Annotated in this window: 45 protein-coding genes; 17 read left to right on the top strand and 28 right to left on the bottom strand. The window is 69.6% G+C overall.

What is annotated here, in order from left to right:
* Positions 1-289: 289 nt before the first annotated feature.
* The 4 genes from HCC78_RS02550 (at position 290) to HCC78_RS02535 (ending at position 3,305) form a co-directional block, all read left to right on the top strand.
* Complete coding sequence (locus HCC78_RS02550; RefSeq protein ID WP_172327172.1) at positions 290-1,078, top strand: ABC transporter ATP-binding protein; 789 nt, start codon at positions 290-292, stop codon at positions 1,076-1,078.
* Between the two features lie 64 nt (positions 1,079-1,142).
* Entirely contained in the window at positions 1,143-1,907 is a 765-nt protein-coding gene (locus HCC78_RS02545; RefSeq protein ID WP_172327171.1) for a transporter substrate-binding domain-containing protein, read from the top strand.
* Between the two features lie 22 nt (positions 1,908-1,929).
* Positions 1,930-2,610, top strand: a complete 681-nt coding sequence (locus HCC78_RS02540) for an ABC transporter permease (protein WP_172327170.1) — start codon at positions 1,930-1,932, stop codon at positions 2,608-2,610.
* Entirely contained in the window at positions 2,610-3,305 is a 696-nt protein-coding gene (locus tag HCC78_RS02535; RefSeq protein WP_172327169.1) for an ABC transporter permease, read from the top strand. The genes HCC78_RS02540 and HCC78_RS02535 overlap by 1 nt, the downstream gene beginning before the upstream one ends.
* 338 nt (positions 3,306-3,643) lie before the next feature.
* Here HCC78_RS02535 and HCC78_RS02530 read toward each other — a convergent pair whose 3' ends face one another.
* Both HCC78_RS02530 and cphA read right to left on the bottom strand, forming a co-directional pair.
* A complete protein-coding gene (locus tag HCC78_RS02530) occupies positions 3,644-5,830 on the bottom strand; it encodes a cyanophycinase (RefSeq protein ID WP_172327168.1) in 2,187 nt (728 codons plus the stop codon).
* 19 nt (positions 5,831-5,849) lie between these two features.
* On the bottom strand, positions 5,850-8,591 hold the full coding sequence (gene cphA, locus HCC78_RS02525) for a cyanophycin synthetase (protein WP_172327167.1): 2,742 nt from the start codon (positions 8,589-8,591) through the stop codon (positions 5,850-5,852).
* A gap of 181 nt (positions 8,592-8,772) precedes the next feature.
* Here cphA and HCC78_RS02520 point away from each other — a divergent pair, with 181 nt between their 5' ends.
* The 3 genes from HCC78_RS02520 to HCC78_RS02510 all read left to right on the top strand — a co-directional run bounded on the left by HCC78_RS02520 (position 8,773) and on the right by HCC78_RS02510 (position 14,655).
* Positions 8,773-9,951: a succinylglutamate desuccinylase/aspartoacylase family protein gene (locus HCC78_RS02520; protein ID WP_172327166.1), complete on the top strand. Its 1,179-nt coding sequence runs from the start codon at positions 8,773-8,775 to the stop codon at positions 9,949-9,951.
* Positions 9,952-10,614: 663 nt separating this feature from the next.
* Positions 10,615-11,772, top strand: coding sequence for an ABC transporter substrate-binding protein (locus tag HCC78_RS02515; RefSeq protein WP_172327165.1), 1,158 nt, complete (start codon positions 10,615-10,617; stop codon positions 11,770-11,772).
* Between the two features lie 108 nt (positions 11,773-11,880).
* A complete protein-coding gene (locus HCC78_RS02510) occupies positions 11,881-14,655 on the top strand; it encodes a methyl-accepting chemotaxis protein (protein WP_172327164.1) in 2,775 nt (924 codons plus the stop codon).
* 108 nt (positions 14,656-14,763) lie between these two features.
* On the opposite strand, the gene HCC78_RS02505 is transcribed toward HCC78_RS02510, so the two are convergent.
* The 5 genes from HCC78_RS02505 to HCC78_RS02485 form a co-directional block, all read right to left on the bottom strand.
* Positions 14,764-16,704, bottom strand: a complete 1,941-nt coding sequence (locus HCC78_RS02505; protein WP_172327163.1) for a multiheme c-type cytochrome — start codon at positions 16,702-16,704, stop codon at positions 14,764-14,766.
* A gap of 130 nt (positions 16,705-16,834) precedes the next feature.
* Positions 16,835-17,803 carry an aldo/keto reductase gene (locus HCC78_RS02500; protein ID WP_172327162.1) on the bottom strand — a complete coding sequence of 323 codons (969 nt, stop codon included), beginning with the start codon at positions 17,801-17,803 and terminating at the stop codon, positions 16,835-16,837.
* Between the two features lie 17 nt (positions 17,804-17,820).
* The gene (locus tag HCC78_RS02495; protein ID WP_172327161.1) at positions 17,821-18,528 is read right to left on the bottom strand and encodes an SDR family oxidoreductase; all 708 of its coding nucleotides are present in this window, start codon (positions 18,526-18,528) and stop codon (positions 17,821-17,823) included.
* A gap of 1 nt (position 18,529) precedes the next feature.
* Positions 18,530-19,060, bottom strand: coding sequence for a VOC family protein (locus tag HCC78_RS02490; RefSeq protein WP_172327160.1), 531 nt, complete (start codon positions 19,058-19,060; stop codon positions 18,530-18,532).
* A complete protein-coding gene (locus HCC78_RS02485; RefSeq protein WP_172327159.1) occupies positions 19,057-20,109 on the bottom strand; it encodes an SDR family oxidoreductase in 1,053 nt (350 codons plus the stop codon). Before HCC78_RS02485 ends, HCC78_RS02490 begins: the two co-directional genes overlap by 4 nt.
* 115 nt (positions 20,110-20,224) lie before the next feature.
* On the opposite strand from HCC78_RS02485, the gene HCC78_RS02480 reads away from it, so the two are divergent.
* From HCC78_RS02480 to HCC78_RS02470, 3 genes are all read left to right on the top strand, one after another.
* Positions 20,225-21,115: a LysR family transcriptional regulator gene (locus HCC78_RS02480; RefSeq protein WP_172327158.1), complete on the top strand. Its 891-nt coding sequence runs from the start codon at positions 20,225-20,227 to the stop codon at positions 21,113-21,115.
* Between the two features lie 103 nt (positions 21,116-21,218).
* Positions 21,219-21,965: a sulfite exporter TauE/SafE family protein gene (locus HCC78_RS02475; protein ID WP_172327157.1), complete on the top strand. Its 747-nt coding sequence runs from the start codon at positions 21,219-21,221 to the stop codon at positions 21,963-21,965.
* Between the two features lie 84 nt (positions 21,966-22,049).
* Entirely contained in the window at positions 22,050-22,691 is a 642-nt protein-coding gene (locus tag HCC78_RS02470) for a riboflavin synthase subunit alpha (RefSeq protein ID WP_172327156.1), read from the top strand.
* Positions 22,692-22,694: 3 nt separating this feature from the next.
* On the opposite strand, the gene HCC78_RS02465 is transcribed toward HCC78_RS02470, so the two are convergent.
* Positions 22,695-23,627 (bottom strand): nucleoside recognition family protein, encoded by a 933-nt coding sequence (locus HCC78_RS02465; RefSeq protein ID WP_172327155.1) that lies wholly within the window; start codon positions 23,625-23,627, stop codon positions 22,695-22,697.
* 253 nt (positions 23,628-23,880) lie between these two features.
* Here HCC78_RS02465 and HCC78_RS02460 point away from each other — a divergent pair, with 253 nt between their 5' ends.
* Positions 23,881-24,084, top strand: coding sequence for a hypothetical protein (locus HCC78_RS02460; RefSeq protein ID WP_172327154.1), 204 nt, complete (start codon positions 23,881-23,883; stop codon positions 24,082-24,084).
* Positions 24,085-24,466: 382 nt separating this feature from the next.
* On the opposite strand, the gene HCC78_RS02455 is transcribed toward HCC78_RS02460, so the two are convergent.
* The 3 genes from HCC78_RS02455 to HCC78_RS02445 form a co-directional block, all read right to left on the bottom strand.
* Complete coding sequence (locus HCC78_RS02455; RefSeq protein ID WP_172327153.1) at positions 24,467-25,696, bottom strand: FAD-binding oxidoreductase; 1,230 nt, start codon at positions 25,694-25,696, stop codon at positions 24,467-24,469.
* A gap of 13 nt (positions 25,697-25,709) precedes the next feature.
* Positions 25,710-26,522 (bottom strand): sulfite exporter TauE/SafE family protein, encoded by an 813-nt coding sequence (locus HCC78_RS02450; RefSeq protein WP_172327152.1) that lies wholly within the window; start codon positions 26,520-26,522, stop codon positions 25,710-25,712.
* 1,016 nt (positions 26,523-27,538) lie between these two features.
* On the bottom strand, positions 27,539-28,474 hold the full coding sequence (locus HCC78_RS02445) for a LysR family transcriptional regulator (RefSeq protein WP_253949005.1): 936 nt from the start codon (positions 28,472-28,474) through the stop codon (positions 27,539-27,541).
* A 95-nt stretch (positions 28,475-28,569) separates the two neighbouring features.
* Between HCC78_RS02445 and HCC78_RS02440 the strand changes: the two genes are divergently transcribed.
* Entirely contained in the window at positions 28,570-29,502 is a 933-nt protein-coding gene (locus tag HCC78_RS02440; protein ID WP_172327151.1) for an NAD(P)-dependent oxidoreductase, read from the top strand.
* A 5-nt stretch (positions 29,503-29,507) separates the two neighbouring features.
* On the opposite strand, the gene HCC78_RS02435 is transcribed toward HCC78_RS02440, so the two are convergent.
* From HCC78_RS02435 to HCC78_RS02400, 8 genes are all read right to left on the bottom strand, one after another.
* Complete coding sequence (locus HCC78_RS02435; protein ID WP_172327150.1) at positions 29,508-30,845, bottom strand: FAD-binding oxidoreductase; 1,338 nt, start codon at positions 30,843-30,845, stop codon at positions 29,508-29,510.
* On the bottom strand, positions 30,845-31,555 hold the full coding sequence (locus HCC78_RS02430) for an SDR family NAD(P)-dependent oxidoreductase (RefSeq protein WP_371743765.1): 711 nt from the start codon (positions 31,553-31,555) through the stop codon (positions 30,845-30,847). The genes HCC78_RS02435 and HCC78_RS02430 overlap by 1 nt, the downstream gene beginning before the upstream one ends.
* The gene (locus HCC78_RS02425) at positions 31,552-32,541 is read right to left on the bottom strand and encodes an ABC transporter ATP-binding protein (protein WP_172327149.1); all 990 of its coding nucleotides are present in this window, start codon (positions 32,539-32,541) and stop codon (positions 31,552-31,554) included. The genes HCC78_RS02430 and HCC78_RS02425 overlap by 4 nt, the downstream gene beginning before the upstream one ends.
* Entirely contained in the window at positions 32,538-34,397 is a 1,860-nt protein-coding gene (locus tag HCC78_RS02420) for a dipeptide/oligopeptide/nickel ABC transporter permease/ATP-binding protein (protein WP_172327148.1), read from the bottom strand. The genes HCC78_RS02425 and HCC78_RS02420 overlap by 4 nt, the downstream gene beginning before the upstream one ends.
* Positions 34,394-35,350: an ABC transporter permease gene (locus tag HCC78_RS02415; protein ID WP_172327147.1), complete on the bottom strand. Its 957-nt coding sequence runs from the start codon at positions 35,348-35,350 to the stop codon at positions 34,394-34,396. The genes HCC78_RS02420 and HCC78_RS02415 overlap by 4 nt, the downstream gene beginning before the upstream one ends.
* 71 nt (positions 35,351-35,421) lie before the next feature.
* Positions 35,422-36,951 carry an ABC transporter substrate-binding protein gene (locus tag HCC78_RS02410; RefSeq protein ID WP_172327146.1) on the bottom strand — a complete coding sequence of 510 codons (1,530 nt, stop codon included), beginning with the start codon at positions 36,949-36,951 and terminating at the stop codon, positions 35,422-35,424.
* A 60-nt stretch (positions 36,952-37,011) separates the two neighbouring features.
* Positions 37,012-38,643: a hydantoinase B/oxoprolinase family protein gene (locus HCC78_RS02405; RefSeq protein WP_172327145.1), complete on the bottom strand. Its 1,632-nt coding sequence runs from the start codon at positions 38,641-38,643 to the stop codon at positions 37,012-37,014.
* Complete coding sequence (locus HCC78_RS02400) at positions 38,640-40,706, bottom strand: hydantoinase/oxoprolinase family protein (RefSeq protein ID WP_172327144.1); 2,067 nt, start codon at positions 40,704-40,706, stop codon at positions 38,640-38,642. The genes HCC78_RS02405 and HCC78_RS02400 overlap by 4 nt, the downstream gene beginning before the upstream one ends.
* Before the next feature lie 241 nt (positions 40,707-40,947).
* Here HCC78_RS02400 and HCC78_RS02395 point away from each other — a divergent pair, with 241 nt between their 5' ends.
* On the top strand, positions 40,948-41,580 hold the full coding sequence (locus HCC78_RS02395) for a GntR family transcriptional regulator (RefSeq protein ID WP_172327143.1): 633 nt from the start codon (positions 40,948-40,950) through the stop codon (positions 41,578-41,580).
* 7 nt (positions 41,581-41,587) lie between these two features.
* Here HCC78_RS02395 and glnT read toward each other — a convergent pair whose 3' ends face one another.
* The 7 genes from glnT to HCC78_RS02360 all read right to left on the bottom strand — a co-directional run bounded on the left by glnT (position 41,588) and on the right by HCC78_RS02360 (position 49,868).
* Complete coding sequence (glnT, locus tag HCC78_RS02390) at positions 41,588-42,904, bottom strand: type III glutamate--ammonia ligase (RefSeq protein ID WP_172327142.1); 1,317 nt, start codon at positions 42,902-42,904, stop codon at positions 41,588-41,590.
* 70 nt (positions 42,905-42,974) lie between these two features.
* On the bottom strand, positions 42,975-44,300 hold the full coding sequence (locus HCC78_RS02385) for an FMN-binding glutamate synthase family protein (RefSeq protein ID WP_172327141.1): 1,326 nt from the start codon (positions 44,298-44,300) through the stop codon (positions 42,975-42,977).
* The gene (locus HCC78_RS02380; protein ID WP_172327140.1) at positions 44,300-44,983 is read right to left on the bottom strand and encodes a protein GlxC; all 684 of its coding nucleotides are present in this window, start codon (positions 44,981-44,983) and stop codon (positions 44,300-44,302) included. Before HCC78_RS02380 ends, HCC78_RS02385 begins: the two co-directional genes overlap by 1 nt.
* A gap of 2 nt (positions 44,984-44,985) precedes the next feature.
* On the bottom strand, positions 44,986-45,873 hold the full coding sequence (locus tag HCC78_RS02375; RefSeq protein WP_172327139.1) for a glutamine amidotransferase family protein: 888 nt from the start codon (positions 45,871-45,873) through the stop codon (positions 44,986-44,988).
* A 147-nt stretch (positions 45,874-46,020) separates the two neighbouring features.
* Complete coding sequence (locus HCC78_RS02370; RefSeq protein ID WP_172327138.1) at positions 46,021-46,656, bottom strand: XRE family transcriptional regulator; 636 nt, start codon at positions 46,654-46,656, stop codon at positions 46,021-46,023.
* 84 nt (positions 46,657-46,740) lie between these two features.
* Entirely contained in the window at positions 46,741-48,174 is a 1,434-nt protein-coding gene (locus HCC78_RS02365; RefSeq protein ID WP_172327137.1) for an alkaline phosphatase D family protein, read from the bottom strand.
* 800 nt (positions 48,175-48,974) lie between these two features.
* Positions 48,975-49,868 carry a LysR substrate-binding domain-containing protein gene (locus tag HCC78_RS02360; protein WP_172327136.1) on the bottom strand — a complete coding sequence of 298 codons (894 nt, stop codon included), beginning with the start codon at positions 49,866-49,868 and terminating at the stop codon, positions 48,975-48,977.
* A 197-nt stretch (positions 49,869-50,065) separates the two neighbouring features.
* On the opposite strand from HCC78_RS02360, the gene HCC78_RS02355 reads away from it, so the two are divergent.
* Positions 50,066-51,256: an aminotransferase class V-fold PLP-dependent enzyme gene (locus HCC78_RS02355; protein WP_172327135.1), complete on the top strand. Its 1,191-nt coding sequence runs from the start codon at positions 50,066-50,068 to the stop codon at positions 51,254-51,256.
* 160 nt (positions 51,257-51,416) lie between these two features.
* On the opposite strand, the gene HCC78_RS02350 is transcribed toward HCC78_RS02355, so the two are convergent.
* Positions 51,417-52,613, bottom strand: coding sequence for an acetyl-CoA C-acyltransferase (locus tag HCC78_RS02350; protein WP_172327134.1), 1,197 nt, complete (start codon positions 52,611-52,613; stop codon positions 51,417-51,419).
* 108 nt (positions 52,614-52,721) lie between these two features.
* Here HCC78_RS02350 and HCC78_RS02345 point away from each other — a divergent pair, with 108 nt between their 5' ends.
* Complete coding sequence (locus HCC78_RS02345) at positions 52,722-53,270, top strand: TetR/AcrR family transcriptional regulator (protein WP_216671001.1); 549 nt, start codon at positions 52,722-52,724, stop codon at positions 53,268-53,270.
* 6 nt (positions 53,271-53,276) lie between these two features.
* On the opposite strand, the gene HCC78_RS02340 is transcribed toward HCC78_RS02345, so the two are convergent.
* Entirely contained in the window at positions 53,277-54,716 is a 1,440-nt protein-coding gene (locus HCC78_RS02340) for an MFS transporter (protein ID WP_172327132.1), read from the bottom strand.
* A 99-nt stretch (positions 54,717-54,815) separates the two neighbouring features.
* On the opposite strand from HCC78_RS02340, the gene HCC78_RS02335 reads away from it, so the two are divergent.
* Positions 54,816-55,694: a LysR family transcriptional regulator gene (locus tag HCC78_RS02335; RefSeq protein ID WP_172327131.1), complete on the top strand. Its 879-nt coding sequence runs from the start codon at positions 54,816-54,818 to the stop codon at positions 55,692-55,694.
* Between the two features lie 442 nt (positions 55,695-56,136).
* A complete protein-coding gene (locus tag HCC78_RS02330) occupies positions 56,137-57,165 on the top strand; it encodes a Gfo/Idh/MocA family protein (protein ID WP_172327130.1) in 1,029 nt (342 codons plus the stop codon).
* Positions 57,166-57,671: the final 506 nt, after the last annotated feature.

Here is a 57,671-nt window from a genome sequence, read left to right as displayed (position 1 = left end):
CCGCGCGGACCCGGCGTCATGTGGTAAATATTTAGTCATTTGCGGAAAACCGGGCGGCGGCGGCCCTTTTCCCGGCGGCGGGTCGCGACGTCATGTCGCTGGATGGGCCGGAAAACTCTTGACCTTTCGGGCCTTCCGCGGAACTTCTGGGGCCGGGACGCGGGATTGCCGCGGGCGGCGCGAGGGGCGCCGAGCGCAGGCCCGGGATCCTTCGGGGAATTGCAAGGCGGGACAGCGCACCGCCGGTTTCAGGCAGATCGGCCGCAGCGGCGCGGGGTTTGGTGATTTGATGACGACAAGCGGAAGCCCCAGCGGGCAGCTGGCCCTCGAGGTCACCGGAATTCGCAAGACATTCGGCGAGCAGGAGGTCCTCAAGGGCATCTCGCTGAAGGCGCACGAGCATGACGTCGTGGCGATCCTCGGCTCCTCGGGCTCGGGCAAGTCGACCTTCCTGCGCTGCATCAACCTGCTGGAGACGCCCACCGCCGGCGAGGTACGCGTCAAGGGCGAGCTGATCAAGATGGGCACGCGCCACGGCGCGCCCGCCCCGGCCGATCCCAAGCAGGTCGACCGCATCCGCTCCAAGCTGGCGATGGTGTTCCAGCAGTTCAACCTGTGGCAGCACATGACGATCCTGGAGAACGTCACCGCCGCGCAGATCCACGTTCTGGGCCGCGGCAAGGCGGAAGCCGCCGAGAAGGCCGAGGCGATGCTGGCCAAGGTCGGCGTCGCCGACAAGCGCGGCCACTATCCCAGCCAGCTCTCGGGCGGCCAGCAGCAGCGCGTCGCGATCGCCCGCGCGCTGGCCATGGACCCCGAGGTGATGCTCTTCGACGAGCCGACCTCGGCGCTCGATCCCGAACTGGTCAACGAGGTGCTGCGCGTGATGCGCGGCCTGGCCGAAGAGGGCCGCACCATGCTGGTCGTCACCCACGAGATCGGCTTCGCCCGCGAGGCGGCCAACAAGGTCATGTTCCTGCACAAGGGCGTGGTCGAGGACGAGGGCGAACCCCGCGCGCTCCTGGCCAATCCCAATTCCGAACGCTTCCGGCAGTTCCTGTCGGGCAGCCTGAAGTAACCTTTCCGCCGGGCCGGGCACGACCGCCTGCCCGGGCACCGACCCAGACAAGGATGACACTGCCATGTCCCGACTGACTTCCCTTCTCGCGGCCACCCTGCTTGCCGGCGCCGCACTGCCCGCCCTGGCGCAGGAAACGCTGACCATCGGCACCGAGGCCGCCTATCCGCCCTTCGCCTTCGTGCTGCCCTCGGGCGAGCTGTCGGGCTTCGACATCGACATCACCAACGCGCTCTGCGAGGAGATGAAGGTCGAGTGCACCATCTCGAACCAGAGCTTCGACGGGCTCATCCCGGCGCTGAACGCCGGCAAGATCGACGCGATCATCGCCTCGATGTTCATCACCGAGGACCGCCTGAAGGCGATCGACTTCGCCGGGCCCTACTATGTCACGCCGGGCCTGTTCATCGGCCCGAAGGACGCCGATTTCGAGCTCACCCCGGAAAGCCTGAAGCGCAAGTTCATCGGCGTGCAGCGCGGCACCACCATGGCCGCCTATGTCGAGGAGAAGCTGCCCGGCGCGCGCGTCCAGTACTATGACACGCTGGAAGCGGCGACGCTGGATCTGGTCTCCGGCCGGGTCGACCTGGTCTTCGCGGACTCGGTCGTGATCGAGGAATTCCTTGCCTCCGACGACGGCGCGGGCTTCGCCCAGGTCGGCGAACCGGTCAGCGATCCGCTGCTGGGCGAAGGCGCCGGCATCGGCCTGCGCAAGGACGAGACGGAGCTGAAGGCGAAGTTCGACGCCGCGCTGGCCGCGATCATCGCCTCGGGCAAGTATGCCGAGATCAACGCCAAGTACATGAGCTCGGACATCTCGCCGAAGTAACCCCGCAAAGGAGGAGCGGCGCATGCAGCCGGTGATCGACTATCTGCCGCTGCTCCTCCAGGGGCTGGCGACCACGCTGAAGCTGGCGGTCTCGACCGTGATCGTCGGGCTGATCCTCGGGCTGCTGCTGGCGCTGGCAAAGCTCTCGCCCCGCGCCTGGCTGTCGCGCCCGGCCTTCTGGGTGACGAACTTCCTGCGCGGCATCCCGGAATTCCTGGTGCTGCTCGTCATCTATTTCGGCGGCACGCAGGTGCTGGGGCAGGTCTTCGGCGACAAGGCCCCGAATGTCAGCCCCTTCCTGGCCGGCCTGATCGCGCTCGGGGTGATCTTCGGCGCCTACGCGTCCGAGACCTTCCGCGCCGCCTTCCAGTCGGTGCCGAGAGGCCAGATCGAGGCGGGCCGCGCCTACGGCTTCTCGGCCTGGCAGTGCTTCCGCTACATCCAGATGCCGCAGATCTGGCGCGTCGCGATCCCCGGGCTCGGCAATCTCTGGCAGGGATCGGTCAAGGACACGGCGCTGGTTTCGGTGGTCGGGCTCGACGACGTGATGCGCAAGGCGCAGCAGGCGGCGCAGACCACGCGCGAACCCTTCACCTTCTACCTCGTGGCCTCGCTGATGTTCCTGATCATCACCCTGATCTCCATGTGGCTGATCGCCAAGGCCGAGAAGCGCGCCAGCCGCGGCGTGGCAGGAGCGCGCTGATGCAGGTCTTTGCCGACATCCTGACGGAATACTGGGCCGATTTCCTTTCCGGGGCCTGGCTGACGCTGCAGCTCGTGGTCATCTCGGCGCTCCTGGGCGTGGCGCTGGCCATCCCGCTGGCGCTGGCGCGGCTGTCCGAGAACCGCCTCGTCGCGGGCGCGGCCTCTGCCTATTCTCTGTTCTTCCGCGGCACGCCGCTGCTGGTGCAGATCTTCCTCGTCTATTACGGGCTGGGCCAGTTCGATTTCGTCCGCGGGTCGTTCCTGTGGCCGGTGCTGCGCGAGGCCTATGTCTGCGCGCTGATCACCTTCGTGCTGAACACCGCCGCCTATTCCGGCGAGATCGTCCGCGGCGGCATCCTCGCGGTGCCGAAGGGCGAGATCGAGGCCGCGCGGGCCTGCGGCATGAACACCTTCAAGGCCTACAAGCTGGTGATCCTGCCGCGCGCCTTCTCGATCTGCCTGCCGGCCTATTCCAACGAGGTCATCATCCTGATGAAGGGCACTTCGCTGGCCTCGACGATCACGCTGCTGGAACTGACCGGCATGGCGCGGCTGGCCGCCTCGGACACCTACCAGCCGATCCAGGTCTTCGTCATCGCGGGCGTGATCTACTACCTGATGACCCTGCTGATCAGCTGGATCTTCGGCCAGCTCGAAGCGCGCTACAACCGCTACATCACCCACGCGCGCTGAGCCGGGCGCGGCGGGCCACGGCCCACGACCGCGGGCGGCTGCCCGGACGGGCATCGTCCGGACCGGGCCGCCCGCAGCCGCCCATGCGCTGGCGGCGATCCAGTGCCCGGCCGCACTCGGGCGGAGCCAACGCAGCCGCTCCGGCAGCAGCGGCCGTCCCACCGGCTCCGCTTCGCTGACCGGCCTCCCGGAGCCGGTCCCCGCGGCCAACCGCCTGCCATTGCGGCGCAAGGCGGCGATCCTCTTCCTGCCGACGCCCGCGTTTCCCTTCGCTGCCGGAGCGGGCCCCGGCGGCACCGGAATTGCTGCATCGGCCTGCGGCCCAGCCGCCCGGCGCCTCAGAAATCGTCGCGCGGACAGGCGAGGTCGAGCCAGGCCGTCGCGCCGTCCTGTCCGCCTTCGCGCGCCATGACGCCATGGATCCCGGCATTCTCGCCCGCCACCGCGGCACCGGCCTCCTCGGACAATCCGACGACCAGCCGTTCCAGCAGCGCAGCGGATGCCGCGACATCGCCCGCACGGCTCACCGTGCCGTCGCGCAAATCGACGCTGTCGCCCGGACCGAAAACGGTCAGGCGGACGCCGTTGGCGACGAAATTGTCGCTCTGCAGCACCAGCTGCGCCGGGTCGATCTCCACCAGCACGAAACCGTCGAGACCGGTGGCCTCCAGCTTCATCCCGGCCTCGGAGGCGATCACCGCGCTGTCCTCGAAGATCCCGATGCCGAAGCGCTCGTTCTCTTCGGCGCAGGCCACGACCAGACGGCCCAGACGTTCCTGGCTGATCAGGTTCTGGTCGACGATCCCCGCCGCGAAGAGGCCGATGCCCTCCTGGATGGCCAGCCCCTGGTGGCCGACATCCGACGACACGCCGAAGCGCAGCGCCTCGTAGGTGGAGCCGCCCGCGATCATCACCCCTGACAGGGCCGCCGCCGCGCCGCTGGCCGCGATCAGCGGCGCGCCCTTGGCATGGGCATGGGCGATGGCGCGCAGAAGCGCGCTTTCCTCGCCGCGGTGGAGCAGCGTCTCCACCAGCCGGATCTGGTTGCCGCCGCAGAACAGGAAGCCCGACATCGCCTCGACATCCTGCAGGAAGCCCGCGTCATGGGCGGCATATTCCACCGTGTCGATGGTGACCTCCAGGTCGATCCCCTCGATCCCGTGGCGGGCCAGCATCTCGATATGGTCCCGCGCGGTCGCGCGCGGCTCGGCCGAGGCCGAGGCCAGCACGCCCACCTTGCCGCCCTTCAGCAGCGCGAACGGCGCCTCGGTCATTTCGGCGGCCGAGCGCAGCGGCGAGGAGCCCAGCAGCACGATCTTCGCCTCGGGACGCGGGTCCATGCCGAAGGTCCGGGTCTGGCGGCGGCCCATCCGGTCGGCAAGCCGCGTCGCGCTGAGCTTCTCGGCCAGGATCGTCGTGCGGAAATTCAGCGCCGTCATGCGCAGGCCGGTCTCCGGCGTCGAGATCATGCACCTGGTCTCGCGCTCGACCCGCTCCAGCGTGACCGAGACGTTGAAGGCGCTTTTCGCGTCATAGGCCTCGACGCTGTCCTGGCGGTAGACCTTGGGGTCGCCCAGCACCAGCCGCGCCATCAGGTCGTAGAGCGTGTAGGCGCCGAAGGCGTTGCGGCGCGAGCGCGGCCGGCCGCGATAGGCGATGTCGCGCTTGAGCACCTTGCGCTTGGCGTCGGCCGGATGCGGCCGCCCCGTGCGCAGGTCGATCCAGTCGCCATGGTCGAGATAGCTCAGGCGGAAATCCTGGTAGCTGCGCAGGTTGGCATCGGTCTCCATCCCGGTGGTGTCGACCAGCATGACGCCGTATTCGCCGACCACCTTGCCCGCGCCCCCCTCGACGATCAGCGCGGTGTTCTCGTCGATGCCGAAGCCGGTGGTCTGCCCGGTGGCATGCATCGCCACCACCATCCGGCCGAGGCGGCCGCGCTTGATGAAATGCTGGTCGACCATGCCGAAGGGGAAGAAGCCCAGCCCGTCGCCGATCAGCAGTCCCGGCGCCTCGGGGCGCTCGGTGACGCCATGGACGACGGATTCCAGCGACGTGCCGCCCAGCAGCATCGGCTGGGACATCATCGCCGCCCCGGCGCTGGAACCCGCGAGCAGCCCGCCCTTGGCGAGGCAGGCGGTGATCGCCCGGTGCGACGCGGTCAGCACCCCGCCCGGGGCCAGCGCCGCCAGGATGTTCGCCTGGTCGCCGCCGGTGAAGTAGAAATGGCCGTATTCCGCGATGAGGGCCAGCAGGTCCGGATCGCCCGCCCGCAGCGCCGCCTGCGGCCCGTAGAGCGGCGCGACCGCGGCCTCGAAACCGTGGCTGCGGAACGCGTCGAGGCTTTCCTCGCCCACCGCCTCGGGCTCGGCCGAGGCGGTCGGGAAGACCAGGATCCGCCCGCCCGACAGCCGGTGCATCTCGCCGTAGATATCGGCGTTGTCATCCTCGAGGCGGCCGCCGATCACGGCCAGCTTGCGGCCCCCCGAGGCCGAGAGCGCAGCCTTCGATGGAAATTTCGCCATGTCGCGTTGCCGCTCCCGTTCAGGTATCCAGGACGATACGGACCCCGCGCTCGTCGCTCATCAGGCGGTACCCTTCCGGCACGTCGAAGCCCGCGGCAGCGACGAGGGTTTCCGGCGGGACCGGCTGCGGCGCCTCCTTCGGCTTGAAGTAGATGATCTTCTTCCAGCAGCGCGTGATGCCGTCGCAGAAGATCAGCACGAGGTCGTTCGGCCGCGCCATGTCCAGCGCAGCCTGCACGGACTCTTCTTCCTTGGGCACGATGTCAATGGCCTCGGGAGAGACGCCGAGCGCGATCAGTTCGTCGCGGATGATGCCCGGCACCTCCTCGGGGGTGCGGCCGCGCGGATTGTCGTCGCTGTGGCAGATGTAGTGGTCGAACTTGCCCGCCACCTTGGCGGCGATCGCCTTGATGTCCTGGTCGCGCCGGTCGCCCGGGCAGGTGACGCAGACGATCTTCTTGCCGATCGGCTTCAGCCGCTCCACCACGTCGACCATGGCGCCGACTGCCGCCTCGTTGTGGCCGTAATCGAGGATCACGCGGAAGCCGTGCTCGTCGAAGACGTTCATCCGGCCCGGACTCTGGAAGAAGCTGTTGTCGAAGGTGCGCAGGCCCGTGCGGATCTGGTCGAGCGACAGGCCCAGCGAGAAGCACATCGCCGCGGTGAACATCGCGTTCTCGACATTGTGGAGCGCCTTGCCCTCCAGCGTCGCCGGAATCAGGTGGGTCCAGATCAGCGGGATCTGGTGGCCGTGCTCGTAGATCACGATCTGGTCGCCGTTCAGCCCCTGCTCCAGCACCACTGCGCGCTTGCCCAGCTTGATGTGCTCGCGCACCAGCGCGTTGTCGGCGTTCCTGGTGACGTAGCAGATGTGCTTGGCCTCGGTGTATTCGGCCATCTTCAGCGTGTAGATGTCGTCGGCATTGAGCACCGCGCAGTCCTTGGCGACCTCGACGACGAGGCGCTTGACCTCCGCGAGTTCGTCGATGGTCTCGACGCCGCCCAGGCCGAGATGGTCGGAGCTGACATTCAGCACTGCGCCCACGTCGCAGAACTGGTAGCCGAGGCCGGCCCGGACGATGCCGCCGCGCGCGGTTTCCAGCACCGCCATGTCGACGGTCGGATCGCGCAGCACCATCGAGGCCGCGGTCGGGCCGGTCATGTCGCCCTTCACCGTGACGTTGCCGTCGACATAGACCGCGTCGGTCGAGGTCTGGCCGACCGTGAAGCCCGCCATCTTCAGCACATGCGCCAGCATCCGCGCGGTGGTGGTCTTGCCGTTGGTGCCGGTCAGCGCCGCGACCGGGATGCGCGCGGGAGTGCCTTCGGGGAAGAGCATGTCCATCACCGCGCCGCCCACGTCTCGGCCCTCGCCCTCGGAGGGGGCGATATGCATCCGCATCCCCGGCCCGGCATTGATCTCGCAGATCGCGCCGCCGGTATCGCGGTAGCTCTGGGTGATGTCGGTGGTCAGGAAGTCCACGCCGCCGATGTCGAGGCCGACGGCGCGGATCGCGCGCTCGGCCATCAGCTTGTTGTCGGGGTGGATCACGTCGGTGACGTCGATCGCGGTGCCGCCCGTCGACAGGTTCGCGGTCTTGCGCAGGTAGACCACCTCGCCCTCGGCGGGGACGGTGCCGTGGTCATAGCCCTTCTCGGCCAGCAGCTTGTCGGCCACCGCGTCGAGCTCCAGCCGGGTCAGCATGTTCTCGTGGCCCTTGCCGCGGCGCGGGTCCTCGTTGACCTTGTCGACCAGCGCCGCAACCGTGCTGGAGCCGTCGCCGACGACATGGCCCGGCATCCGCTTGGCGGCCGCCACCAGAACGCCGTCAACCACCAGCAGCCGGTGGTCGTCGCCCTGGATCATGCTCTCGACCACGACCCCCGAGCCTTCCTTGGCCGCGATCTCGTAGGCCTCCTCGGCCTCCTTCTCGGTCATCACGTTGACGGTCACGCCCCGGCCATGGTTGCCGTCGATCGGCTTGATCACCACCGGGAAGCCGAAATCGGCCGCGACCTCGGCCGCGTCCTCGGCATCGCGCACGAAGCACTGGTCGGGCACCGGAAGGCCCAGATCCGACAGCAGCTTGGTGCACAGCTCCTTGTCGGCGGCGATCTCCACCGCGATATGCGAGGTCTGGCTCGACAGCGCCGCCTCGATCCGCTTCTGGTACTTGCCCTGCCCCACCTGGATCAGGCTGGCATCGTTCAGGCGCACCCAGGGAATGTCGCGCTCCTCGGCAGCCTTGACCAGCGCCAGCGCGGACGGGCCCAGCGAGTTGCGCTCGGCGAAATAGATGAAGTCCTCGACCGCCTCGCGGATCGTCTCGGGGCTGGTGTCGTCCTGCGGGGCGATCAGGTCCAGGATCAGGTCGCGCGCCGTGTCGCCGGCCATCAGGCCGATATCCTCGGATTCATAGCCGAAGAGCACCTCGACCTCGTCGGGATGCCTGGCGGGACGCGAGAAGGCCAGGCTGCCCGGCGCGCCGGCCTGGGCCTGCAGCGCCAGCGCCAGCTGCGCCATCAGCTCGCCCAGCCCGCAATCCTCCGCGGTCTTCGCGCGTTCCAGGAAGGGCGCGCCGGTCTCGTCGGCCGCCTTCGACAGCGCGGGCACGTAATCGAGCAGCGGCTCGATCAGCAGGCCGGCGAATTCCGAGACGGGCTTGCCGGCGCGGCGGTGCAGATCGACCGTGAGGCGGATCAGCGGTTTCTTCGAATAGATGTTCGGCCCGACATAGACCGAGGTCTTGACAATCTGCATGCTCAATCTCCGCTCCGACCGTAAAATTCCGCGATACCCCATGCCTACCCCCCGTGACGGGGGGCCGGAAAGGAAAATTTGACGTTCCGCCGCGTCGGCCGTGCCGCAGCGCGCCGCATTGACCGGGAGCAGCTTTTTTTCCACACAGGAACTGACACTGTCGACATCGCGGAGCACTGCCATGACGGATTCGACTGACGAACGCACGCTTTCCCCCGCTTCCCCTGGCGCCGCATCCGGACCTTCCCCCGCGGGACGCGAGCTCCTGGGCTTTGGCCCGGAGAATCTGCGCTCGCTGACGGTGCTGCGCTTCGGCACGCCCGGGGCGCGGCCCAAGGCCTACATCCAGGCCGGGCTCCATGCCGACGAGCTTCCCGGCATGCTGGTGCTGCGCAAGCTGGCCGCCGCGCTGGAGGAGGCCGCGGAGAAGGGCGCCATCGCGGGCGAGATCGTGCTGGTCCCCGTCGCCAATCCGATCGGACTCGCGCAGGTCCATGGCGGCTACCTGCGCGGGCGCCATGACGACGCGACCGGCGAGAACTACAACCGCGGCTATCCGGACCTCGCCGAGATGATCTCCGGCACGATCGGCGGCAGCCTCGGCGCCGACCCAGCGGCCAATGTCGCCGCGATCCGCGCCGCCATGGGAGAGGCGATCGCCGGGCTGCCGGTCCGCACCGAACTCGACGGGCTGCGCATCCGGCTGATGGAGCTGGCGCATGACGCCGACATCGTGCTCGACCTGCATGCCGACAACGAGGCGCTGGTGCATCTCTATACCGGCAACGCGCTCTGGCCCGCTGCCGCGGATCTTGCCGCCGAGATCGACGCCCGCGCGGTGCTGCTGTGCGATCTCTCGGGCGGGCATCCGTTCGACGAGGCCTGCTCGGGTCCGTGGTGGGCGCTTGCCGCCGCCTTTCCCGAGGTTCCGGTGCCGCCCGCCTGCATGGCCGCGACGGTCGAGCTGCGGTCCAACAACGACGTCGACGAGCGGCTGGCCGGGGACGATGCCGCGGCGCTGATGCGCTTCCTGAAGCATCGCGGCGCGGTTGCGGGCGAGGCCGGCGCGCTGCCGCGGCTGCTGTGCGAGGCAATGCCGCTCGAGGCCATGCAGCAGGTGATCTCGCCGGTCGAGGGCATCGTGGTCTATCACGTGCGCCTCGGCGACACGGTTCGCGCAGGCGAGGTCATCGCCACGGTCACGGACCCGCTCGGCGGCACGACGGATGTCGAGGCGTCGACCGACGGGGTGCTCTTTGCCCGCCACGACCAGCCCTACGCCTGGCCCGGCAAGGTGATCGGCAAGGTGGCCGGCAAGGATCCCCTGCCCGAGCGAAGCGGCAAGCTTCTCACCGACTAGAGTCCGGGTTCACTGCCGTGGGCATGGCATCGGGGCCATGGCCGGCACGGAGACCGGCGGCCGTCCTTCCCGGCGGATCGCGGCTCGGCGACAATCCTCGAGACGGCAGAGCAAGCCGGTACCTTTCATGAGGCCCCTCGACTGTTCGGCCCGGCCATGGGGCCGCCACCGGCTGATGGCCCGGGGAGCGCGTCGGCGGCCCCACAGGCTCGCGGCATCTCCTCGGGCTGATCCAGACCGCCCCAGCCGCCGTCCATAGCCGCGTGCGGCACAGCCGGCGCCCGGGTCACGCCATTTGCAGTCCTCACGGCGCCCTGCCGGGCGACCTCGTTGCTCGCCGCGGTGACGCAGCCCTTGCATCACGCGGCGGAGCGCGCAGTTGCGCTTGGCTGCGAAACCTTGAGCTGGGCTCCTGCGAGACGGGTCGAACCGCCGTGTCCGCAGCGATCCGGCGGCTCCACTGCAGAGCTTGGGCAAACTTGCGCATAGCAAGCGCGCTGCCCGCTCGGACAGGCCTGCATGCCCCCCCGGACCTGGGCGGTCCGGAAACCGTTTCCGTCAAATCGTCGATAAAATGCATCGAAATCCGGTCCGTTTCTAAGGCTTTGAACATCTTTGGTCAGCACTCTGCCTCGCGAAAGCAACTGCCGGGAAGGGCTGGACATGATCAGATCGATATGCGGGGCGCTTGCCGCGGCTGTCGCGCTTGCGGCATCTCCGCTGATTGCGGAAGAGGGAGTGACGGCGGACAGCGTGAGCTTTGCGCAGGTCGCCGCGATGGAGGGGCCGGCCGCGGCCCTGGGAACCGGCATGAACCTCGGCATCCGCGCCGCCTTCGAAGAGGCCAATGCCGCAGGGGGCGTGCATGGCCGGAAGCTGGCCGTCGAGGCCTTCGATGACGGCTACGAGCCCGACCTTTCGGTCGCTCAGGTCCGCAAGGTCATCGACGGGAATGCCCATATCGGGCTGATCGGGCCGGTGGGCACCCCCACCGCGCTGGCGACGCAGCCGCTGGCGACGGAGGCACGGATGCCGTATATCGGGCCGTTCACCGGCGCGGGCTTCCTGCGCGCTCAGGACTTGGCGAACGTGGTCAACATCCGTGCCACCTATGGCGCGGAAACCAAGGTCTGGATCGACTACCTGGTGGGCGACCTGGGCCTGGCCAAGATCGCGATCCTCTACCAGGATGACGGTTTCGGCCGGGTCGGCCTCGACGGCGTCACCAAGGCGCTGGCGGACCGGGACATGGAACTGGTGGCGCAAGGGACCTACACGCGCAACACCGTGGCGGTGAAGACCGCGCTGCTCGACATCCGCAAGGCCGCACCGGAGGCGGTGGTGATGGTCGGCGCCTACAAGCCGATCGCCGAATTCGTCAAGCTCGCGCGGAAGATGAAGATGGATCCGGTCTTCGTGAATATCTCCTTCGTCGGCTCCGAAGCCCTGGCAGGGGAACTGGGGCCGGAGGGCGCGGGCGTGATCATCAGCCAGGTGGTGCCCTTCCCCTGGGACGCGTCCATCCCGCTCGTCGCGCAGTACCAGGCTGCCCTCAAGGCCGTCGCGCCCGAAACCCATCCCGGCTTCGTGACGCTGGAAGGCTACGTCACCGGCCGCGTCGCCATCGCCGCACTGCAGGCGGCAGGCAGCGATCTCACCCGCGAAAGCTATCTCGCGGCGCTCGGCAATCTCGGGACGCTGGATCTGGGCGGGTTCACCCTGGCCTACGGCCCCGGCGACAACCAGGGCTCCGACGCCGTCTTCCTTACCGAAATCGGACCGGATGGCGGCTTCAGGCCCGTCACGCTCGGCGGCAGCTAGGCTGGCCCCGCGCCGGCAGGCAAATGTCCCGCGCCACAGCGCGCGGGACGCATTCGCAGCTGCGGACCGCACGGTCCCAGCCTTCAGTTCGGGTACGGATAGTCGGAAATGAAACAGGTTCGCAATCTCTCCGGAAGCATCCTCGCGCGGGTGATCGCCATCCTTGCCGCCCTGGGTGCGATGACCATCGCGGCGGTGGTCATCGGCTGGACCGTTTTCCAGACCATCGCCGGCGGGCTCTCGGAATTCACCGAGCAGCGCATCCCGCAGCTGCAGCAGAGCGCGGAGATCAACGCTGCCGCTAGCGAGCTCCGCGGCCGTCTGGCCGACATGATGGGCGCACCGACTGCGGAAAGCCTTGAAAAGGCGGACGCAGAGACGGAGGCAACGTTGTCGCGGGCTGCCGCGCTGATCGGCGGGCTCTCGGCTGACAGGGCGGCGGCGCTCGGCCCGCAACTCGAGTCCGCCGGGGCGGCACTGGAAGAGCTGCGGACCGCGCGGCGCGCGCAGTTCTCCGCACTGGACGACATCAGCGCTTCGGTCGAAAGGGCCGCGGCGCTGGAGAACAACGTGGGCATTGCGCTGGCGAATGCCGTGGACTCGGCCTATTTCGATGTCGTCATTGAGGGCGAGGATACGATGGCACAGGTCGATTCCGGCCTGACCGAACTTCTCGACAGCGACGTCGCACTGCTGACCTCGACGCTCCAGGCGCGGGCGGAAATGAACCTGATCAGCGGCCTGGCGCTGAGCGCGGTGCAAACCCGCGATCCGGCGCTCACCTTGATCTTGTCGGATGTGGCGCGGACCTCGAACGGAACGCTGGCCGGGCTCCAAGATGTCCTCTCGGCCTCGTCCCGGGCCGAACCTGCGGCGCAGGCCATAGCCGCGGCGCGCGGCGAGCTGATGCAGGCCTTCGCGGCGCCGGGCCAGGCGGCCCGTCCCAGCGCGAGCCGCATTCTCGACCTCCGGCGGGAGGCCGAAGTCGCCCTGGCGGCCGCTCTCGATGACATCAACTTCGAGCTGGTGATCAACGGAGAGGACACCCGCGACGCGAACCAGGCAGCGCTCAGGACGCTGCTCGATGAACAGGTTGTGCGGATCCGGGATATCGGCGCCCTCGAATCCGCGTCGAAGCAGTTCTTCGCCCAGGCCCTCCAAGTCGCGCTGTCGCGCGACGAGCTTGAACTGGCACAGCGCGACCGCGCCCTGCAGGCCTTGTCGGCGCAGCTCTCCGGGCTGGCTGCCGGTGAGGATCCCGACCTAGCGGAGCAGATCGGGAGCATGCTGGCGCTGGCCGATGCAGAGGGCGGAATCGCAGCCAGCCGCAGGGCCGGGCTCGAGGCCAGCGCGCGAGCCTCCGCTGCCGGCCTGGATGCAAGCCGCGCCGTATCCGATATCGCCGAACAGATCGTCAGCGCGAGCGCCCAGGAACGTGCCGCCATTGCCGGAACTTCGACTCTCATTGCGGGTGAAGTTTCTGCCGCCAAGACGCGCATGGGCGTCGTTGGAGCGGTCGCACTCACGATACTCGTGGCGTCGCCGGTCCTAGCCTGGATGATCATCGTCCGGCCGCTGAACCGCATCACGGGCGCGACCGAGCGCCTCTCGCAGGGCGACCTTTCTCCGGTCTCCGGACTGGGGGCTTCCGGCGAGTTGGGACGGCTCGCCGATGCCCTGCGCATTTTCCGGGAAAATGCGCAGGAACGGCTGCGCCTGCAGGAGGAAGAACGCCTCCGGGAGGAAGCGGAGCGCGCGCGCGCGCGCGATGAGGAAGCAGAAACCAGGCGCCGCGAGGCCGAGGCGCAAGCGCTGGAACAGGCCCGTGCAGAGGAAGCAAAGGCTAGGGAACAGGCCGAAGCGGCACGGGAGGAAGAGCTGCGCCGCGAGGCCGAAGCGCAGCGCAGCGCCCATGCTGCCGAGCAGCAGCAGGTCGTTGCCGCCCTGGCGCGGGGATTGCACCACCTGTCCAAGGGAGATCTGACACATCGCATCGAGATGGCCTTTCCGGAGGCCTACGAAGCGCTCCGTCGGGATTTCAACATGGCGATCGGGACTCTCGGCGGCGTCATCCGCCAGCTTGCGGACTCGGTCATGGTCATCGGTTCGTCTTCGACCGAAATTGCCCAGGCCTCGAACGATTTGTCCCACAGGACCGAACGCGGCGCTGCAACCCTGGAACAGACGGCCGCAGCGCTGGAGCAGCTGACGGCCTCGGTTTCCTCCTCCGCAGAGGGCGCGCGCCGCGCCGATGGGCAGGTCTCATCGGCCCGCCAGAGCGCCGAAATGAGCCGCTCGATCATGGCAGATGCCGTGTCGGCGATGGGCAGCATCGACGATTCCTCGAAACAGATCAGCAAGATCACGTCGGTTCTGGATGACATCGCCTTCCAGACAAACCTGCTGGCACTGAATGCCGGGGTGGAGGCAGCCCGCGCGGGCGAAGCCGGGCGCGGCTTTGCCGTCGTTGCCTCGGAAGTGCGCGGCCTCGCGCTCCGCGCGGCCGATGCCGCCAGCGAAATCAACCGGCTGATCGACGTGTCGACCGGGCACGTCAAGAACGGTGTTTCCTCTGTTGCCCAGGTGGAGGCTGCCTTGGAGACAATCATTTCCTCCGTGGGAGAAATTTCGGGCAACGTAGCCGCCATCGCGTCGACCTCAAACGAGCAGTCCACCGGCATAGGAGAGATCAACGCTGCCGTTGGCCAGCTTGACTCCGCAACGCAACAGAATGTTGCAATGTTCGAGGAAACTGCCGCAGCTTGCAGCACGCTCGAACACGAGGCCGGGCTGCTGTCGAGGGTCGTCAGCGGCTTTTCTGTTCCGGCAGAAGACCGGACGGAAACGGAGCCAAGTGACAATGGTGGCCGGAAGGTGGCCTAGATCATGATCGGTTGAACGCAAATGCCACCCCGAGGACGGCGGGCTGGCCCGATCCGGATGTCCTGCGGCATCCGGCGGAACGGCAGCCGGGTCGGGCCCTGTCCGCGGTCAGTCCCGGCGGGGCGGCGTCAGGTCCGGCGGCGGCCCGCCGAGATCGGCCAGCAGCGAGGACAGCCCCAGATCGCCGGGATTGGCGGCCACGGCCTCCTCCAGCACAGAACGCGCGGCATCCGGCCCGTCGAGCGCCGCCGCCAGCCTGGCACGCATCACCCAGGCGTCGACATATTGCGGGTCGAGCGCGGTGACTTCGGCAAAGGCCTGCGCTGCCGCCGGGAAGTTGCGCAGGGTCAGCGCCATGCCGGCCAGCTGCACATGCGTTTCGGGAAAGTCGAGCCGCGCCGCCATCGCGCCGCGCCATTCTCCCTGCGCCCTGCGGAGGTTCTCCGCCATCGGCCCGGGCAGATGCGCCACCGGCGCGCCGAGCAGCGCCCGCGCGGCCGCGATGCGGACCGAGCGCGAGGGATCGCCCAGGAGCCCGACGATGCGCTGCACCCGGAGCTGCGCATCGGCGCCGCGCTGCGCGTCGATGGCTGCCGCGCGCACCAGCGGATCGGGATCGGCCAGCAAGCTCTCGACCGCATCCGCCTCGGCCGGTCCGCCGCCCTGGCCCAGCAGCCAGAGCGCCGTGGCGCGCACGATGCCCGGCTCCTCGGACCGCGCCAGGACCGAGAGGTCCCCGGCCGCGGCCACCGGATCGGCGGTGCCGCGTGCGAGGATCTGGCCGTAATGCGGGCCGCGATGCGTGCTCTCCGGGAACCAGTCCTCCAGCACCGCGGCGGCCCAGGCTGGGTCGCGGCCCTCATGGCAGCTGGTGCAGGCATCCGGCGCGCCGGTCTCCGCGGAAAGGTCCGGGCGCGGGATGCGGAAGGAATGGTCGGCGCGCCAGTCATTGCCCATGTAGACCGCTTCGGGCATGTGGCAGGACTTGCATTCGGCGCCTGCGCTGCCTGCCGGATGATGGGTGTGCTCCGGCCCGTCGAACACCTTGAGCGGCAGGCTGGGGAAATCGGGATTGCCGGCCGGGCTGTGGCACTGGGTGCAGACGGCATTGCCCTCCGCAATGCGGCCGCCCGAATGCGGGTCGTGGCAGTTGGTGCAGGTCACGCCCTTGGCCTGCATCTTCGACTGCAGGAAGCTTCCCAGCACATAGACCTCGTCGCGGATCTGCCCGTCGGGCCAGTAGAGTCCGGGCCGCAGCAGCGACAGGTTGTAGGCGTCGTGATAGGGCGTTCCGGCGGGCGGCGAGGCATCGGAATAGGCCTCGCGCCGGGAATGGCAGCCGCCGCAGGCATCGAGGAAGCTGGCCGGATCCGACAGGTCGGCAAGGCCGTAATCCGCGGGCGGCTCTTCCTGCGTGTCCTGCAGGCGGCTGGCCCAGGCGACATGCGCGGCGCCCGCGCCGTGGCAGGACTCGCAGCCGACGCCGATCTCTGCCTGCACCGAGGCGTAGCTGCGGGTTTCGGGATCGTAATCCGCCTCGAACCCGGTGGCATGGCAGACCGCGCAGCGGCCGTTCCAGGTCTTGTAGGGGCCGGTCCAGTGCATTGCGTCGGACGGCGGCGGGTTCAGCCCGGGATAGAGGTGGAACCAGCGGCCCTGTTCGGTGTCCCAGACCACGTCGAAGCTCTGCAGGCGGCCCGCTTCCGTCTCGAACAGGTATTGCTGAAGCGGCTCGATGCCGACGACCGACTGCACCTCGTAGCCGGTCACGCTGCCGTCGAGCTCGGTCACCTCGGCATGGCGCGAACCGTCGGCGGCGATGCGGAACCGGACCTCCATGCCGCCGAGCGAGAAGGAGGTGCCGTCGAAATCGGCGCGGATGTTCCCGGGGGTGGCCGCGGTCCAGGCGGCGGCGTGATGCGAGCCCGACCAGGCCTCCGCCTCGGCGTCGTGGCAGCCGGTGCAGATCTCCGAACCGGCGAAGCCCGCATCCTGCGCGGCGGCGGAGGTGCAGAAGAGCAGCAGGAGCAGGCAGGCCAGGCGGATCATGGGGACGGCTTCCGGAACGGGACAGGTGCCGACACCCTGCCAAGGAAACCGTCCCGCGGCCATGGACGGAATTGTCCCGGTGGCGAAGAAAGCGCCCTGCCCCGCGCGCCGCGCGGAACAGGGCTGCGGATCAGGCGGCCTCGGTGACCGCGCCGGCCTCGGTCAGCCGGGCCATGTCTTCGGCGGTCAGCTTCAGCGACGCAGCTTTCGCGAAGCTTTCCACCTGCGCCACGGACGTGGCCGAGGCGATTGGCGCGGTCACGCCCTCGCGGCCGATCAGCCAGGCCAGAGCGACCTCGGCCGACTTCGCGTCATGCGCGCCCGCCACGTCGTCGAGCACGTCGAGAATCCGCATGCCGCGCTCGGTCAGGTATTTCTCCACCATCCCGGCGCGTGCCTTGCCCTTCATGTCGGCCTCGGAGCGGTACTTGCCCGAAAGGAAGCCGGCCGCGAGGCTGAAATAGGTGACGACGCCGATATTCTCTGCAAGGCAGAGGTCGCGCAGAGGCCCCTCGAAGCTGCCGCGGTCATAGAGATTGTATTCCGGCTGGATCACCTGGTAGGCGGGCAGCCCTTCGGCCTTTGCCATCTTCAGCGCCGAGCCGAGCAGTTCGGCATCGTAGTTCGACGCGCCGATCGCCTTGATCTTGCCCGCCGCGAGCAGCTTGCCATAGGCGCCCAGCGTCTCGGCATGGCCGGTGTCCGGGTCGGGCCAGTGCGAGAAATAGAGGTCGATGCTCTCGGTCTGCAGCCGCTCCAGAGAGCGGTCGACAGCTTTCATGATCCAGGCCTCGGACAGGCCCTTCTCCCCCGGCCCGCCCATGTCGGAACCGACCTTGGTGAAGAGCTTGACCTTGGCCCGCATGCCCGGACGCGCGGCGAACCACTTGCCCAGCACGGTCTCGGACTCTCCGCCCTTGTGGCCGTCGACCCAGGCCGAATACACATCCGCCGTGTCGATGGCGTCGAAGCCGTGATCGACGAAGGCATCGAGCACGCGGAAGCTTTTTGCCTCGTCGGTGGTCCAGCCCAGAACGTTGCCGCCGAAGACGATCGGGGCGATCTCGAAGCCGGTGCTGCCCAGTTTCTTCATCTGCATGAGGGTGTCCTTTCTTGTCAGATCAGGGCCCCGCCGCCTTCGACGAAGACGGTGGAGCCGGTCATGTAGGGGTTTTCCATGAAGGCCAGCGCCTGCACGGCGATCATTTCGGGCGTGCCGACCCGGCCGACGGGGAGCTTCTCTGCCGCGCCCTCGAACATCGCCTTGCGGCCGTCGCCGTCGAGCGTGCCGTACATCTCGGTCTTCACCAGGCCGGGCGAGACGCAGTTCACGCGCACCGGCGCCAGTTCCAGCGCCAGCCCGCGGGTCAGCCCCTCGAGCGCGGCATTGATCGCGCCCTGGATCGCCGCGCCGGGCTTCGGCCGGACCGACAGGAAGCCCGAGGTGAAGGTCAGCGAGCCGCCCTCCCTGATCTTCGCCGCCCGGGCCAGCCGGTAGGCGCCCCAGAATTTCGAGTTGAAGGACGCATAGGCGTCCTCCAGAGGCAGCTCCTTCACGGCGGCGACCTTGGTCGAGGAGGCCGAGCAGAAGACATGGTCGAACGCGTCCGCGGAGCCGAAGAACGCCTCCAGCGCCGCCGCGTCGCCGGTATCCAGCACCGCGCCATGGGCGGTGGTGCCGAGCCGCTCGATGGCAGCATCGACCTTCTCCTGCGAGCGGGAGGCGACGGTCACATGCGCCCCGGCGGCGCGGGCGGCCTGCGCCACGCCGAAGCCGATGCCGGACGTGCCGCCGAGCACGAGGATGCGGGTATTCGCGAGCATGTCAGGCCTCCTCGGATTCGGGCAGCCAGCGCCGCGCGGTCGCGCCGGGAAGGTAGGTCATGGGGGACTCGATCTGCTGCATCTCGACCAGCAGCCCCCAGGGCGTGCGGCCGAAGACGCCGCGGTTGCCCTGGCCGTCCTCCGGGTCGCCGAGATCGTATATCTTGGACAGAAGCTCGCCGCCCGCCTCCGAGAATTTCTCAGCCAGCGCGCCGAGATCGTCGGAATTTACGCTGAAATGGCTGATGCCCAGATCGGCGATGTTGGTCTCGGACTTGCCGCCGGGCCGGTCGATCTCGAAGATTTCCACATTCGGCCCGTTGCCGAGCCGCAGCACGGTGACCTTCTTCATCGCCGTGCCCGCGCGCAGGCCGTTGAGCGCGCCGATTTCCTCCGCCGGGAAGGGACCGCCATGGGCGGCGGTCTGGGAGAACATGACCTCCGCGCCGAAGGCAGCCTTGAAGAAGGCGACCGCCGCGTCGTGGTCGGGAACGGTGATGCCGAGATGCTCGATGCCGCGGATGGTGCTCATGGGATGACCTTCCTTTCCTTGAACTCGTTGATCAGACGGAGAAACATCGCTTCGCTGTCGGCAACTGTTCCGAATCCGGCCTGACGAATCCGTGTGGTGGAGGAAATCACGTCCCAGTCGCAGTTGAAGATGAAGTCGCCGAAGCCCCAGGCCGCGACCTTGTCGAAAGGCACGTCGACAAGCCCGTGCTTCGCCTTGATCCGCTCCCAGACCGGGCCCTTGTCGGCCATCATCTCCGCCAGGGAAATCGTCATGGGCTCGCCCGGATCCATGTCCAGATGCGCGGCGATCTTCTTCCACAGGTGGTTCCAGCGGAAGATGTCGCCGTTGGTCAGGTTGTATTCCGTGGCGCCGGGCGCTTCCGTGGCTGCCCAGGCAGAGCCGGCCGCCAGCTGCGCCGCATCCGTCACCTGCGCCAGCTTGCCGTAGCACTCGGCGGAGCCGGGAAAGCGCAGCGGCAAGCCCAGTTCCCTGCAGATCGCCGCATAGACCGCGATCACCATCGCCAGGTTCATAGGGTTGCCGATCGCGAAGCCGCAGACCACGTCGGGGCGCATCACCACGCGGTCCCAGGCCTTGCCTTCGGCGAATGACGTCAGCCAGTCCTCCTGGTCGTAGTAGAAGAGCGGCGGCATGACGCGCGGGTCGTCTTCATGGGCCGGGGTCGGGAAAGCGCCGATATGCGCGCCGTAGTACTTGGCGCCCTCGTAGAGCAGCACCCGCTGCAGACCGGGCGAGGCCTTCTCCGCCGCCGTCACGCAGTTCTTCAGCATCGCGGTGTTGACCGCGACCTGCCTGGCGGCATCGCCGCCGCAGTCCTGATAGGCGGCATAGAAGACATGGGTGAAGGGGCCGGCCTCGGCCAGCGCGGTTCCTGTCGCGGCAGCATCTTCCAGATCGGCGGACAGGTAGCGCGCCGATGTTTCGAAATCCGGGGAGCGGCGCGAGATCGCGGTGACGGTCCAGCCAAGTTCATCGGCCAGATGCGTCGCCAGATTGCGCCCGATCACGCCGAGCCCGCCCGCGACAAGCGCATGGGGTTGGGACATGGGGTACCTCCTAAAGTCACTCAGGCGGCCCTCGGGCCGCTGTTGCATCACGTAATTTTCTGGACGAAAGAAGAATGTGCGGCGCACAGCAAACAGTGTTCGGAGAAATCGAAGAATGGACGATCCCAAGCTCATGCGGCTCTTCGTGGCGGTTGCGGATCTGGGCACGCTGTCGGCTGTCGCGCGGTCCTGGGGCGTCGCGCCCTCCACCATCACCCACGGGCTTAAGCAGTTGGAGGAGCGGCTGGGCGCGCAGCTGGTCCTGCGCTCGACCCGGCGGCTGTCCCTGACCCCCGAGGGCGAGCGGTTCCTCGGCGAGAGCCGCCGCATCCTGGGCGATCTCGACGAGATCATGTCTGGCTTCGCCGAGGACGGGCCGCTTTCGGGCGACATCCGCATCACCGCGACCAACGATCTCGGCCGCGAGCGGATCGCGCCTCTGATCGACGGCTTCATGCGGCTGCATCCGGGTCTGCACGTGCATCTCTTCCTGTCGGACACGCTGGTCGACCTGGTCGAAGGCGGCTTCGATTTCGGGCTCAGGACCGGGCCCTTGCGCGATTCCGGGCTGAAGGCGCGGCTGCTGCTGCGCGGCCGGAAGAACATCTGCGCCAGCCCGGGCTACTGGGACCGGCACGGCCGGCCGGCGCATCCGCGCGAGCTGGCCGGCCACAACTGCCTGGTGCTGGCGCCGCCGGGCGAGACCCAGGCCTTCTGGTCCTTCCGCGAGGACGGCGCGCGGTTCCGCATCCGCGTCTCCGGCGACCGGCTGGTGAATGACGGCCAGGTGCTGCGCGACTGGGCGGTGGCGGGCGCCGGCGTCGTGCTCAAGTCCGGCTTCGACATCGCCGCCGATCTGTCGGCCGGGCGGCTGGAAACCGTGCTCGACGCCTATACCGCGGAGTCGACCAATCTCTATGCCGTCTTCGCCCCGCGCGGGCACGAGGCGCGCAGGGTCCGGACGCTGATCGACTACCTGGCCGCGGAGCTTGCCGCGCCCGCCTGAGCCGGGCCGCACTTTTCCGTGACTGGACCGCCTGCCCGCCCCGGCCTAGCTCTGCCGGGCGTCCGGAGGCGCGCAAGTTCCAGACCACATGTAGCGAGTTCCCATGAGTGACACCTTCCTGCTGATCCTGGCCGCGCTGATCGTCGGCGCCTCGAAGGGCGGCCTGGCTTCGGCCGCAGCCATCGCGGTGCCGATGCTGGCGCTGTTCATGAACCCGGTGAAAGCGGCGGCGACGCTGCTGCCGGTCTACATCGTCACCGACTGGATCGGCGTCTGGCTCTATCGCAAGGACTTCTCGAAGCCGAACGTGCTGATCCTGACCCCCGCGATCCTGCTGGGCGTGGCCATCGCCACCGTGATCACGCCCTACACGCCGGAATCCGCGCTCCTGATCTTCACCGGCTGCATCGGCATCTGGCACATCGCGCGCAGCTGGCTGAAGCGCGCCGAGGAGGACGCCGTTCCGCCGCGGGTCCTTCCCGGCGTCTTCTGGGGCACGCTGACCGGCATCGCCAGCTTCATCACCCATTCCGGCGCCCCGCCCTCCCAGGCTTACCTGCTGCCGCAGCGCCTGCCGAAGCTGACCTTCGCGGGCACGATCGCGATCGCCTTCGCCATCGGCAATCTGGTCAAGCTTCCGGCCTATGCCGCCATCGGCCAGCTCGACGGGCTGCACTGGGGCCTGATCGCCGCGCTTGCCGTGGCCGGGGTCGCGGGCACCTATGCCGGACGCTGGCTGACCCACCAGCTGCCGGAACAGGTCTACATGAAGACGATCCAGGCGATGCTGGGCGTGCTGTCGGCGGTGCTGCTGGCGCGCGGCGGGCTGATGCTGGCGGGCCAGGCCTGATCCCGCGGCTGGCACGGCGCGTGCCTTGCCATCGCCGCCGGGGCGCGTAGGATGCGCCCGCGTCCAGTTCCGGAGAGACCCGCCATGTATACCGGCATCGTCCAGACCGTCGCCCCCGTGACCGCGCTGGAGCGCCACGAGGGCCACACCAGCTTCACCTTCGACCTGCCGCCCGAGCGCGTGGCGGATCTGCAGATCGGCGGCAGCGTCGCCGTCGAGGGCGTGTGTCTCTCGGCCACGGCCATCGACGGCACCAAGGTCAGCTTCGATGCGATGACCGCCACGCTCGACCGGACCAATCTGGGCCGGCTCGAACGGGGCGGCCGCGCCAATATCGAGCGCTCGATGAAGATGACCGAGGAAAACGGCGGCCACCCGGTTTCCGGCCACATTTCCTGCACCGCGGAACTCGTGGCGCTGAAGACGGAAGGTGCCGGCGCCTTCATCTCCTTCCGCGTGCCGGAGGAGTGGGCGAAATACGTCTTCGACCGCGGATTCCTGGCGGTGAACGGCTGCAGCCTGACCGTGGCCGAGGTCGACGGCAACGTCTTCACCATCTACCTGATCCCCGAGACGCTGCGCCAGACCACCTTCCCGGACTACAAGGCCGGCGACCGGATCAACATCGAGGTCGACCACCAGACCAAGATCACCGTCGACGTGATGGAGCGGACGCTGGAGCGGTTGCTGCCGCAATACCTGGCCAAGGCCGGAGCAGCCGCCTGAGGCTCAGACGACGATCGCGGTCAGGGCCATCCGGACCGCGATCCCGAAGGCCGCACCGAAAACGGCCTGCTTCCAGACCTTGGCAAGGAACGGCAGCGCGGCGAGGAAGATCGCCAGCCCGGCAAGGTCCAGCGACTGGAACAGCAGCCCCACCGTGGCGTTCAGCTCGTCTGCCGGAATCGCCGTGGCGGTGCCCGGCGCCATCAGCATCCCCACCACGGCCGTGTTCCCCGCGATCATCTTGGTGATCAGCGGCAGGAGCAGCGCCTGGTCGAGCCCGAGCGCGGTCAGCGGCGCGGCCAGCAGCCGCTGCAGCAGGTCCACGCCGCCGGTCAGCACCAGGATTTCCACCGCGAAGAGCGTGATGATCAGCATCGGCACCATGCCCGCGATGATCCGCAGCGCCTCCGAGCCGCCGCGGTTGATCGTCCCGATCACCGAGCGGTCCACCTTCACGTCCTCGCCGCCGAACGTGTCCTCGCCGCGTTCGTCCGAAAGGCCGCGGCCGAACAGGAAATGCACGCTCGCCCCCGCGGCCAGCGCACCGAGCGTGGAGACCGCCAGCGCCGGGCCGATCTCAAGCCCCAGCCGCACCAGCGGGAAGCTGGCATTGGCGGGCATCGAGGCCATGCAGGCGGCATAGGTGGCGGCGAGCCGCCGGTCGGAATGGCCGCGTGCCTGCATCATGGCGAGCACCGGCACCGGCGCCACGGCGGAGACGAACTGAGCCTGGAGGATCGCCAGCGTGCCCAGCCCGCCGAGCCCGAAGGCCCGCATCGGCCGCGCCAGAACGCGCTCCAGCCAGGCGAGGAAGCCCCAGCCCTCGAGGAAGCGCAGCAGCACCATCAGCACGACCATCAGCGGCATGAAGATGTAGAGCGCCGTGTAGAGCGCGTTTTCCCCGGCGGTCAGGACCGCGCCGACAAGTGCTTCCATGGGTATTGCCCTTTTCCGCCCGGATCGAGGGCATTCGCCCTCTGGCTATCGGTCCCTCCGCCGGACTGCCAGCGAGCCGCGCGCAAACCCGCCATGCACCGCCTGCAAGCATCGCGCCGCGGATTCACGCTGCGCTCCCCGGGCGGGGACTAGGCTGCGGCCATGGAACGGAGGAAATTGCCATGAACGACTGCCTGCAAGACCCGGCCGTCCGCACCGGGGGGACGCCGTCCGTGCCGCGGGGTGCGGGGCGATGATCGAACTGGCCTTCGTGATCTGCCTCGCGGCGAATGAGAGCCATTGCGAGGATCGCAGCCTGCTCTATGCCGATGTCGGCCTGATGGCCTGCATGATGCAGGGCCAGGCCCATCTGGCGGAGTGGATCGGCCGCCATCCGGCCTGGATCCTGCGCAGCTGGCGCTGCCGCGCGCACGAACCCGGCCGGGCCGAAGCCTGAGACCGGCCGCGCTTCCCCGGAACTGCCCGTAGGGGCTGCTCCGGCTGGCCGGTTCGGCCTGACCCCGTCGGTCCCGGGCGGGGACTGGCCCCATGCCGCCCCCGGAGGTTTGCCCTTGGCGCCGGACTGCGCCGGTGCGGCGGGCGTCGGCAGAGGGTCACGGCCGGAGACACCGGACGCGGACCTGCCGCGCCGCGACGTCCGGCGCCGTTCTTCCGGTCCATCCGGTAGGATGACCCTGCCTGGCCGACAGCGAAGGCGTCCCCGGCCCGAAGGCATCGTGTCCCGCGTGGCGGCACAAGCTGCTCCGCCGCCCTTTCCGGCCGGATGCCGGGGACGCCAGCGCCGTCGCATGGCGAGCCCTCCCGGCCCGGAGACTGCGCTAGCGGCAGCGCGGCGACAGCGCGCGGGCCAGCGCGTCGTCGCGGCCCTCCATCATCTCCGCCAGCAGGATGCCCGTGGTCGGGCCCAGCGTCAGCCCGTGATGGCCATGGCCGAAATCGAACCACAGCCCGTCATGCCGCGGCGCAGGGCCGACCAGCGGGATCATGTCCGGCAGGCAGGGCCGGTGGCCGTGCCAGATGCTGTCCGGCACGGCCTCGCCCAAGGGCAGGACGGCACGCGCTGCCGCCTCGCCGCGGACCAGCTGGCGCAGGTCGCGCCGTGCCTCCTGCCCGGTCAGCTCGGCCCCGGTGGTGATCCGCAGCCCGCGCGCCATCGAGGCGACGACCACCCCGTGCCCGGTCAGGAAATACGGGCGGCTGAGTTCGCCCTCCATCCGGAAATGCCCGTGATAGCCGCGCTTCAGCAGCATCGGGATGCGGTAGCCCAGCGGCTTCAGCAGCTGCGCCGACCACGGCCCGGCCGCCAGCACGACCTGCGCCGCCTCGACCAGCCCGGTCTCGGTCGCCACCGACCAGCCCGCGCGGTCCGGCACGATCCCGGTGACGCCGACCCGCGCGACCCGGCCGCCGCGGGCCTTGAACAGCCGCGCATAGGCGGCGGTCAGCGCGCCGGGATCGGTTGTCGACCAGCTGTCGCGCCAGATCACCGCCCCGGCCAGCCCCTCGCGGAAGGCCGGATCCTCCGCGCGCAGCTCGGTCCCGCCGGCCACACGCGACGCGATGCCGTGGCGGTCGCGCATCCGCTCCGCCTCGCGCGCCGTGGCCTCCAGCGCCGCCCCGGTCTCGGCCACCTCGCCGAAGCCGGTGCGCCGGATCAGCGCCTCCGCCCCCGCCTCGGCGATCACCGGGGCGTGGTCCGCCACCGCCCGCCCTGTCAGCTGGCGGTAGACCTCCGAAATCGCCGCATGCCGCTTCGGCGCGGACCGGCGGAAATAGGACCACAGCACCGGCAGCTCGCCGGGCAGCGAGCGCGGATGCCAGACGACGTCATTGGTCCGCCCCGTGGCGATGGCGAAAAGCTGCGCCGGCGCGCGCGGCATGGCATAGGGCTCGGCCGCCTCGGCCTGGATCAGGCCGGCATTGCCATGGCTCGTCCCCTCGCCCGGCCAGAGCCGGTCGAGGACCAGAACCTCGTGCCCCCGCGCCTGCAGCGCCAGCGCCGCGCCGATGCCGGCCATGCCTGCGCCGATGACCGCAATCTCCGCCATGGCCCGTTCTCCTTCAGCCCCAGATGCCCTTCCGCAGCATGTTGCCCGCGAGAAGCAGGATCGTCAGTGCGAAAACCAGCCGCAGATGCGCCGGGCTCAGCCGGTGGGCGAGCTTGACCCCCAGGGGCACTGTCAGCATCGTCATGCCGGTGATCAGCACCACCGAGGGCAGGTTGACATAGCCGACCGTCATCGGAGGCTTGCCCGCGATGCCCCAGCCGGTCGCCAGGAAGGTCAGGAAGGCCGGGATGGAGATCAGCATGCCGAATCCGGGGCTCGTGCCCACCGCGCGGTGGGGCGGCACCGAATAGGCGGTCAGGAGCGGCACGGTGAAGGAGCCGCCGCCGATTCCCATCAGCGCCGAGAAGAAGCCGATCAGCCAGCCGTAGAGCCCGCCGAGCGCGCGGCCGGGCAGCGTGTCAGCGATCCGCCAGCTGCGCTTGCCCAGCAGCATGTAGAGCCCCAGCGTGACGCCGATCGCGCCGAACACCACCTGCAGCTGCTGCGACCGCAGCGCCGCGGCGGCGAAGACCCCGAGGATGGCGCCCACCGCGATGAAGGGGCCCCAGCTCAGGATCAGCCCCTTGTCGACCGCGCCGCGCTTGGCATGGGCGGTGACGGAGCGCAGCGAGGTGAAGATGATCGTGCCGGTCGAGGTGGCGACGCAGATCTGCATCAGCTGCGCCGGCTCGTAGCCGAGCGCGTGGAAGGCATGGAAGAAGGCGGGGACCAGGATGATCCCGCCGCCGACGCCCAGCAGCCCCGAGATGACGCCCGCGACCGCGCCCGAGGCGGCAATGGCGAGGAAGAGGATCAGCAGGTCCATCGGCGGGCCTCCTCGCAGCGGCGGAGATCGTGGGGCATGGCGGTCCTCGTTACGCGTCTCGACAGGTCCGAAGGCCTGGCCAGGCGGCGCTTCGGGGAAAGTTGGTCCGTCCTACACAGCCCCTCTGCCGCAATCGACAGGAAAGACGCCGATGCAGGGCGCCCTTGCAGGCAGCGCAACCCTGCGCGGGTCCGCGCCGCCTGCAGCAGCAGCAGACGGATGTGCGGCCGTTCCGGTCAGCCATCGTGCGGGCACGCGCCATCGCTGCTCGGTCCCGGCGGTCGGGCACCGGGGAAACACAGCGGTTCCAAGTGCGGTTGCGGCGCCGCCTGGTGCCACCGGCCGCCGCCTACTGAATGGGTCCTTCCCGGGCAGGCCCAGACCATGCTCGCCCGCTCGGGACATTGCCTATCCATGCAATTGCCGTGATGCACGGCCCCGGCAGGCGCTGGCACACCGACCTCCCCAGCCGAGGCAACTTGCCCGGCCCGGACAAGGCATGCCTCCTTGGCGGCGCAATCCAAATCGCCCTTTCCTCTGTCCAGCGTGCCCGGCATGGGACCCGCGATCCTGTCTCAGCCTCCGGGCGCGCCGGCCCAACTCCGACAGCCCGGCAGGCATTGCCCCGCATCCCGGGCTGCATTGGCACGCCTCTGCCAGAGAAGCAGGCCCCGAAGGCCGCGCCATCTGCGGTCCGCCGTGCCAAGCACCCATGCATCGCCCCGCGGGAGCGTTTCCCGCCGGCGGAACGAGGGGCGGCGGCGCCCCCGCAGGCCGTCATTCCCGGCGCCGGGACCCGCGGCAATCAGACGGCAAGACATCGGCCGGAGCCCGGATGTCCTGCATGGCCCGGCCTTTCCCGAAGAATGTCCTCCTTGGCGGCGGGCACTTGCATGGCGGCCGTCTTCCGCGAGGGCCCCGAAAGGCGGATGGCCGGCGTCGCTCTCGGCGCGGAATGCCCGACGCGGAGCGCTTCCGGGCTCCGTACCGGCATTGCGGCGGGCCAGAAGCGTAGATCACTCCGGCCCGATGAACCTTGCATAGCGCGGATGGGCGGCGCACCAGTTGCGCGCGGCGGTCTCGGCCAGCTTGAAGACCTGCCCGGCCAACTTGCGCCTTGCCCCGGTCAGGTGGATGCAGCGGATCTCGAAGGGAGCCAGCGGCACCGTCACCGGCAGCTCGGTGAGGAAGCCCTGCGCGATTTCCTTCTCCAGCACGGCGAGCGGCAGCGCGGTCGCGCCGAAGCCCTGGCGCAGCATCTCGGCGATGGTCGACATCGAATAGCCGAAATGGCGCGGCGCGGTGCGGTCGCGGGTCTCCTCGATGTAATCCGCCACGGGCGAATGCAGCGGCGAGGTCGGCGGGTAGAGAACCAGCGGCAGCGAGCGCAGCTCTTCGGGCGTCAGCGCGCGGGCGGCGGAAACCACATCCGGCCTTGCCACCCAGCCGACCTCGTAGCGCACCGCGAAGCTGCCCGGCACCTGCTCGATCCCCGCCTCGCCTGTGACGAAGGCCATGTCGAGCGCCCCGGCCGAGACCTGCGCCAGCAGCTCCACGTTCGAGCCGACATGGAAATCCGCCGCCAGATCCGGCTCCGCGGCGGCGATATCGCGGCGCAGCACCGCCCCCCAGGTCAGCGCCGCCGGACCGACGAGGCCGATGGCGAACCGCGTGCGGTGCTTCTGCGCCAGCCGCGCCACCATCGCCTCGCGCATGTTCATGAAGCGCTCGGCGAATTCGGCGACCTCGTGGCCCGGCCCGGTGAGCGCGAAGCGCGGCGCGTCGCGGTCGATCAGGCGCACGCCGAACTCGTCCTCCAGCCCGCCGATCCGCGCCGAGACCGCCGGCTGGGTCAGCCCGATCCGGTCGGCCACCGCCTGGAAGGACTGGAGCCGCGTCAGCCAGTAGAAGGCCTCGAGCTGCTTGAAGTTCATCGCATGGCCCCCTGCCATAAAGCTTTTCTATCTGCCGCGCCAAAATTTCTGCTTTGACCGGCAGCGGCCCCGCGGGGAGAGTTCCCCCGAGTTTCGAAGTGAAAGGATCGCCCGTGACCGTCGCCGTCTATCTGCCCTCCGAGGAAAAGAGCCAGGACTGGTGCAACATGCTCGGAGAGCTGCTGCCCGGCTGGAAGGTGGAGCCGATGCATGCCATCTCCGATCCGGCGGCCGTGGAATACGGCGTCGTCTGGCGCCCGAAAACCGGCGACCTGGCGCAGTTCCCCAAACTGAAGGCCATCGTCTCGATCGGCGCGGGCATCGACCACGTGCTGGCCGACGCCGCCCTGCCGCAGGACGTGCCGATCATCCGCACCGTCGGCACCGACCTGACCCAGCGGATGCGCGAATACGTGGCGCTGCATGTCCTGCGCCATCATCGCAACATGCCCGACATCCTGGCCGCGCAGGCGGAAAGCAAGTGGAGCCAGATCGTCGTTCCCCCGGCAACCCGCCGCAAGGTCGGCGTCATGGGTCTGGGCAATCTCGGCAAGGTCGCGGCGCAGACGCTGGCCGCCATCGGCTTCGACACCCATGGCTGGGCACGCACCCCGCGCGAGGTCGAGGGCGTCACTTGCCATGCTGGCGCCGAGGGCTTCGACGCGTTCCTGAAGGGCACCGAGATCCTCGTCAACCTGCTGCCGCTGACCTCCGAGACCCGCGGCATCCTCAATGCCTCGCTGTTCAACAAGCTCGCCCGCGGCGCCTGCGTGATCAATGCCGCGCGCGGCCCGCACCTGGTGGACCAGGATCTGGTCGATGCGCTGGCATCGGGGCAGATCGCGCAGGCGACGCTGGATGTCTTCCACGTGGAGCCCCTGCCCTCCGACCATCCGTTCTGGGCCCATCCGCAGATCACCGTGACGCCGCATATCGCCTCGATGATCGACGCGCCCACCGGCGGGCAGATCATCGCGGCCAACCTGAAGCAGTTCGAGGCCGAGGGCACCGTCCCCGACCTCGCCGATGCGCGCCGGGGATACTGAGCGCCTCACGCCGCGACGAGCCCCCTGTGCTTCGGCGCGGCGACCTTGCCGAACCGGCCGAGCCGGAACGGCGCGGGATCGACGCAGGGCGTGCTGCCGCTCGCAAGATCGGCAGCCAGCCGCCCGGCCCCCGGCCCGATGCCGAAGCCGTGGCCGGAATAGCCCGTGGACAGGATGAGCCCCGGGATGGAGGTCTCGGAGATCACCGGCACGGCGTCCGGCGTGACATCCATCATCCCGGCCCAGCTGTCCGCCACCTCGATCGCGCCGCATTCGGGAAAGCGCTTGGACCATTCGCGGCGGGCGCGGGCCAGAAGCCGTTCCGTGGGCGCCGGGTTCCAGATGCGCCATTCGTCGGTTTCCATCGGCGACGGGCCGGAGGGGTCCCAGGTCCGGGGCATCTTCGCCTCGTCGAGGAAGCTGCGGCCCAGTTCAAGGCTCAGCTCGTGGCGGGTCTCGATCAGGCTCGGAAGGAAGCGGAAGAACATGCGGAAGCTGTCCGGCGTGATCTGCGCGGGCGAGCCGCCGCGATAGGCCAGGTTCAGCCCGCCGTCGAGCCGCACGCGCACGCCGATCTCGCTGTCGCCGAGCGCGGTGGTGGGGGCAAGCGGCATCGGCCCGGTGCGCATCACCGAGCCCTTGATCTTGAGGATCGGCAGCCCGATCCCGAGATTGCCCGCAAACAGCCGCGACCAGGCCCCGCCCGCGAGGATCGCCGCCTTGCAGCGGATCACGCCCCTTTCGGTGATGACGCCCGAGACGGCGCCGGCAGAGGTTTCCAGACCGCGCGCCGCGCAGCGGGTCAGGAGCGCGACCCCCCGGTCCTGCGCGGCGCGGGCCATGGCGGGCACGGCGATCGAAGGCTCGGCGCGCCCGTCATCCGGCGTATGCAGCGCGCCCAGCACCGACGGCGCATGCTGCGGCATGAATTCCGCAAATTCGGACGGCGACATCCAGCGCACGTTGATGCCGTGGTCGCGGCAATTGGCGAGGCTCTCCTCCAGAACGCGCAGTTCCCGCTTATTGTAGGCGGTGTAGACCACGCCGGTGCGGCGGAAGCCGGTTTCGCGCCCGGTGCGCTGCGCCATCTGGTCCCAAAGCGACAGCGACAGCACGCCCAGCGGAAATTCCGCCCGGTCGCGGCCCGAACAGCGCACCCAGCCCCAGTTGCGGCAGGACTGCTCGGCGGCGATCTCGCCCTTTTCCACCAGCGCCACGCGCTGGCCGCGCTCGGCCAGCTCCAGCGCCGCCGTGACGCCGGCAATGCCGCCGCCGATCACCACCGTATCGGCCTCCGCCGGGACATCCGGCGAAGGCGCGACGATATCAAGCTGAGGATGCATCAGTACCCCGGTTCGTAACGCCAGTTGACCAAGAGCTCCGCCACCGCGGCGGAGTTCGGCAGCTGGATGACATGCGCCACGAGTTTTGCAAGATCCTCCGGCTGGGTGATCTCCTCGCGGTCCAGTTCGCCATGCTTCACGGTCATGTCGGTGGCGACATAGGCCGGACAGACCGCAGTGCCGCGCACCCCGTGCTCCCACCCGGTCCGGCGTGCCGCATTCGACAGGGCGACCGCGGCGTGCTTCGCCACCTGGTAGCCGGCGTTCAGCCCCAGCACCCGCTTGCCGGACATCGACGACACGGTGACGATGCGGCCCGCTCCGGAGGCGCAGAGATGCGGCAGCGCCGCCCGAGTCAGCAGGAAGGGAGCCTTGACGTTGATCGCGAGCAGCCGGTCGAGCGTCGCCTCGGCCTCCGCATCGGGCAGCGGCGGCTCCTCCATCAGGCCCAGATGCTCGGCGATGCCCGCATTGTTGACCAGCACGTCGATCCGGCCAGAGATGGCCATGGTCGCCTCGACCCAGGCGCGGCCCGCGCCGGGATCGGCGGCGTCATAGGCGAAGCTGAGATCGGCGAAATGCTCCAGGTCCTTGGGCAGGCGGCGCGGATCGCGGACGCCCAGGGACAGCCGGTAGCCCGCCGCGGCCAGTTCGCGCGCGATGGCGAGGCCGATGCCGCGGTTCGCCCCGGAGATCATCGCCAGCTTCACTGCAGGCCTCCCTTGCCGCCGGTCAGCTCGGCGCGGATGCAGGCGACCTTGCGGTCATGGGCGATGTGCTCCAGCGGCGGGACGCCCGCGGCGCAGGCCTCGGTCGCCAGCGGACAGCGGGTGCGGAAGGCACAGCCCGAGGGCGGGTTCGCGGGGCTCGGCAGCTCGCCGTCGAGCACGTCGCCCATCTCGCCCGCCGGACGCTTCAGCGAGGGCGTCGCGGCCAGGAGCGCCTGGGTATAGGGATGGCGCGGATCGGTGAAGACCTGCTCTGCCGGGCCCTCCTCGACGATCCGGCCGAGATACATCACGACCACGCGGGTGCAGAGATGGCGCACGACATGCAGGTCATGGCTGATGAACAGCATGGCGAGGTCGAGCTCCTCGCGCAGGTCCGCCAGCAGGTTGACGATCTGCGCCTGGATCGACACGTCGAGCGCCGAGACCGGCTCGTCCGCGACGATGAAATCCGGGCGCGGTGCCAGCGCGCGGGCAATGGCGATGCGCTGGCGCTGGCCGCCGGAGAATTGCGACGGGCGGCGCGGCGCGACCGACGGATCGAGACCGACAAGCGTCAGCAGGCGGGCGACCTCGGCATCGGTTTCCGAGCCGGGCACCACGTCGTGGTTCCTCAGCCCGTCGGCGATCTGGGCGCCGACCGATCGGCGGGGATCGAGGCTTCCGAACGGGTCCTGGAACACCAGCTGCATGCGCTTGCGCATGGCGCGGCGGTGCGCGCCCTTGAAGTCATGCAGGTATTTTCCCTCGAAGCGGACGCCGCCGCCGGTGGGGCTGTCGAGGCCGAGCAGGATGTTGCCGAGCGTGGACTTGCCGCAGCCGGACTCGCCCACCACGCCGACGGTCTCGCCGCGGGCGATCGACAGGTTGATGCCGCGCAGCGCCCAGACATCGCGCTTGGCGCCGATCAGCCCGGAGCGCGAGGGAAAGTTGCGGGTCAGCTCGAGAGCTTCGATGACGGGGCTCATGCGACATCCTTCCAGAGATCGGCCCAGCGGAGGCAGCGGGTGGTGCGGCCGGCGCCGGTGTCCAGCAGCGGCTGCGGCGCGGCGCAGGCGGCGGCGGCATGGGCGCAGCGCGGGGCGAAGCGGCAGCCCTCGGGCATGGCGCCGGGCTGCGGCACGGTGCCGGGGATGGACTCCAGCCGCTCGGCATCGCTTTCCGGCACGGAGGCCAGCAGCGCCTTGGTATAGGGGTGGCGCGGGTCGGCGAAGACTTCCGCGACGGTCCCCTGCTCCACCACCTGGCCTGCATACATCACCGAGACATGGGTGGCGATTTCCTTCACCACGGCGAGGTTGTGGGTGACGAAGATCACGCCCATGCCGGGATTGTCGTCCTTCAGCTTGCCGAAGAGCCGCAGGATCTGCGCCTGGATCGTCGGGTCCAGCGCGGTGGTCGGCTCGTCGGCGATCAAGAGCTTCGGCGCGTTGGCGACGGCCATGGCGATCATCGCGCGCTGCCGCTGGCCGCCCGAAAGCTCGAACGGATAGGCACGCTGGCGGCGTTCGGGATCGGGAATGCCGACCTTGCGAAGCAGGTCCACCACCTCCTCCTCAGCCTGCGCCTTGGGCATCGGGCGGTGGCGCTGGATGATCTCGGCCAGCTGGTCGCCGATGCGGTGCACCGGGTTCAGCGCGGCGGAGGCATCCTGGAAGACCATCGAGATCTCGTTGCCGCGCAGCGGCCCGAACTCGTCCTCGGTCAGCGCGGACAGGTCGACGACGCCGTTGTCCGTCCGGAACCAGGCATGGCCGTCGGTGACGTTCAGCGCGTTGGGCAGGAGCCCGGTCATGGCGAGCCCGGTCAGGGTCTTGCCCGAGCCGCTCTCGCCGACCAGCGCCATGGTCTCGCCGGGCTTGATCTCGAAGGAAATGCCCTTGGTCAGGCCCATCGAGCCATGCTCCAGCGCGACGCCGACCGAAAGGTCCTCGATCTTCAGGAGCGGCACCTCGGGCGCCGGGACGCCGGGCGTGCGCTTGATCTGGCGGCGCAGCCAGGCGGCCCCGCCACGGGCGGCGGTCTTGGGGCTGAGCACGTCCTGCAGGCGGTCGCAGATCACGTTCAGCAGCAGGACGGTGCCCGCCAGCGACAGCGACGGCCAGAGCAGGAGCAGCGGCTGCTGGTCCATCGCGGCGCGCGCGGCGCGGATCATCAGGCCCCAGGAGGGCGCGGGCGGAACGACGCCGAGGCCGAGGAAGGAGAGGCCGGATTCCAGCAGGATGCCCGAGGCAACGGTCAGCGAGAACTGCACCAGCAGCGGCGGCACGATGTTCGGCAGCACGGTGCGGGCGAGAATCTTCAGCGGATGGGTGCCCATCGCCTCCTGCGCCTTCACGAAATCGAGCCCGCCGGTCTGCAGCGTCGCGGCATAGACCACGCGTGTGTAGTTCGGCACGAAGAGGATGGTCAGCGCCACGGTCAGCGTCAGAACGCCCGCGCCGAGGATGGTGATCACCAGCATCGCCAGCAGCAGCGGCGGCAGGCAGATCACGATCTCGGTGGAGCGGACCGCCAGCACCTCGGTAATGCCGCGGAAATAGCCGCCGAGGAGCCCGAGGACCGTGCCGATGACAGCGGCGCAGAAGGCCGAGCCGAAGGCCACGGCCAGCGAGGCGCGCGCGCCCCAGATGATGCGGGACAGCACATCGCGGCCGTATTCGTCGTTGCCCAGCCAGTTCGCGGCCGAGGGACCGGCGAAGCGGTGGGGGATGTCCATGCCGATGGTCGGCTGGAGCGGCAGGACGGGGGCCAGGAGCGGGAAGGCGATCAGGACCGCTGCCAGTCCCAGCCAGATGTAGAGGGAACGTTGAGCTCGGGTCATTTCGCCAGTTTCACCCTTGGGTCGAGCACCGCGTAGGTGATGTCGATGAGAAGATTGAGGAGCACGAAGAGGAAGGAGATCACCAGCACGATGCCGACCACTTCGGGGTAGTCGCGGGCCTCCACGGCACGGACGAGATAGCCCGACAGGCCGGGCCAGTTGAACACGTATTCCACCAGGACGGTGCCGCCGATCAGCGTGCCCATTTCCAGCCCGAGCACGGTGATGACCGGCACCAGCGCGTTGCGGACGACATGGCGGCGGATGATCGGGCCGCGGGCCAGGCCCTTGGCGCGGGCGGTGCGGACATGGTCCTTCTCCAGCACTTCCAGCACCGAGGCGCGGGTCATGCGGATCATCACGGCGGTCAAGGGCAGCGCGATGGTCGCGGCGGGCATGGCGAGCAGCGCAAAGTGGCGTGCCGGGTCTTCAGCCAGCGGCACGTAGCCGCCCGCCGAGATCCAGCCCAGCCATTGCGCGAAGACCAGCACCAGCGTCGTGCCGACGACGAAGACCGGGGTCGAGAGCGCGGCGGAGGCCAGCAGCGAGACCAGCTTCTCCGACCAGCCGCCGTCGCGCATCGCGGCGATCGTGCCGAGCGGCACGCCGATCAGGCTGGCGATCAGCGCGGCGGCGAGGATCAGCTCCAGCGTGCGCGGCAGGCGCAGCGCCAGTTCGGGCGCGATCGGGTTCTGGTCGCGCAGCGAAACGCCGAAATCCAGATGCGTCAGGTCGGCGATGTACGAGGCGTATTGCGCGAGGACCGGGCGGTCGAGCCCCATCTGCGATCGCAGCTGGGCGACGGCCTCGGGGTCGGGCGCGGTATTGCCCGCGGAAAGCAGCAGCTCGGCCGGATCGCCGGGCACGAGATGGAGCACCAGAAAGACCAGCGTGGAAACCAGCCAGACCAGCACGAGCGCGATGAGCACGCGGAGGGCGACGTAGCGGAGCATCGGTGCGGCGTGTCCGTTCCTAGAATTCAGGGGCCCCCGCCCGGGAGGTCAGCGGGCGGGGGCGGAGGGGCTCAGCCCTTTGCGGTCTCTTCCAGCGTGACGCCGGAATAGAAGGTGAGCTGGCCCGGCAGGTTCGAGAAGCCGGTGACGGTCGAGGCCATGGCATAGCCCTGGGCGCGCGAGCACAGGAACACGCAGGGCGACTGCTCGATCGCGGCGGCCTCCATGTCGTGGTAGATCTTCTTGCGCTCGGCCTGCTCGAAGGTCACGCGGCCCTTGTTCAGCGCCTCGGTGACCGCCGGGACCTCGATGCCGAAGCTGCGCACGAAGCTGGGCTTCGCCGAACCGTCCATGATGGTGGTCAGGCCGTCGGGATCGTTCATGTCGGCCGAGGTGCCCATGACGGCGATGTCGTACTGGCCCTCGTTGCCCTTCTGCACGCGGGTCGACCAGTCGGGCAGGTCGAGCGTGACGTTGATGCCGATCATCATCAGATAGGCCTGCGCGACTTCCGCGGTCGACTGGTGCATGCCGTATTGCGCGGTGGACAGCATCGTGCAGCTGAACCCGTCGGGATAGCCCGCCTCGGCCAGCAGAGCCTTGGCCTTCTCCGGATCGTAGTCCCAGCCATCGGCCAGGTCCTCGTTGTAGAAGGACGAGGATTCGTCCAGCGGCAGGTGAGACAGCGGCGCGCCGTGGTTGTAGAAGGCCGCGGCCACCACGTCCTCGCGCTTGATCGCATGGCCGATCGCCTTGCGGACCAGCGGGTTGTCGAAGGGCGCCTTGGTGCCGTTGAAGGTCAGGTACATGAACGGACCCGGCACGGTGTTCAGCGTCAGCGCGTCGTTCTCCTCGATGCGCTCCATCGCTGCCCAGGGGACGTATTCGATGATGTCGACATCGCCTGCCTCCAGAGCCGCGACGCGCAGGTTCTCGTCGGAATAGACGATGGCCTCGATGCCGTCGACCTTGGGCTCGCCTTCCTTGTAGTAGCCGTCATAGGCGGTGACCTTGACGGAGACGCCGCGCTCCAGGCTGTCGAACTTGAACGGGCCCGCGCCGACGGTGGAGGTGGCTTCCGAGCCTTCCTGCAGGATCGGCATGTGGTAATGCGCGAACCAGTCGGGAACGACGGCGATCGGCTCGGCCGTGGTCAGCTTGATGGTCTTCTCGTCCGGGGTCTCGATATTGGTGATCGAGGCCATCTGGGCGCGGCGGAAGGCGGTGCTGTCCTCGGCGCCGACCTTCTCGATGGTGTATTTCACGTCTGCCGAGGTGACCGGCTTGCCGTCATGGAAGGTGGCGTCGCGCAGCTTGAAGGTCCAGACGCCCGCGTCGTCGACTTCCCAGCTCTCGGCCAGTTCGCCGCGCAGCACGCCCTGCGGGTCGTAGGAGGTCAGGCCGCGATGGATCATCAGCTTGACGGTGCCAGCCGCGGTGCCGGTCGAGGCCCACATGTCGAAGGAGGGCGGATAGGCCGAAAGGCCGAAGCGCAGCGTGCCGCCTTCCTGCGCGCGCAGCCCGGCCGCGCCGAGGAAGGTCAGCGTGCCGGTGGCCATGGCGGTGTTGAGGAATCCGCGCCGGTTCATCTTCAAGGTCATCTCTGTCGCTCCTGTTGATGTGTGGCGGGGCCTTGCACGGCCCCGTCCCGTTTGTTTCCGTCAGGCGGCCGCGATGCCGTCGCGGGCATCGCGCGCCGTGTCCTCTGCGGACCGGTCTGCCACCGGTCCGTAGCCCCCGCCGCCGGGAGAGACGACTTCCAGCACGTCCCCGGCCTTCATCAGGCCGTCACCGCGCTCGAAGCTGTCATTGGTCGCGGTGAAGTGGCTGCCGCCGCCCTCGCCGCCGCCCAGAAGGCCCCAGCTGCGGGAATCCGTGCGGGCGATGTCGACGGAGACGCGGCAGTCCTCGGTCGCGCGGTAGACCCGCCGCAGGCCCATGCCGCCCCGCCAGGTGCCCTCGCCCGCCGATCCGTCGACCAGCTCGTAGCGGGTCAGCACCAGCGGATATTCCAGCTCCAGCGCCTCGACGGGGAGGTTCGAGGTGTTGGTGGTGTGGACATGGATGCCGTCGAGCCCGTCCGCGCCGCGGCGCGCGCCGCCGCCGCCGCCGATGGTTTCCAGGTAGACCCAGAGATTGCCCTTCTCGGGGCCGCTCTCGCGGGTGCCGGCGAAGACCGCCACGGTGCAGGCCGAGTTGGTGCAGGCCATCGCGCGGTCCGGCACCGCCTTCGCGAGCGCGCCGAGCACGAGATCGGCGACCCGCTGGCAGGTCTGGACCCGGCCGTTGACCGGCGCGGGATGGGCGCAGTTCAGGATCGAGCCCTTCGGCGCCGAGACCGTCAGCGGGCGCGACAGGCCGGAATTCGGCAGGATGGTCGGATCGACCACGGATTTCACGATGTAGTAGACCGTTGCCAGGAGCGCGGTCATCGTCATGTTGATGCCGGCGCGCACCTGCGGCGGCGCGTCGAAGTCGAGATCCATGGTCTCGCCCTCGATCTTCACCGTTACCTTCAGCGGCATCGGCTCGTCGATGTCGATCCCGTCGAAGACATCCTCGAAGGAATAGGTGCCGTCGGGCAGCTGGGCGATCCCGGCGCGCATCTTGCGCTCGGCGTAATCCAGCAGCTCGTCGCCCGCCGCCAGCACCGTGCCGACGCCGTGCTTGGCGCAGAGCCCCTGGAAGCGCTGGACGCCGACGCGGTTCGCCGCCATCTGCGCGCGCAGATCCGACAAGCGCTCGCGCGGCACCTGGCAGTTCAGCAGCACCAGATCCTGCACGTCCTTCTGCAGCTTGCCCGCCCGGTAGAGCCGGATCGGCGGGATGCGCAGGCCCTCCTGGTAGATGTGCTCGTGGCCGCGGTCGGCGAAATCCGAATGGTGGGCGAGGTTCACCGTCCAGGCCGCCAGCGCGCCGTCGACGAAGATCGGCTCGGCCAGCACGATGTCCGGCAGGTGGGTACCGCCGCCCATGTAGGCATCGTTGCCGATGAAGACGTCGCCCGGCTGCATGTCCTCGATGTCATGCAGTTCCAGCACCTTCGGCACGAATTCGATGAAGGAGCCGAGGTGGATCGGGATATGTTCCGCCTGGCAGAGCGTGCGGCCCTCGCGGTCGAAGAGCGCAGTGGAGCAGTCGCGCCGCTCCTTGATGTTGGTCGAGTAGGAGGCGCGCACCAGCGCCTCGCCGGTCTCGTCGACGATGGAGGAAAGCGCGGAGCCGATCACCTCGACGGTGATGGGATCGAGCGTGGCCGGGCGGTCGCCGGCCGGTTTTTCGAGGCGGGTCATGCGAGGTCCAGGATCAGGTTTTCGAAGGCATCGACGCGGGCGGCGACGCCCGGCGGCACGAGGGTGGTGGTGTCCATCTGCTCGACCACGGCCGGGCCGGCGAATTCCATGCCGGGCAGAAGCTTCTCGCGGTCGTAGATCGGGCTTTCCGTGAAGGCGCCGGTTTCCGGGAACCAGATCTCGCGCGCGCCGATCACGGCCGCGGCGGCATCCGCATCGCCCAGCTGGCGCTCCGGAAGCTGCGCCTTCTCGACGAGACCCAGTGCTTCGGCGCGGAAGGTCACGGCGTTGATCTTCTCGCCCTCGGCAGTGAAGCCGTAGAGGCGTTCATGCTCGGCCTCGAAGCCCGCGATCAGCTGGGCAAGGCTTTCGGCGTCGAAGGCGCCCGGCCCGACCGGCACGGAGAGCTCGTAGTTCTGGCCCTCGTAGCGCACGTCGATGGTCAGGAGCACCCGGCGCGCGGTCTCGGAAATGCCCTCGGCCTCGAACCACCCGGCCGCCTTGGCGACCACCTCGTCCAGAGCGGTCTGGATCGCCGGGATCGAGTCCGCGACCAGCGGCGTCAGGCGGGTGACCGGGAAGCTGGCGCGCAGGTCGGTCAGCAAGAGGCCCATGGCGCAGAGCGTCCCGGGCGTCCGCGGCACCAGCACGCGGGTCATGTCGAGTTCCTGCGCCAGCCGCACGGCATGCAGCGGACCGGCGCCGCCGAAGGCCATCAGCACGTAGTCGCGCGGGTCGTAGCCGCGCTGGACCGAGATCACCCGGATCGCGCGCGCCATGTTGGCGGTGACGACAGAGATGATTCCCTGCGCGGTCTCCATCACGCCCATGCCGAGGCCGTCGGCCATCTTGCCGATCGCGTCCATGGCGAGGTCGCGATGGACCTCCATGCGGCCGCCGAGGATATGGGTCGGGTTCAGAACCTGCAGCGCGATGTTCGCGTCGGTCACGGTCGGCTCGGCATTGCCCTTGCCGTAGCAGACCGGCCCCGGATCGGCGCCGGCGCTCTGCGGGCCGACCTTGAGGAAGCCGCCGGTGTCGATCCGCGCGATCGAGCCGCCGCCCGCCCCCACGGTGTGGATGTCGAGCATCGGCGCCTTGATCGGGTAGCCGTGGACCACGGCCTCGTTGGCCTGGCTGGTCGCCCCGCCGGTCATCAGCGCCACGTCGGAAGAAGTGCCGCCCATGTCGAAGGTGATGATGTCGGGAAAGCCCGCCTGGGTTCCCAGCGCCTCGGCCGCGACCACGCCGGTCGAGGGACCGCTGAGGACGGTGCGCACCGGCGCGTCTGCGGCGGCCTCGAAGCTCGCCACGCCGCCATTCGACTGGGTCAGGTGCGGCGCGGATTTCAGCCCGAGTTCGTCGAGGCGCAGCGACAGGCGGTGGATGTAGCGGTGCATCAGCGGTCCGAGATAGGCGTTCACCGTCGCGGTGGACAGCCGTTCGAATTCGCGGAACTCTGGGGCGATCTCGTGGCTGGTGCAGAGGAAGGCCTCGGGCAGGATCTCGGCGACGATCTCCTTGGCGCGCTTCTCGTGGCCCGGATTGATGAAGGCATAGAGGAAGCAGATGGCGACGGCTTCGACGCCTTCGGCCTTCATCGCCTCTGCCGCCTCGCGCACGGCGGTCTCGTCGAGCGGCAGCTCGACCTCGCCGGTGTGCAGCAGCCGCTCCGGCACGCCGAAGCGCAGGTGGCGCGGCACCAGGGTCAGCGGCTTGTCGGCGAAGATGTCATAGAGGCTCGGACGCTTCTGGCGGCCGATTTCCAGGAGGTCGCGGAAGCCGTCGGTGGTGATCAGCCCGACCTTGGCACCGCGGTGCTGGATCAGCGCATTGGTCGCGACCGTCGTGCCATGGCCGAAATAGCCGATTTCCTTCAGCGGCGCGTCGGTGGCGCCGCCATGGACCCGCATGCCTTCCTCGACGCCCTGCGCGATCCCGCGCGAAGGATCGTCCGGGGTGGAGGAGACCTTCCAGATCTTCACCCGTCCCTCGGTCTCGTCGAACATGCAGACATCGGTGAAGGTCCCGCCGCTGTCCACGCCCACGCGCCACTTGCCCATTCTCGTCTCCGGTTGCGGAATTTCTTGCGTCTCGTCTCGTATACATGAAGAATACGCATTGCGGCGGAGGACAGGAAAAACCGCCCTTGGGACCGGTAACTATGTCAAATGCACATTTTCAAGGCTTTTTAGCGCTACAATTGGCGCCAATGGCGGCAGAAATCTCAAATCCGGATGCACGATTCGGAAACCCGCGTGCATTGCACGGCCCGGATGGAAGGGTGGGCGCATGACGGCATTGATGAAAGACAGCGCCCGGACGCGGGCCTACGACCGGATCCGGGCGGGGATCCTCAACGGCGAATTCCCGGCGGGCTCCTTCATCGAGGAAGCGCAGGCCTGCGCGATGGCCGAAGTGTCCCGGACCCCGGTGCGCGAGGCGCTGAACCGGCTGGCGGCAGAAGGCTTCCTCGACATGCTGCCGCGGCGCGGCGCGATGGTGCGGCACGTGACGGCGCAGGAGCTGGTGGATCTCTACGAGGCGCGCAAGCTGATCGAGGGCCATGCCGCGACGGTGATCTGCGAGGCCGGACAGGGCGCGCCGGCCGAGATGCGGCGCCTGGCCGTGGCGATGGAGGCGATGCCGGTCTCGGATGCGCTGGGGCATGTCGAGCTGAACGGCGAATTCCATGCGGTGATGATGGCGCATTGCCGGAACCAGATCCTGGTCCGCATGTCCGAGACCATGTCGGCCAGCGTCACCCGGATCGGCTTTTCCGCCTTCTCGATCGACCAGGACCGCAAGGCGGTGATCGACCGCGAGCACCGCGCGCTGATCGATGCGATGGACGCGGGCGATGCCGCCCGCGCCCGGGACATCCTGAAGGTGCATCTGGAAGCCCCGGCGCATATCCTGGCGAAGCTTCCGCGCTGATCCCGGCTCAGATGTCGAGCGTATGGTCGCGCTCCCAGCGGGAGAAATGCGACACGAAGGAATTCCACTCCTGCATCTTCATCTTGATGTAGGAGGCGGAGAACGCCTCGCCCAGCATCGCCTTCAGCCCGGCATCGGCATCGAAGGCGCGCAGCGCGTCGAGCAGGTTCAGCGGCAGCTGCGGCGCGTCCTTCACCTTGTGGCCCTCGGCATACATGTCGATGTCGTGGCGCGGTCCCGGATCGGCCTTGGCGCGCAGGCCGGACAGGCCCGCGGCGATGATCGCCGCCTGCAGCAGGTAGGGGTTCGCCGCGCCGTCGGGCAGGCGCAGCTCGAACCGGCCCGGGCCGGGCACGCGGACCATGTGGGTGCGGTTGTTGCCGGTCCAGGTCACCGTGTTCGGCGCCCAGGTCGCGCCCGACATCGTCCGCGGCGCGTTGATCCGCTTGTAGCTGTTCACCGTCGGGTTGGTCAGCGCCGCCAGCCCTTCGGCATGGGACATGATTCCGCCGAGGAAATGGCCGCCCTCCGCCGACAGGCCGACCTCGCCGATCTGCCCGCCGGCGTCCCCGGCAAAGGCGTTGACCCTGCCGTCGAGATCCCAGACCGAGACATGGGCATGGCAGCCGTTGCCGGTCAGCCCCTCGATCGGCTTGGGCATGAAGGTGGCGCGCAGCCCGTGCTTCTCGGCGACGGACTTGACCATGAACTTGAAGAAGCTGTGGCGGTCCGCGGTGACCAGGGCATCGTCGAATTCCCAGTTCATCTCGAACTGGCCGTTGGCGTCCTCGTGGTCGTTCTGGTACGGGCCCCAGCCCAGCTCCAGCATGTAGTCGCAGATTTCCGAGATCACGTCATAGCGGCGCATCACCGCCTGCTGGTCGTAGCAGGGCTTCTCGGCCGTGTCGGCCGGGTCCGAGATCGCGGTGCCTTCGGGCGTCAGCAGGAAGAACTCCGCCTCGATGCCGGTCTTGACCCGCAGCCCCGCGGCGGCGGCCTCGGCGACGAGCTTGCGCAGCACGTTGCGCGGCGCCTGCTCGACCTCCTGGCCCTCCATCACGCAATTCGCGGCGACCCAAGCGACCTCGGGCTTCCAGGGCAGCTGGATCACCGTGGCGGCGTCGGGCACGGCCAGCATGTCCGGATGGGCGGGCGTCATGTCGAGCCAGGTGGCGAATCCGGCAAAGCCCGCCCCCTCCTCGGCCATGGCCGAGATTGCCTGGGCCGGGACCAACTTGGCGCGCTGCCCGCCGAAGAGATCCGTGTAGGAGATCATGAAGTACTTGACGCCCTTGTCCCGGGCGAAGGCGGCGAGGTCGGTCATCGTCGCGTCCCTTTTCTTTCCCTGTCACATGCGCAGGGCGGGTCCATGCCCGCCCCGTCGTTCACTCGCTTCAGAAGCCCGGCTTGCCCGGCCACCAGTCGGTGCCCGCCAGCGGCACCCGCGCCATGGCGGCGGCCTCCATGGTCAGGGCGCAGAGGTCCTCGGGCTCGAGGTTGTGGACATGGCTCTTGCCGCAGGCCCGCGCCAGCGTCTGGCATTCCAGCGTCATCACGTTGAGGTAGTTCCTCAGCCGCCGCCCGCCCTCGACCGGATCGAGCCGCGCGGCCAGCTCCGGGTCCTGGGTGGTGATGCCCGCAGGGTCGCGGCCCTCGTGCCAGTCGTCATAGGCGCCGGCGGTGGTGCCCAGCTTGCGGTATTCGTCTTCCCATTTCGGGTCGTTGTCGCCGAGCGCGATCAGCGCGGCGGTGCCGATCGACACCGCATCCGCGCCGAGCGCCAGCGCCTTGGCCACGTCCGCGCCGTTGCGGATGCCGCCCGAGACAACCAGCTGCACCTCGCGGTGCATGCCCAGATCCTGCAGCGCCTGCACGGCGGGGCGGATGCAGGCGAGCGTCGGCTGGCCGACATGCTCGATGAACACGTCCTGCGTTGCTGCCGTGCCGCCCTGCATGCCGTCGAGTACGACCACGTCCGCCCCGGCCTTCACCGCCAGCGCCGTGTCGTAATAGGGCCGCGCCCCGCCGACCTTGACGTAGATCGGCTTCTCCCAGCCGGTGATCTCGCGGATTTCCAGGATCTTGATCTCCAGGTCGTCCGGCCCGGTCCAGTCCGGGTGGCGGCAGGCGGAGCGCTGGTCGATCCCCTGCGGCAGGTCGCGCATCCCCGCGACGCGCTCGGTGATCTTCTGGCCCAGCAGCATGCCGCCGCCGCCGGGCTTCGCACCCTGCCCCACCACGATCTCGATCGCATCGGCGCGGCGCAGGTCGTCTGGGTTCATGCCGTAGCGGCTGGGCAGGTACTGGTAGACCAGCTTTTCGGAATGGCCGCGCTCCTCCTCGGTCATGCCGCCGTCGCCGGTGGTGGTCGAGGTGCCCGCCAGCGTCGCGCCGCGGCCGAGCGCCTCCTTGGCATTGCCGGAAAGCGCGCCGAAGGACATGCCGGCAATGGTGATCGGGATCTTCAGCTCGATCGGCTTCTTGGCGAAGCGCGTGCCCAGCGTCACCGAAGTCTCGCACTTCTCGCGGTAGCCTTCGAGCGGGTAGCGCGACATCGAGGCGCCGAGGAACAGCAGGTCGTCGAAATGCGGCACCCGGCGCTTCGCGCCGCCGCCGCGGATGTCGTAGATGCCGGTCTCCGCCGCGCGGCGGATTTCCGAGTTCACCTCGCGCGAGAAGGTCCAGCTCTGGCGCGGTTCGGTCGGGGGTGTCCTGTCCATCAGTATGCGTCCGAGTGGTCGATGTTGAAGTTGTAGAGCTTGCGGGCCGAGCCGTAGCGCTTGAATTCCTCCGGCTTGGCATCGGCGCCCGCGCGCTCCAGCAGTCCGGCCAGCAGTTCGAGATGCTTGGGCTTCATCTTCTTCTCGACGCAGTCCGCGCCGAGGGATTTCACCGTGCCGCGCACGAAGATCTGCGCCTCGTAGAGGCTGTCGCCGAGCGCGTCGCCCGCATCGCCCAGCACGACAAGATTGCCCTTCTGCGCCATGAAGGCGGACATGTGGCCGATATTGCCGTGGACCACGATGTCGATGCCCTTCATCGAGATGCCGCAGCGCGACGACGCGTTGCCCTTGATGTTCAACAGCCCGCCGCGCCCGGTGGCGCCGGCATACTGGCTGGCATCGCCCTCGATGGTGACGGTGCCCGACATCATGTTCTCGGCCACGCCCGGCCCGGCCGAGCCCTCGACGGTGACCGCCGCATCCTTGTTCATGCCCGCGCAGTAATAGCCGGTCGAGCCCTTCACGGTGACCGAGAGCGGCCCGTCGAGCCCGACCGCCACGGCATGCGAGCCGCGCGGATTGACGATTTCGTAGGCCGCGTTGGCCTGGGCCCTGGCGGCACCCTGCAGGGTCTCGTTGACCTCGCGCAGGCTGACCTGCGCCATGTCCAGAACGGTCATTCTCAGCGCTCCCAGAAATAGACGGTGGCAGGTTCGGGTTCCCAGACCCGGGCGGCCTCGATCCCCGGCAGGTCGGCGAAGGCGCGGTATTCGCTGGCGAAGGCAACGTAATCCGGCGTCTCGGCCATCACCGCGGGCTTGCAGGCGATCGGGTCGCGCACCACGCCGAAGCCGGTCTTCGTGCCGGTGACGAAGGTGAAGAACCCGTCCAGATCCTCCAGCGTGCCTTCCAGCGCTTCGCCCAGCGTCGCGCCCTCGGCGATCCGCGAGGAGATGTAGGCGGCACCGACCTCGGTATCGTTCTCGGTGCGGGTCATCACGCCCTTCTTCGCCAGCTTGCGGCGCATCTGGTTGTGGTTCGACAGGCTGCCATTGTGCACCAGGCACTGGTCGTCGGCGGTCGAGAACGGATGCGCGCCCAGCGTCGTCACCGCGGACTCGGTCGCCATGCGGGTATGGCCGATGCCGTGGCTGCCGCCCATCGCGCGGATGCCGAAGCGCTCCGCCACGTCCCTTGGAAGGCCGACCTCCTTGTAGATCTCCATCGCCTTCCCGGCCCCCATGATCCGCAGCCCGCGTGCCTCCAGCGCCGCCAGAGCGGCCGGGGCCGCCGCTTCGGGCAGGGTCAGCACCGCATGGGTGTCGGCGGCCTTCATCGCCACCTCCGCACCGGTTCCGGCGGCCAGCGCCTCAGCCAGGCCGGCGAAATCGGTTTCGGGCGTGTCGGACTGGACGGTGATCTTCACCCCCTCGCCTTCCTCGCCGTAGATCGCGATCCCCGCCGAATCCGGGCCGCGGTCGGTCATGGCGACCAGCATGTCGGTCAGCATGCCGCCCAGGCGGGGCCGCAGCGCGTCATTCTTCAGGAACAGGCCAACGATGCCGCACATGTCCTTCTCCATTCCAGGCCGGTCCTGCCGGCGTCGGAGCCTGACTAGTCCTCCGCTGTTTTCTTTGCAAGAAAGTTTATTTCCTATCCATCCATTTTTGCGCCGCCTCCGGCAGCTGCCCGGAAAACGGGCAGACCGCCTGCCGGATCAGGCCTTCTGCGGATAGGTGATGATCGACAGGTAGCGCGCGGGCAGCTCGACCAGGCCCTCGGGACCGTGCGGCGCATCCGAGTCGAAGAGCAGCGAGTCGCCCGGCTCCAGCCGGTAGAGCCGCTCGCCGTGGCGGTAGTCGAGCACGCCCTCGATCATGTAGAGATACTCGATCCCCTCGTGCTGGAAGGTCGGGAAAGTGTCGCTCCTGTCGGTCAGCGCGATCAGGTACGGCTCCACCACCACGCCGGAGCTGTTCGAGCCGATATGGCCCAGCAGGCTGTACTGGTGGCCCGCCCGCGTGCCGGCGCGCTCGGTCTCGACGCCCTCGCCCGCCTTGACATGCATGCAGCCGCGGTCCTCCTCGTAGCCCGAGAACAGCTGCACCAGCGGCACGCGCAGCGCATGGGCCAGCGTCTGGATGGTCGCCAGCGAGGGCGAGATCACGCCGTTCTCGATCTTCGACAGCATGCCCACAGACAGCCCGGCCGCTGCGGCCAGCTCGGCCCCGGTCAGGCGCTGGCGGCGGCGCAGCTCCCTCACTTCGCGGCCGATGGCGACTTCCAGGTTCTTCTCCCGGCCCTCGCGGACCGCGTGGGGGTTCTGCGACAGGGGCGTGCGCGTGGACTTCAATCCGGTTCTCCTCGGGGCGGCGGCCGCCCCGAGTTTCCCAGAAAGAAAATCATTTGACCACCGGATTGTCCGGCAGGGCCGCGCTCAGAGCGGCAGCGGATCGGTCATCCCGCTGTCCTCGAGATCCCAGCGCGCGCTCCAGCTGCCGCCGATGCGCTGCAGCAGCAGCCAGTTGCGCTCGGCGGCATAGCGGTGGCGCTGTCCGGGCAGCGGGCGGATGCGGATCGGGTGGCCCTGCAGCGGCGACTCGCCGAGGCAGGCCAGCGTGCCAAGGGTCCGCGCCCAGGCCACGGGCGGCGGGCGGTGTGCGATGCCGGAGGCCACCAGCTGGTTCAGCACCCGGCCGCCGCCCAGTTCCATCACCGCCCGCGTGGCCAGGTGGATCTCGCCGGAGACGGCGGTGATGTCATGGCCGTCGGCCTCCGCCATGTCGCGCACCAGCCGCAGCATCCGCCGCCATTCCCCGCGATGGGCGCGGCTCTGCCACTGGTCGCGCAGGTCGTCCTCGTATTTCTGCATGTGCGGCACGGCCATCATCGCGAATTCCAGCAGCGACAGGCGCGGCCCCAGGAGCGGCACGCTGGACAGCAGGAAGGTATGACCGTCGCCCTGCCGGGCGGCATGGGCCACCTGCTCTGCCATGGCCCAGCCTTCCGGTCCCATCACCTGCCGCCGCCCGCGCTGCGAACGCAGGTCGGGCGCATAGAGCCGGACGCCCGCAGCCTCGACCGACCAGCCCAGATGCGCGCCGGAGGGATCGGCAAAGCGCGGCGGCAGGTCGCCCTCGGCAGCGGCCGCCTGGAACAGCAGGAAGGCCTCGCGCGCCGCGGCGAAGAGCGCCCTGCCCACCGCCGAGGCGGTCGCGGCACGCGGCAGCGAGCCCCAGCCGTCGCAGATGTCATGGTCGTCCCACTGCATCAGCGACGGAACGCGCGCCGCCAGCCAGGCGACATCCGGCGCGGCATAGATCGCGGCATAGCGTTCGAGGAAGCGTTCGCGCAGATGCCCGCGGAGCGATTCCAGCTCGGACGCATCGGGGTGCCCGGGATAGTGTTCCGGCCAGTCGTTGCTGGCCGGATGGCCCTCGGTCACCTCGTCGGCATAGACCTGGTCGCCGCCATGCAGCAGCGCGGCGAAGGGCGCCTCGCCATGGGCCGCGCGCAGCCGCGCCCACATCGCGTTGCGCTCGGAGCCCTCGCGTTCCATGTCGCCGGTTTCCTCGCCGTTGCACGAGACATAGGCCAGCCGGAGACCGCCATCGCCGAAGCCCGCCACCTCGAAGACCTGTCCCTGCCAGCCGTAGCTGCCGCCGCCGAGGGGCAGCGCGAACCGCGCCCGCCAGATGTCGGCATGCCGGTAGCGGGCCAGCAGGACCGGCGCGGCCGCGGCGTCGCCTGCGCGGATGTCTCCGGGGACGGTCCCGGACGGCGCGATGAACAGGGCCGCCAGGTGCAGCGTCTCGCCCTCCGCGGCGTCGAGGAACAGGATCGGGCCGGAAACCCCGGTGCCGGACGTCATCGCGCGGCCGCCATCCGGCGCCATTGCGCCGCTTGCCCGCTCTTGCCTGCCATGTCTCCGCCTCCGCTCTGCGCCGCGCGGCTTCTGCCGCCTGCCAGACATCTAGGGGCGCCGCCCCGCCGGGAAAAGGCGCGCCGCGGCCGGAGGGGACCCGGCCTGCCGCCGCCCGGCCGTTTTCCGCCACGCCCGGACGGCAGAAATCACGGCGGGCCACCCGGCGGAAGGAAAACCGGCATCTGCCGCATGCGCGGCCCGGCGCGCGCCCGAGCCAAGCGTCCAGCCTGCGGATGGCGCCGCGCCGGCGGCGGCCCAGCCGGGCGCAGGGGTCGGCAACGAGCGGCCATGGAAATGCAGCGCGCCAGCGCGGCCTTCGCCGCGGCGAGCGCCGGTCCCTCGGGGCCGCCGAGATCATCATGCCGGGACAAGAGGCGGCGACCGGACATCAGCCCTCCCGAAGGCATGCTTCCGACCTCCGCCAGATGGCACGGCCCGCACCGCCCTGCCGCACCGGAAACCAGCTTCATGACGGTCCGTCCGGGAGCCCCGTGGAACGGAAAAGTCCTGCGCAGACCATGTGGAACACCCACGATCCGCTCGGCCTGCCCTCCCGCCCCAGCGGCCCCCGAAGGATGCCGCGGTCCATAAGCCAGGCCCCAATTGCAGGGCCGCGGCGGACATCAGCGGCTCCCGGAGACCGGCTGCAGCGCCATCCCGTTGGCCAGCATCGGCATGCAGATGCGACACGGGAGCCTAGCCGATCGCCCTGCCTCCCGCAGACCGGAGTGCTGCCCGCCGCGCGCTCAGCCGCGCAAGCCAGCGGTCTCGGACATCAGCCAATCGGCGAAGGGCCCTGCGGCCGGATGCCGGGCCGGGCCGTCCGGCAGGAGAACCCAATGCCCCGCCTCTTCCGTCGCCACCGTACCGGCAAGGCAGGGCCGCACCCGGCCCGCCGCGATCTGGCTGGCGATCAGGCAGGTCCGGGCCATGCCGATGCCCTGCCCCGCGGCCATGGCCTCCAGCACGACATTGTAGTCCTTGAGCTGCAGGAATTGCGCCCCGGAAGGGTCAAGCCCGTGCGCCTCCAGCCAGAGCCGCCAGTCCCGGCTGCCCCGGCTGTCGAGCAGCGGATGCGCCAGCACGTCGCGCGGGCTGCGGATCGGCGGGTCCGCCGCATAGTCCGGCGCTGCCGCCGGGCAGAGCCGCTCGGCGAAGAGCAGCCGAACCTCGGCGCCTCCGGGCCGGGCGCCGTAGCGGATCGCCAGATCCGCCCCGCCGCGTCCCAGCTCGGCAAGATCGAGGGTCGGGTCGAGCTGCACCTCGACCCCCGGCTGCGCGGCGCGGAAGCCTCCCAGGCGTCCGATCAGCCAGGCCGCTGCAAAGGAGGGCAGCAGGCTGACCCTGAGAGGCCGGGCGGGATCGGCGCCGCGGATCTGCGCCGCGGCACCCTCCAGCCCGGCGAAGGCCTGCTCAGTGGCCTCCAGCAGCAGCTGGCCCTCCGCGGTCAGAGACACCGATTTGGCATGGCGCAGGAACAGCGGCCTGCCCAGCATCTCCTCCAGCTTCCGGATATGGTGGCTGACCGCGCTCTGCGAGATCAGGAGCGCGTCCCCCGCCTTGCGGAAGCCGCCCAGCCGCGCCGTCTCGCGGAAGGCGCGCAGGGACTCGAGGGGCGGAAGCGTGGCCGAACGGCGCAAGGAATGTCTCCGGCAAAGAGGTGCCCGGGCAGCATGGCATTAGCGAGATAGATTGCAACTCCGGCGGTTTGAATTGGAGGCCTCCGGACGGCGCGGCTATCCTGGGCGCGCTGAGACAGGAGGGTCCCGATGCCGATTGCCGCGAAACCTGCCGGGCCGGGCGGCTGCCTGCCCGCCGCTCCGGAGCCCGTGCGGCCATGACCGGGCCGCTCGACATCGACCGGCTGCGCGCCGGGACGCCGGGCTGCGCGCGCGGCATCCATTTCAACCAGGCGGGCGCGGGCCTGCCGCCGCAGCGCGTGCTGGACGCGATGTCCGGCCGGATGGCGCTCGAGGCGGAACGCGGCCCGATGGAGGCCGCAGCCTCGGGCGAAGAGACGAAGGCGCGCGCCCGCGGACTGGCGGCGGGGCTGCTGGGCTGCACGCCTGAAGAGGTCGCCTTCGCACCCAGCGGCGCGGCGGCCTGGGGAATGGCCGTTGCCGCCCTGCCGCCGTTCCGCAGCGGCGACTGCATCCTCGTCTCGCGCCAGGAATGGGGCGGCAACCTCGCCACGCTGCAGCTGATGGCCGCGCGCAGCGGCGCCGTGATCGAGCAGATCCCGGTCCGGCCCTGCGGGATGGCGGATCTCTGTGCGCTGCAGGACCGGATCGACGGCCGGGTGCGGCTGATCTGCCTGACCTGGCTGCCCTGCAATGGCGGGCTGATCGACGATGCCGAAGGCATCGGCCGGATTGCCCGCGCGGCCGGCGTGCCCTATGCCGTCGATGCCGCCCAGGCGCTCGGCCAGCTGCCGGTGGACGTGGCGCGGATCGGCTGCGACATCCTTGCCGGCACCGCGCGCAAGCATCTGAGGGGCCCGCGGGGCACGGCGCTGCTCCATGTCCGGCAGGGCCTTCTGGCGGAGATGTCCCCGCCATGGGTGGACATCCAGTCCGCACCGCTTTCCGGCGGCGTGGCACAGCCGCGCCGCGATGCCAGGCTGCTCGAAAGCGGCGAGATGTCGGGCGTGCTGACGGCGGGGCTTGCCGCCGCGCTTGAACTGGCCGCGGAGCTCGGCCCCGACCGCATCCACGCACGGGTGGCCGCGATGGCGGCGCTGCTGCGGCAGCGGCTGCGCGCCATTCCCGGCGTGACCCTGCACGACCGCGACAGCGACCTTTCGGGGCTGGTGGCCTTCGAAGTCGGGGGACTCGCGCCCGCGCTGCTCCGCGAGCGGCTGGCCGCGCGCGGCATCGCCATCGGCGTCAACGGCACGGCCTATACGCCGCTCGACATGGCGGCCCGCGGAATCGGCCAGATCGCGCGCGCCAGCGTGTCCTATCTCACGACGGAACGGGAAATCGACGTGCTGTGCAGCGCGGTGGCGGCGGAGGTGCCGCGCAGCTGAGGTGCAGCGCGGCATCAGGCAGCCGGTTCCCCCTGCCAGGGACCTGTCCGGTGGACGGAACGGGTCCGCCAGCCGCGGACGGCGGCTGCTCCAGGCCTTCACGCCGAAGCAATGGCAGTCTCGGCAGGGGGCATCGGACCCGGACCGCCGTCCCGGCGGCTCAGGCCTCCAGCTCCAGCGCGATGGCGGTGGCTTCGCCGCCGCCGATGCAGAGGCAGGCCACGCCGCGCCGCAGGCCACGCGCCCGCAGCGCATGGATCAGCGTCACGATGATCCGTGCGCCGGTCGCGCCGATCGGATGGCCGAGCGCGCAGGCGCCGCCATTGGCGTTGAGCTTCTCCCGCGGAATGCCGATCTCCCGTGCCGCGGCCATCGCGACGACGGCGAACGCCTCGTTGATCTCGAACAGATCCACATCCTCCGCCCGCCAGCCGACCTGCTCCAGCAGCTTGCGGATCGCCGGGATCGGCGCGGTGGTGAACCATTCGGGCTCCTGCGAATGGGTGGCGTGGCCGAGGATGCGGGCCATGACGGGCAGGCCCCGCGCCTCTGCCGTGGCCGCGTCCGCCAGCACCAGCGCCGCCGCGCCGTCGGCATTGGCCGAGGAACTGGCGGCGGTGATCGTGCCATCCTCGCCGAAAGCCGCGCGCAGGGACGGAATCCGGCCGGGATCGATTTGCGGCGGACGCTCGTCCCGGGAGACGGTGACCAGTCCCTTGCGCGCGGCAACAGTGACCGGAACGCATTCCGCATCGAAGGCGCCCGAGGCGGCGGCGGCGCGGGCGCGCTCCAGCGTCTCCGCGGCGAAGGCGTCCTGCTCGGCGCGGCCGAAGCCGTAGCGCGCCGCCGTGGCCTCGCCGAAGGCGCCCATCGGGCGGCCGCGCTGATAGGCGTCCTCCAGCCCGTCCAGCATCATGTGGTCGAGCAGAGCCGCGCTGCCCGCCTTGCGCCCGCCGCGCATCTCGGGAACAAGGAAAGGCGCGCCGGACATCGACTCCATGCCGCCCGCCACGACGATCCCGGCGCTGCCCGCGCGGATCAGGTCATGGCCCAGCATCGCGGCCTTCATGCCCGAGCCGCAGACCTTGTTCACCGTCGTGGCGCCGGCCGCATCGGGCAGTCCCGCCGCCCGGGCAGCCTGGCGGGCCGGTGCCTGGCCGAGCCCGGCGGGCAGGACGCAGCCCATCAGGACTTCGGACACCTCCGCTCCGCCGAGCCCGGCATCGGCAAGCGCCGCCCGGATCGCCGCGGCGCCCAGCTCCGTGGCCGGGACGCCGGACAGCGCCCCCATGAATGCGCCCAACGGCGTGCGCCGCGCGGCAAGCACGGCGACGGGATCGTTGCGTCTGTCTGGCATCTTCGCTCTCCTGAAACCAAATTTAGATTATGATCGTCATCCCAGTTGTCAACATTAAGATTACGGTTACAATCCAAATGACATCGCCAGGAGGGACGGAAGATGCGGATGAGCCGGACGGATGCGGCGCGGAACCGGGAGCGCGTGGTCAGGACCGCCAGCGAACAGTTCCGCGAGCATGGCTATGACGGGGTCGGCATCGCCGCGCTGATGCAGGCGGCCGGGCTGACCAACGGCGCCTTCTACAAGCAGTTCGCCAGCAAGGAGGCGCTGATGGCCGAGGCCACCGAGCAGGCGCTGGCCGCCAATGCCGCGGCCTGGGACGAGGTTCTGGCAAGGGCCGGGGACGACCCGCTGCAGGCCGTGGCGCAATGGTACTTGTCCGATCCGCATGCCGGGCATCGCGGTCCGGGCTGCACCTATGCGGCGCTGGCGGCGGAGGCGCCGCGCCACGACGATCCGGTGCGCCGGGCCTTCGACGAGGGGCTTCGCCGGACGGTCGGCCAGATCGAGGCGGCGGCAGGGGATGGCGAGGAAGCGGCGCTGCGCTTCCTCGCCCGGCTGGTCGGCGCGCTGACCCTGGCCCGGGCGGTCTCGGATCCGGAGCTGGCCGCGCGCATCCTGTCGGCCAACGCCGCCGCGGACGCTCCGACCTGAGCCTGCCTAGCTTGCGGGAAGGCGCCGGCCGATGACCGCCGCCGACAGCAGCGTCAGCCCGCCAAGCCCCCAGAACAGCCAGCGGCAGGCGGCGTTGACGCCCGCGCGCAGCTCCTCCGGCGCAGCGCCGCCCGAAACGACCGCCATCGCCGTGTCCTGCGGCACGCTGCCGAGACACGCGATCAGCCCGGCATAGGCCGCGGTGACCAGCGCCAGCACGATGCCCTCAGAGGCGACCCGGACGGTCGAGAACAGCCCGGTGGCAGCCCCGGCCTTCTCGCGCGGGGCGATCTCCACGGCCAGCCCGTCCATCAGCCCCCAGGGACAGCCGGTTCCGAGCCCGATCAGCACCAGCATCGGCACCAGCCGCCAGAGCGGGCCGTCGAACGGCGCGAAGCCCAGCCCGAACAGCCCCGCCGCCGCCAGCACCAGCCCGGAGACCGCCAGCCGGGTCCGGTTCGCAGTGCCGAACCGGGCCAGCAGCACCGAGACAGCGAAGACCGGCGCCGACAGGGCCATCGACACCGACGCGGCCGCCACCTCGGAATGCCCCGCGCCGACCAGCTGGACCGGCACGATCACCAGGAGCGAGACGAAGCCCAGGCAGGTCGCAACCGGCAGCGCCTGGACGCCCAGAAATGCCGGATCGGCAAGCAGCGACAGATCGAAAAGCGGCGCGGGACAGCGGCGCTCCTGCCGCAGGAAGGCGGCTGCCAGCGCGGCGGTCGCGCAGGCCAGCAGCAGGCTTGCCCCGGACAGCACGCCCCAGGCCGGCACGGAAACCGCCCAGACCGTCACGCCGCACAGCGTTCCCGCGAAAAGCAGCGCCCCCGCCAGGTCGAAAGGCGCGGCCGCGGGGCTGCGGCTCTCGGGCACTGCGCCTGCCCCGATGGCCAGCGACGCCGCAGCCAGAAGCGACGGGACCGCGAAGACGCCGCGCCATCCGCCGACCTCCAGCGCCCAGCTGCCGATCACCGGGCCGAGCGCCAGCCCCAGCCCGAAGGTCGCCCCGATCAGCGAGAAGGCGCGGCGGCGCCGCTCTTCCCCGGGGAGCTGCGCCAGCACCGCCGTGCCCCCGGCCAGCGTCGCCGCAGCGGCCAACCCCTGCAGCCCGCGCAGCAAATCGATCGCCAGCAGCCCCGGCGCCAGCGCCAGCAGCAGGCCGCTGGCGGCAAAGCCGGCCAGCCCGGCACGGAACACCCGCCTGCGGCCAATCCGGTCGGCAAGCGCCCCGGCGATCAGCGGCAGCGCGCCGAACACCATCATGAAGGCATTGACCACCCAGACCAGCTGCGGCCCCGAGGCATCGAAGGCGCGTCCCAGCGCCGGGGTCGCGATCGCGCCGCCGGAAAAGGTCATCGGCAGGACCGCGGCGGCAAGGCATATGGAAAGGATCATCCGCGCGGGGCTGTCCCCGGCGGCACGAAGCGGGATCGTCTGGCTCATGTCGGCCTCCTGTCTGTCCCGAAGGAGATCGGCCATTTCCAAAACGTTTTGAATAATCCATTTTTTCCGAAGATTGCGGACATGAACTCCGGAGTTGGCATGCCGAGCCTGACCCTTCTCGAAAGCTTTGCCGCGACCGCCCGGCTGGGCTCCTTCGCGGCGGCCGCGCGACGGCTGGGCGTCTCACCCTCTGCCATCGGCAAGGCGATCCAGCGGCTCGAGGACGAGCTGGGCGTGACGCTGTTCCGCCGCACGACCCGGCGGCTGGAACTGACCGAGGAAGGGCGGCGGCTGCTGGCCGGCCTCGCCCCTGCACTGGAGGCGCTGGACGAAGTGCTGGCCGAGGCCCGGGACAGGACCGAACGGGTGGAGGGACCGATCGTGCTGACCGTGCCGCTGGTCGGCTATCATCTGGTCGATGCGCGGATCGCGGCCTTCCTCGACCGCCATCCCGGCGTGACGATGGACCTCCGCTTCGCCGATGCGATGTCGGACCTGATCGCCGACGGCGCGGATCTGGGCCTGCGCAACGGCCCGCTGCGCGACAGCAGCCTGAAGACGCGCCGCTTCGGCAGCTACCGCCACGGCCTTTTCGCCGCCCCCGGCTATCTCGCCCGCCGCGGCATGCCGGATCTGGAGACGCTCGACGCGCATGAGCGGATCGGCTTCCGCTTCGCCGCGACCGGACGGCTGCAGAGATGGCTGGCAAAGGACGGCAAGCCCCTCGCCCTCTCCCCGCCGCGCCTGTCCGTGACCTCGATCGAGGGTGCGCGCAGCGCGGCCGCCGCGGGGATGGGCGTGGCCTGGCTGCCGGATTTCATCCTCGCCGCGGACCTGGCCGAGGGACGGCTCGTGCCCGTGCTCGAAGACGAGGCGTTCGAGACCGGCGAGTTCCACCTCGTCTGGCCCGCCGCCCGCGCCATGCCGCGGCGGCTCCGCGCGCTGATCGACCACCTTGCCGCCCCGGCCCTGCCCTGACCGACCCGCGCCAGCGGGCGGACCGCCGCGATCGCAGCCCGGGTCCCCGCGGCATTCCTGTTGCAGGCCGCCCGGCGGCGGGGCGCACAGGGAACGCAGCCCGCCGGGTTCCGTTGCGGGGACTTGGGCAGACGCAGCGCCCCATGGCGGCAACCTGCCGGCCATGGGCCTTCCGGCGGCAAGCTCCGAAATCCTCCGCGGCAGCGGTCATCGGCCGGATGTCCGGCCCGAACCGCGAGAGCCGCCCAAGCCGCGCCGCCGACAGGACAGGTGCACTCCCGCCGGTGAATCGTGCTACGATCCGGCCGAGCGGGCGGTCCTTCCGGCAGAATGCCGCAACTGATGGAATTCCCTCACGAAAGTGCATGACCCCGCCGCCCGGGGGTGCGATGCGCGGGGCAGATCGAGTGATTCCGGTGTACCGGAACGGAGGAGACAGAACATGCTCAGGATCGGGGTGGTCGGCTACGGAACCGGCGGCAGGCATTTCCATGCCCCCTTCATCGAGGCGGCCGAGGGCTGCACTCTCGCGGGCATCGTCGCCCGCGCGCCCGCCACCATCGCGCGGGTCCGCGCCGATTTCCCGGACCTTCCTGTCTATTCCAGCCTGGCCGAGATGGCCGCCTCGGGCAAGGTGGATGCGGTCAGCATCACCACTCCGCCGGAGACCCGCCGCGAGCTGGTGCTGGAAGCCGTCGCCGCCGGACTGCATGTCGTGGCCGACAAGCCCTTTGCGCCGGACGCGGTCGGGGCTGCCGATCTCGGACAGGCGGCGCAGGAGGCCGGCGTGACGCTCGCCGCCTTCCACAACCGCCGCTTCGACAGCGACTACCTGACGCTGAAAGCCGTCGCCCGCAGCGGCGGCGTGGGCCAGCTCTGGCGGTTCCATTCGCGGATGGATTTCGACGAGCCCGAGACGCTGGAGCCCGGCCCGACCGGCGGGCTGCTGCGCGATCTCGGCAGCCATCTGTGCGACCAGGCGCTGGATCTGATGGGCCCGGTGGAGGCGGTCGACTGCCATTTCGACATCGCCGCCCTGCCCGAGGGACCGACCGATGCAGGCTTCGTGCTGCAGCTTCACCATGCCGGCGGCGCAATGACAGTGCTGGAGGCCTCCAAGCTCAACAAACTGCGACTGAAGGGCTACCGCCTCTACGGCGCGCTCGGCAGCTATGTCGCCGAAAGCACCGACGTCCAGGCGCAGGACATCTTCGCGGGCAAGCGCCCGGTGGCGGACCCGGCGGGCTGGGGCTTCGAGCCGGAATGCCACTGGGGCACGCTGCGCAACGCCGACGGCGAGCGCCGCGTCCCCTCGGTGCAGGGCTCCTATGTCCGCTATTACGAGGCCTTCGCCCGGGCCGCCGCGGCCGGCACGCCGCCGCCCGTGACCGCCGCAGAGGCGACAGCGGTGCTGGCAGTGCTGGACGCCGCACGGATCAGCGCGACGGAAGGGCGCCGCGTCACCCTCTGAGCGCGGACAGCCGAACGGCGGAATGCCCGGATGCCCGGATGCCCGGATGCCCGGATGCCCGGATGCCCGGATAGGCACCCAGCGGCTGCCATTGCCGTCAAGTGCACCGCCTGGCATCTGGCTTCGCGATCGCGGCGATCGCCCGCGGCCCGGCAGGCAGCAAGCGCGGCGAAGATCGGCCGGTCTTCGCCATCCGCCGTGGCCGCGCCGGACCGCACAGGCACTGGCCGTAGAAAAATCCGGCCGGCATCGCTCGGCCATCCGGGTTGCCCGCCACCGGGAAAACCGGATCACCGCGGCACCCGAAATGCCGGGCTGGGCGGAATGCACAGACGCGCCGGGGAATTTTCCGGAGCGCGCCCTGCCGATGCCATGCCAGAGGCTCCCGACCGCTGCGTGAACCAGGACGGAACTGAGCTTGCCCCCGGATGCCGGACTGGGAGTTAAATTACTTCCAGATAGAGGGACCCCACATGAGCAGACAGCCCCGCCGCCACTTCACTGCC

The sequence above is a fragment of the Mangrovicoccus sp. HB161399 genome (assembly GCF_013184745.1).
Lineage (GTDB): Bacteria > Pseudomonadota > Alphaproteobacteria > Rhodobacterales > Rhodobacteraceae > Mangrovicoccus.
Note: the sequence above shows the minus strand (reverse complement) of the source record. Positions and strands in the feature narration are given on the sequence as shown.

Coding starts and splice junctions, on each gene's coding strand:
- HCC78_RS02550 (WP_172327172.1), top strand. CDS start 290: ATGACGACAAGCGGAAGCCCCAGCGGGCAGCTGGCCCTCGAGGTCACC.
- HCC78_RS02545 (WP_172327171.1), top strand. CDS start 1,143: ATGTCCCGACTGACTTCCCTTCTCGCGGCCACCCTGCTTGCCGGCGCC.
- HCC78_RS02540 (WP_172327170.1), top strand. CDS start 1,930: ATGCAGCCGGTGATCGACTATCTGCCGCTGCTCCTCCAGGGGCTGGCG.
- HCC78_RS02535 (WP_172327169.1), top strand. CDS start 2,610: ATGCAGGTCTTTGCCGACATCCTGACGGAATACTGGGCCGATTTCCTT.
- HCC78_RS02530 (WP_172327168.1), bottom strand. CDS start 5,830: ATGGCGAAATTTCCATCGAAGGCTGCGCTCTCGGCCTCGGGGGGCCGC.
- cphA (WP_172327167.1), bottom strand. CDS start 8,591: ATGCAGATTGTCAAGACCTCGGTCTATGTCGGGCCGAACATCTATTCG.
- HCC78_RS02520 (WP_172327166.1), top strand. CDS start 8,773: ATGACGGATTCGACTGACGAACGCACGCTTTCCCCCGCTTCCCCTGGC.
- HCC78_RS02515 (WP_172327165.1), top strand. CDS start 10,615: ATGATCAGATCGATATGCGGGGCGCTTGCCGCGGCTGTCGCGCTTGCG.
- HCC78_RS02510 (WP_172327164.1), top strand. CDS start 11,881: ATGAAACAGGTTCGCAATCTCTCCGGAAGCATCCTCGCGCGGGTGATC.
- HCC78_RS02505 (WP_172327163.1), bottom strand. CDS start 16,704: ATGATCCGCCTGGCCTGCCTGCTCCTGCTGCTCTTCTGCACCTCCGCC.
- HCC78_RS02500 (WP_172327162.1), bottom strand. CDS start 17,803: ATGCAGATGAAGAAACTGGGCAGCACCGGCTTCGAGATCGCCCCGATC.
- HCC78_RS02495 (WP_172327161.1), bottom strand. CDS start 18,528: ATGCTCGCGAATACCCGCATCCTCGTGCTCGGCGGCACGTCCGGCATC.
- HCC78_RS02490 (WP_172327160.1), bottom strand. CDS start 19,060: ATGAGCACCATCCGCGGCATCGAGCATCTCGGCATCACCGTTCCCGAC.
- HCC78_RS02485 (WP_172327159.1), bottom strand. CDS start 20,109: ATGTCCCAACCCCATGCGCTTGTCGCGGGCGGGCTCGGCGTGATCGGG.
- HCC78_RS02480 (WP_172327158.1), top strand. CDS start 20,225: ATGGACGATCCCAAGCTCATGCGGCTCTTCGTGGCGGTTGCGGATCTG.
- HCC78_RS02475 (WP_172327157.1), top strand. CDS start 21,219: ATGAGTGACACCTTCCTGCTGATCCTGGCCGCGCTGATCGTCGGCGCC.
- HCC78_RS02470 (WP_172327156.1), top strand. CDS start 22,050: ATGTATACCGGCATCGTCCAGACCGTCGCCCCCGTGACCGCGCTGGAG.
- HCC78_RS02465 (WP_172327155.1), bottom strand. CDS start 23,627: ATGGAAGCACTTGTCGGCGCGGTCCTGACCGCCGGGGAAAACGCGCTC.
- HCC78_RS02460 (WP_172327154.1), top strand. CDS start 23,881: ATGATCGAACTGGCCTTCGTGATCTGCCTCGCGGCGAATGAGAGCCAT.
- HCC78_RS02455 (WP_172327153.1), bottom strand. CDS start 25,696: ATGGCGGAGATTGCGGTCATCGGCGCAGGCATGGCCGGCATCGGCGCG.
- HCC78_RS02450 (WP_172327152.1), bottom strand. CDS start 26,522: ATGGACCTGCTGATCCTCTTCCTCGCCATTGCCGCCTCGGGCGCGGTC.
- HCC78_RS02445 (WP_253949005.1), bottom strand. CDS start 28,474: ATGGCAGGGGGCCATGCGATGAACTTCAAGCAGCTCGAGGCCTTCTAC.
- HCC78_RS02435 (WP_172327150.1), bottom strand. CDS start 30,845: ATGCATCCTCAGCTTGATATCGTCGCGCCTTCGCCGGATGTCCCGGCG.
- HCC78_RS02425 (WP_172327149.1), bottom strand. CDS start 32,541: ATGAGCCCCGTCATCGAAGCTCTCGAGCTGACCCGCAACTTTCCCTCG.
- HCC78_RS02420 (WP_172327148.1), bottom strand. CDS start 34,397: ATGACCCGAGCTCAACGTTCCCTCTACATCTGGCTGGGACTGGCAGCG.
- HCC78_RS02415 (WP_172327147.1), bottom strand. CDS start 35,350: ATGCTCCGCTACGTCGCCCTCCGCGTGCTCATCGCGCTCGTGCTGGTC.
- HCC78_RS02410 (WP_172327146.1), bottom strand. CDS start 36,951: ATGACCTTGAAGATGAACCGGCGCGGATTCCTCAACACCGCCATGGCC.
- HCC78_RS02405 (WP_172327145.1), bottom strand. CDS start 38,643: ATGACCCGCCTCGAAAAACCGGCCGGCGACCGCCCGGCCACGCTCGAT.
- HCC78_RS02400 (WP_172327144.1), bottom strand. CDS start 40,706: ATGGGCAAGTGGCGCGTGGGCGTGGACAGCGGCGGGACCTTCACCGAT.
- HCC78_RS02395 (WP_172327143.1), top strand. CDS start 40,948: ATGAAAGACAGCGCCCGGACGCGGGCCTACGACCGGATCCGGGCGGGG.
- glnT (WP_172327142.1), bottom strand. CDS start 42,904: ATGACCGACCTCGCCGCCTTCGCCCGGGACAAGGGCGTCAAGTACTTC.
- HCC78_RS02385 (WP_172327141.1), bottom strand. CDS start 44,300: ATGGACAGGACACCCCCGACCGAACCGCGCCAGAGCTGGACCTTCTCG.
- HCC78_RS02380 (WP_172327140.1), bottom strand. CDS start 44,983: ATGACCGTTCTGGACATGGCGCAGGTCAGCCTGCGCGAGGTCAACGAG.
- HCC78_RS02375 (WP_172327139.1), bottom strand. CDS start 45,873: ATGTGCGGCATCGTTGGCCTGTTCCTGAAGAATGACGCGCTGCGGCCC.
- HCC78_RS02365 (WP_172327137.1), bottom strand. CDS start 48,174: ATGACGTCCGGCACCGGGGTTTCCGGCCCGATCCTGTTCCTCGACGCC.
- HCC78_RS02355 (WP_172327135.1), top strand. CDS start 50,066: ATGACCGGGCCGCTCGACATCGACCGGCTGCGCGCCGGGACGCCGGGC.
- HCC78_RS02350 (WP_172327134.1), bottom strand. CDS start 52,613: ATGCCAGACAGACGCAACGATCCCGTCGCCGTGCTTGCCGCGCGGCGC.
- HCC78_RS02345 (WP_216671001.1), top strand. CDS start 52,722: ATGAGCCGGACGGATGCGGCGCGGAACCGGGAGCGCGTGGTCAGGACC.
- HCC78_RS02340 (WP_172327132.1), bottom strand. CDS start 54,716: ATGAGCCAGACGATCCCGCTTCGTGCCGCCGGGGACAGCCCCGCGCGG.
- HCC78_RS02335 (WP_172327131.1), top strand. CDS start 54,816: ATGCCGAGCCTGACCCTTCTCGAAAGCTTTGCCGCGACCGCCCGGCTG.
- HCC78_RS02330 (WP_172327130.1), top strand. CDS start 56,137: ATGCTCAGGATCGGGGTGGTCGGCTACGGAACCGGCGGCAGGCATTTC.